The organism is Aestuariirhabdus sp. LZHN29 (genome assembly GCF_049985285.1).
GTDB lineage: Bacteria > Pseudomonadota > Gammaproteobacteria > Pseudomonadales > Aestuariirhabdaceae > Aestuariirhabdus.
Window position 1 is genome coordinate 345,152 of record NZ_JBNIEU010000003.1, and the last position, 42,927, is coordinate 388,078.

At 55.1% G+C, this 42,927-nt stretch carries 38 protein-coding genes and 3 tRNA genes (1 of these 41 running past the window's edge); 38 read left to right on the plus strand and 3 right to left on the minus strand.

What is annotated here, in order from left to right; all coding sequences use genetic code 11:
• From ACP3PW_RS13970 to rnhB, 10 genes are all read left to right on the plus strand, one after another.
• Window positions 1-219, plus strand: the end of a protein-coding gene (locus tag ACP3PW_RS13970) for a phosphatidate cytidylyltransferase (RefSeq protein WP_426417344.1). The gene continues 579 nt to the left of window position 1, outside the view; only the last 219 of its 798 coding nucleotides appear in the window; the start codon falls outside the window, past its left edge; it ends in the stop codon at window positions 217-219.
• 64 nt (window positions 220-283) lie between these two features.
• Window positions 284-1,474 (plus strand): 1-deoxy-D-xylulose-5-phosphate reductoisomerase, encoded by a 1,191-nt coding sequence (gene ispC, locus ACP3PW_RS13975; RefSeq protein ID WP_426417345.1) that lies wholly within the window; start codon window positions 284-286, stop codon window positions 1,472-1,474.
• Window positions 1,474-2,841, plus strand: a complete 1,368-nt coding sequence (gene rseP, locus ACP3PW_RS13980; RefSeq protein ID WP_426417346.1) for a sigma E protease regulator RseP — start codon at window positions 1,474-1,476, stop codon at window positions 2,839-2,841. Before ispC ends, rseP begins: the two co-directional genes overlap by 1 nt.
• 69 nt (window positions 2,842-2,910) lie before the next feature.
• Window positions 2,911-5,232, plus strand: coding sequence for an outer membrane protein assembly factor BamA (gene bamA, locus ACP3PW_RS13985; protein WP_426417347.1), 2,322 nt, complete (start codon window positions 2,911-2,913; stop codon window positions 5,230-5,232).
• An 82-nt stretch (window positions 5,233-5,314) separates the two neighbouring features.
• On the plus strand, window positions 5,315-5,821 hold the full coding sequence (locus ACP3PW_RS13990) for an OmpH family outer membrane protein (RefSeq protein WP_426417348.1): 507 nt from the start codon (window positions 5,315-5,317) through the stop codon (window positions 5,819-5,821).
• A 120-nt stretch (window positions 5,822-5,941) separates the two neighbouring features.
• Window positions 5,942-6,976 carry a UDP-3-O-(3-hydroxymyristoyl)glucosamine N-acyltransferase gene (gene lpxD / locus ACP3PW_RS13995; RefSeq protein ID WP_426417349.1) on the plus strand — a complete coding sequence of 345 codons (1,035 nt, stop codon included), beginning with the start codon at window positions 5,942-5,944 and terminating at the stop codon, window positions 6,974-6,976.
• A gap of 44 nt (window positions 6,977-7,020) precedes the next feature.
• A complete protein-coding gene (gene fabZ, locus ACP3PW_RS14000) occupies window positions 7,021-7,464 on the plus strand; it encodes a 3-hydroxyacyl-ACP dehydratase FabZ (RefSeq protein ID WP_426417350.1) in 444 nt (147 codons plus the stop codon).
• A gap of 2 nt (window positions 7,465-7,466) precedes the next feature.
• Complete coding sequence (gene lpxA, locus ACP3PW_RS14005) at window positions 7,467-8,273, plus strand: acyl-ACP--UDP-N-acetylglucosamine O-acyltransferase (protein WP_426417351.1); 807 nt, start codon at window positions 7,467-7,469, stop codon at window positions 8,271-8,273.
• 62 nt (window positions 8,274-8,335) lie between these two features.
• Entirely contained in the window at window positions 8,336-9,520 is a 1,185-nt protein-coding gene (gene lpxB / locus ACP3PW_RS14010; protein ID WP_426417352.1) for a lipid-A-disaccharide synthase, read from the plus strand.
• Window positions 9,521-9,522: 2 nt separating this feature from the next.
• A complete protein-coding gene (rnhB, locus tag ACP3PW_RS14015) occupies window positions 9,523-10,131 on the plus strand; it encodes a ribonuclease HII (protein ID WP_426417353.1) in 609 nt (202 codons plus the stop codon).
• A gap of 17 nt (window positions 10,132-10,148) precedes the next feature.
• Here the strand turns inward: rnhB and ACP3PW_RS14020 are convergent, their stop codons facing one another.
• The gene (locus tag ACP3PW_RS14020) at window positions 10,149-11,000 is read right to left on the minus strand and encodes a substrate-binding periplasmic protein (protein WP_426417354.1); all 852 of its coding nucleotides are present in this window, start codon (window positions 10,998-11,000) and stop codon (window positions 10,149-10,151) included.
• 143 nt (window positions 11,001-11,143) lie between these two features.
• Between ACP3PW_RS14020 and dnaE the strand changes: the two genes are divergently transcribed.
• The 15 genes from dnaE to rpoS all read left to right on the plus strand — a co-directional run bounded on the left by dnaE (window position 11,144) and on the right by rpoS (window position 28,438).
• Window positions 11,144-14,647: a DNA polymerase III subunit alpha gene (gene dnaE, locus ACP3PW_RS14025; RefSeq protein WP_426417355.1), complete on the plus strand. Its 3,504-nt coding sequence runs from the start codon at window positions 11,144-11,146 to the stop codon at window positions 14,645-14,647.
• A gap of 199 nt (window positions 14,648-14,846) precedes the next feature.
• Window positions 14,847-15,797 (plus strand): acetyl-CoA carboxylase carboxyltransferase subunit alpha, encoded by a 951-nt coding sequence (locus tag ACP3PW_RS14030; RefSeq protein WP_426417356.1) that lies wholly within the window; start codon window positions 14,847-14,849, stop codon window positions 15,795-15,797.
• Between the two features lie 164 nt (window positions 15,798-15,961).
• The gene (gene tilS, locus ACP3PW_RS14035; protein WP_426417357.1) at window positions 15,962-17,332 is read left to right on the plus strand and encodes a tRNA lysidine(34) synthetase TilS; all 1,371 of its coding nucleotides are present in this window, start codon (window positions 15,962-15,964) and stop codon (window positions 17,330-17,332) included.
• Window positions 17,333-17,437: 105 nt separating this feature from the next.
• Window positions 17,438-19,072, plus strand: a complete 1,635-nt coding sequence (locus ACP3PW_RS14040) for a CTP synthase (protein ID WP_426417358.1) — start codon at window positions 17,438-17,440, stop codon at window positions 19,070-19,072.
• Window positions 19,069-19,926 (plus strand): 3-deoxy-8-phosphooctulonate synthase, encoded by an 858-nt coding sequence (kdsA, locus tag ACP3PW_RS14045; RefSeq protein ID WP_426417359.1) that lies wholly within the window; start codon window positions 19,069-19,071, stop codon window positions 19,924-19,926. The genes ACP3PW_RS14040 and kdsA overlap by 4 nt, the downstream gene beginning before the upstream one ends.
• A 33-nt stretch (window positions 19,927-19,959) precedes the next feature.
• Window positions 19,960-21,249 carry a phosphopyruvate hydratase gene (gene eno / locus ACP3PW_RS14050; RefSeq protein ID WP_426417360.1) on the plus strand — a complete coding sequence of 430 codons (1,290 nt, stop codon included), beginning with the start codon at window positions 19,960-19,962 and terminating at the stop codon, window positions 21,247-21,249.
• Window positions 21,250-21,396: 147 nt separating this feature from the next.
• Complete coding sequence (locus tag ACP3PW_RS14055) at window positions 21,397-21,681, plus strand: septum formation initiator family protein (RefSeq protein ID WP_426417361.1); 285 nt, start codon at window positions 21,397-21,399, stop codon at window positions 21,679-21,681.
• An 18-nt stretch (window positions 21,682-21,699) separates the two neighbouring features.
• Entirely contained in the window at window positions 21,700-22,446 is a 747-nt protein-coding gene (gene ispD, locus ACP3PW_RS14060) for a 2-C-methyl-D-erythritol 4-phosphate cytidylyltransferase (protein ID WP_426417387.1), read from the plus strand.
• Between the two features lie 9 nt (window positions 22,447-22,455).
• Entirely contained in the window at window positions 22,456-22,935 is a 480-nt protein-coding gene (gene ispF, locus ACP3PW_RS14065) for a 2-C-methyl-D-erythritol 2,4-cyclodiphosphate synthase (RefSeq protein ID WP_426417362.1), read from the plus strand.
• Window positions 22,932-23,984 (plus strand): tRNA pseudouridine(13) synthase TruD, encoded by a 1,053-nt coding sequence (gene truD, locus ACP3PW_RS14070; protein ID WP_426417363.1) that lies wholly within the window; start codon window positions 22,932-22,934, stop codon window positions 23,982-23,984. The genes ispF and truD overlap by 4 nt, the downstream gene beginning before the upstream one ends.
• A gap of 10 nt (window positions 23,985-23,994) precedes the next feature.
• Window positions 23,995-24,744: a 5'/3'-nucleotidase SurE gene (surE, locus tag ACP3PW_RS14075; RefSeq protein WP_426417364.1), complete on the plus strand. Its 750-nt coding sequence runs from the start codon at window positions 23,995-23,997 to the stop codon at window positions 24,742-24,744.
• Entirely contained in the window at window positions 24,741-25,406 is a 666-nt protein-coding gene (locus ACP3PW_RS14080) for a protein-L-isoaspartate(D-aspartate) O-methyltransferase (RefSeq protein ID WP_426417365.1), read from the plus strand. Before surE ends, ACP3PW_RS14080 begins: the two co-directional genes overlap by 4 nt.
• A gap of 21 nt (window positions 25,407-25,427) precedes the next feature.
• Entirely contained in the window at window positions 25,428-26,366 is a 939-nt protein-coding gene (locus tag ACP3PW_RS14085) for a DUF368 domain-containing protein (protein ID WP_426417366.1), read from the plus strand.
• 173 nt (window positions 26,367-26,539) lie between these two features.
• Window positions 26,540-27,349: a peptidoglycan DD-metalloendopeptidase family protein gene (locus ACP3PW_RS14090; protein ID WP_426417367.1), complete on the plus strand. Its 810-nt coding sequence runs from the start codon at window positions 26,540-26,542 to the stop codon at window positions 27,347-27,349.
• Between the two features lie 75 nt (window positions 27,350-27,424).
• Window positions 27,425-28,438 (plus strand): RNA polymerase sigma factor RpoS, encoded by a 1,014-nt coding sequence (gene rpoS, locus ACP3PW_RS14095; RefSeq protein ID WP_426417368.1) that lies wholly within the window; start codon window positions 27,425-27,427, stop codon window positions 28,436-28,438.
• 113 nt (window positions 28,439-28,551) lie between these two features.
• Here rpoS and fdxA read toward each other — a convergent pair whose 3' ends face one another.
• Both fdxA and mutS read right to left on the minus strand, forming a co-directional pair.
• A complete protein-coding gene (gene fdxA, locus ACP3PW_RS14100) occupies window positions 28,552-28,875 on the minus strand; it encodes a ferredoxin FdxA (protein WP_426417369.1) in 324 nt (107 codons plus the stop codon).
• 81 nt (window positions 28,876-28,956) lie between these two features.
• Entirely contained in the window at window positions 28,957-31,536 is a 2,580-nt protein-coding gene (gene mutS / locus ACP3PW_RS14105) for a DNA mismatch repair protein MutS (protein WP_426417370.1), read from the minus strand.
• Between the two features lie 117 nt (window positions 31,537-31,653).
• Here mutS and ACP3PW_RS14110 point away from each other — a divergent pair, with 117 nt between their 5' ends.
• From ACP3PW_RS14110 to ACP3PW_RS14170, 13 genes are all read left to right on the plus strand, one after another.
• Window positions 31,654-32,151, plus strand: coding sequence for a nicotinamide-nucleotide amidohydrolase family protein (locus tag ACP3PW_RS14110; RefSeq protein WP_426417371.1), 498 nt, complete (start codon window positions 31,654-31,656; stop codon window positions 32,149-32,151).
• Between the two features lie 175 nt (window positions 32,152-32,326).
• On the plus strand, window positions 32,327-33,406 hold the full coding sequence (gene recA / locus ACP3PW_RS14115) for a recombinase RecA (RefSeq protein ID WP_426417372.1): 1,080 nt from the start codon (window positions 32,327-32,329) through the stop codon (window positions 33,404-33,406).
• 9 nt (window positions 33,407-33,415) lie between these two features.
• Window positions 33,416-33,850 (plus strand): regulatory protein RecX, encoded by a 435-nt coding sequence (locus tag ACP3PW_RS14120; protein ID WP_426417373.1) that lies wholly within the window; start codon window positions 33,416-33,418, stop codon window positions 33,848-33,850.
• 390 nt (window positions 33,851-34,240) lie between these two features.
• A complete protein-coding gene (locus ACP3PW_RS14125) occupies window positions 34,241-35,194 on the plus strand; it encodes a hypothetical protein (RefSeq protein WP_426417374.1) in 954 nt (317 codons plus the stop codon).
• Window positions 35,195-35,585: 391 nt separating this feature from the next.
• Window positions 35,586-36,263 (plus strand): tRNA-uridine aminocarboxypropyltransferase, encoded by a 678-nt coding sequence (locus ACP3PW_RS14130; RefSeq protein WP_426417375.1) that lies wholly within the window; start codon window positions 35,586-35,588, stop codon window positions 36,261-36,263.
• Between the two features lie 72 nt (window positions 36,264-36,335).
• Complete coding sequence (locus ACP3PW_RS14135) at window positions 36,336-36,704, plus strand: PilZ domain-containing protein (protein ID WP_426417376.1); 369 nt, start codon at window positions 36,336-36,338, stop codon at window positions 36,702-36,704.
• 165 nt (window positions 36,705-36,869) lie between these two features.
• The gene (locus ACP3PW_RS14140; RefSeq protein WP_426417377.1) at window positions 36,870-37,754 is read left to right on the plus strand and encodes an NAD(P)-dependent oxidoreductase; all 885 of its coding nucleotides are present in this window, start codon (window positions 36,870-36,872) and stop codon (window positions 37,752-37,754) included.
• A 153-nt stretch (window positions 37,755-37,907) separates the two neighbouring features.
• Window positions 37,908-40,535: an alanine--tRNA ligase gene (gene alaS / locus ACP3PW_RS14145; protein ID WP_426417378.1), complete on the plus strand. Its 2,628-nt coding sequence runs from the start codon at window positions 37,908-37,910 to the stop codon at window positions 40,533-40,535.
• 116 nt (window positions 40,536-40,651) lie between these two features.
• Entirely contained in the window at window positions 40,652-41,887 is a 1,236-nt protein-coding gene (locus ACP3PW_RS14150; RefSeq protein WP_426417379.1) for an aspartate kinase, read from the plus strand.
• A gap of 213 nt (window positions 41,888-42,100) precedes the next feature.
• Entirely contained in the window at window positions 42,101-42,277 is a 177-nt protein-coding gene (csrA, locus tag ACP3PW_RS14155) for a carbon storage regulator CsrA (protein ID WP_426417380.1), read from the plus strand.
• 73 nt (window positions 42,278-42,350) lie between these two features.
• A tRNA-Ser gene (locus ACP3PW_RS14160) sits at window positions 42,351-42,440 on the plus strand.
• Window positions 42,441-42,687: 247 nt separating this feature from the next.
• Window positions 42,688-42,764, plus strand: a tRNA-Arg gene (locus ACP3PW_RS14165).
• Window positions 42,765-42,792: 28 nt separating this feature from the next.
• A tRNA-Arg gene (locus ACP3PW_RS14170) sits at window positions 42,793-42,869 on the plus strand.
• The last annotated feature ends 58 nt before the right edge of the window (window positions 42,870-42,927 follow it).

Below are 42,927 nucleotides of genomic sequence, written 5' to 3' on the forward strand. Positions count from 1 at the left end.
CTCCCCTTTGAGGGTTTGCTATCGTTGTTGTTGGTGACCGCTTTGGTGGCGATGGTCTCGGTTTTGGGGGACTTGGCCGAGAGTATGTTCAAGCGTGAGCGGGGAATTAAGGATAGCAGTCAGCTACTGCCGGGACACGGTGGTATACTCGACCGCATCGATAGCTTGACGGCGGCTATTCCCCTGTTTGCCCTCTCGTTGATGGTTCTGGCCGGGTAACCCCGTCTCCGTTACAGTGACCCCCGTTTGTGATGTTATGTTGAGTGAGCTCTTGCCGGTGCAAATGATTACTATTTTGGGTGCGACCGGCTCTATTGGTTGTAGTACGCTGGATGTGGTGCGGCGCAATAGCGACCGCTATCAGGTGTTCGCGTTGACAGCCAATAGCCAGGTCGAATTGTTGCTGCAGCAGTGCCTTGAGTTTAAACCTCAGGTTGCGGTAATGGCGGACCCTGCCTCTGCCGATAGCCTACGCCGGCGCTTGCTCGAAAATGGCTCCAGCATCGAGGTGTTAGAAGGCGTTGAAGGGCTGCAGCAAGCAGCCGGCGCCGACGAGGCGGACCTGGTTATGGCGGCCATTGTGGGTGCGGCCGGCTTGCTACCAACATTGGCGGCGGTCGAAGCGGGAAAACGCATTTTATTGGCGAATAAAGAGTCGTTGGTGATGGCGGGTGCGCTCTTTATGGAAGCTGTTAGCCGCCATAATGCCTGCCTGCTGCCCATCGATAGCGAACACAATGCAATCTATCAGTGCCTGCCGCACAACTATACGGACCCTATCGCGAGAGCCGGGGTTCGGCGCATTCTGTTGACCGCCTCGGGCGGACCCTTTCGCACGACGGACCTGGCGGAGCTAAAGAGTGTTACGCCTGAGCGTGCATGTGCCCACCCCAACTGGCCTATGGGGCGCAAGATATCGGTGGATTCCGCCACCATGATGAACAAAGGTCTGGAGGCGATTGAGGCGTGCTGGCTGTTTGATCTGAAACCGCAGGAAGTTGAGGTGGTAATCCATCCCCAGAGCATCATTCACTCCCTGGTAGACTACGTGGATGGATCGGTTCTGGCGCAGATGGGGAATCCAGATATGCGCACTCCCATCGCCTACGGGATGGCTTGGCCTCAGCGGATCGACTCCGGGGTGGAACCGCTGGATCTGGTCAAAATTGGCCAGCTTGATTTCGAAGCTCCCGACCTTGAGCGCTTCCCCTGCCTGCAGTTGGCGTTTGATGCAGTGGCGGCGGGAGGAACAGCGATGGCGATTCTCAACGCAGTCAACGAAGTGGCGGTGGAAGCGTTTTTGAACCGCCGTCTGGGATTTTGCCAGATCGCCGAACTTAATCGGGAAGTGCTGGAAGCATTGGATGCCCAGCCGGTGGACAACTTGCAGCGGGTGCTCGATGCGGACCAGCGCGCCCGCGATCTGGCGCAGCAGTTATTGAAGAATCAACGATTTGGCTGGAAGGGTAACTAATGGATCTTTTGCAAACCATTGCCGCGACCATCGTCACGCTGGGTATTCTGGTGACTTTCCATGAATATGGGCACTTTTGGGTTGCGCGGCGCTGCGGGGTTAAGGTGCTGCGTTTCTCGGTGGGCTTCGGAAAGCCCTTGTGGCGCCGTTACGATCGCTATGGTACTGAATTTGTTGTGGCGGCGATTCCCCTTGGTGGCTACGTCAAAATGCTGGACGAGCGTGAGGGTGACGTCCCGGAAGCCGAGCGCCATCTCTCTTTCAACAGTAAAAGTGTCGGCCAGCGTATCGCGATCGTTGCCGCCGGACCGCTGGCGAACTTCTTTTTGGCGGTCGCGGCGTTCTGGCTGATGTTTGTGATCGGTGTGAGCACCGTTGTCCCGGTAGTGGGAGAGGTCGAGCCGGGGTCTGTGGCGGAGGTGGCCGGTATTCAGCACGGCGACGAGCTGGTCAGCATCGATGGGCGTGAGGTTCGTAGCTGGAATGAAGCGCTGCTGGCGCTGCTTGGGCATATTGGCGACAGTGGTGAGATCGAGGTCGGGGTTAAACCGGGGGGGCTCGAGAGTAGGGATTATAGCGAGTCCAGGCGCACATTGACGATTGATCGTTGGCTTGTTGGTGCAGAACAGCCAGACCCCCTGGGTGGGCTCGGCATCACCCCCTATCGCCCCGAGGTGGCGGCGGAGATCGGGGTGGTCCTTGATGGAGGGCGCGCGCAGCAAGCCGGTTTTAAAGTAGGGGATCGGGTCCTGAGTGCCGATGGCCAGGCGGTTGATGACTGGTTTGGCTGGGTCGCACAGGTGCGAAAAAAGCCTGAGCAGGCGATGCAGATCGAAGTGGATAGAGACGGGCAGCGACAGACGCTGGAACTGATTCCCGCCCCTAAGGTCCAAGAGGACGGTTCGGTCATTGGTTATATTGGTGCGGGTGTGCGACCGGTTGAGTGGCCGGAGTCTCTCAAGCGCACTATTAGCTACGGTGCGTTTGAAGCGGTAGTCCCAGCGGCGGAGAAAACCTGGCGGGTCACGACATTGACCCTCGACTCGATCCGAAAAATGTTTACGGGGCTGGTTTCGGTAAAAAACTTGAGCGGTCCAATAACCATTGCTAAAGTGGCTGGCGAATCGGCGAAGTCTGGAGTAGAGAGCTTCCTGAACTTCCTAGCCATCCTCAGTGTTAGCCTTGGAGTCCTGAACTTGCTCCCGGTGCCGGTATTGGATGGTGGTCACCTTTTGTTCTATATCGCGGAGTGGATCAAGGGCAGCCCGGTACCCGACAGGGTGCAGGCGTTTGGCTATCAAATAGGTGTAGGCCTGATCGGCATGTTGATGATGTTGGCGCTTTATAACGATTTTTCGCGCCTGTAGTTGCACTTGGGGGAGCCGGAATTGACCGGCTCAATAATAAGATAACGATTCCTGGATAGTACAGATTTCATGAGACGAAGTTTGCTGACGCTGTTGTTGGCCACCCTGCTGTTGCCATTAGCCGGACTGGCTCAAGCCTTTGTGGTTTCTGATATCAGGATAAACGGGTTGCAAAGGATATCGGCGGGTAATGCGTTCAACGCCTTGCCCATCACCGTGGGTGACGATGTGGATGGAACGGTCGTCGCGGCCGCCACCCGCCAGCTGTTCCGGACTGGATATTTCCAGGATATCCGCATGGATCGCGATGGTGATGTGCTGGTGGTGACCGTTGTTGAGCGTCCCTCCATCAGTGGTATTGCCATCAGCGGTAACAAAGCGATCGAAACAGAAGCGCTGCTCGAGGGTCTCAAGCAATCGGGGCTGGCTGAGGGGGAGATCTTCCAGCAGGCAACCCTTGAAGGGATCCAGATGGAGTTGCAGCGCCAGTACGTATCCCAGGGGCGTTATGACGCCAAAATCAGCGCCAATGTGCGGCCCCAGCCTAGAAATCGCGTAGCCATTTCGATAACGGTCGGTGAGGGTTCGGTTGCGGCCATCAGTCATGTCAATGTTGTTGGTAACACGGTGTTTGAAGAGGACGAGTTACTGGATCTGTTTGAGCTCAAAGAGACCAATTGGCTCTCTTTTTATAGCAGTGACGACAAGTATTCTCGTGAAAAATTGTCTGGTGACCTTGAGCGCTTGCGCTCCTATTACCTCGATCGCGGTTACCTGAACTTCAATATCAGCTCTACCCAGGTGTCGATAGCCCCCGACAAGCAGCGCGTTTTTATCACCGTTAACGTCGATGAGGGTGAACTGTATAAGGTTTCAGGTGTGAAGCTGGCCGGTGACTTGATCATTCCTGAGGAGCAGATGCGCATCCTGCTGCTGGTAAAAGAGGGCCAGACCTTTTCCCACAAAATCATGACATCCACCGAAGAGTTGATCACTCGTCGCTTGGGTAATGAGGGCTACACCTTTGCTAACGTGCAGGGGATTCCCCAGCCCAACGAAGGCGAGAATACGGTTGATGTCACCTTCTTTGTCGATCCCGGAAAGCGGGCTTATGTGCGCCGGGTTTCGTTTATCGGCAACGTAAAAACCAGGGATGAGGTGCTGCGTCGCGAGATGCGCCAGATGGAGGGAGCCTGGGCTTCGACCTTCAATATCGAGCAGTCCAAGACCCGACTCGATCGCCTGGGATTCTTTAAAGAAGTTAACGTTGAAACACCGACAGTGCCGGGTAGTCCCGACCAGATTGATGTCGAATACAGTGTTGAGGAGCAAGCATCTGGCAGTGTGTCGGCCAGTGTGGGTTTCTCCACCGGTAGCGGTATTATCCTGGGTGCGAATGTCCAGCAGAATAACTTTTTGGGTTCCGGTAATCAGGTCAACATCGGTCTTAATACCAGTGAATTTCAGAAGGTATACAGCTTCGGCTATCTCAATCCCTATTACACCGTTGACGGGGTGAGCCGCGGATTCAACGTGTACTACCGTGAAACCGACTATGACAGTACGGATATCTCCAATTACTCGACCGATGCCTTTGGTGGATCGGTTCGTTTCGGTTATCCCATTGATGAGATTACGCGCCTTGGCTTCAGCTTTGGCCCCGAAAGCCTGGAGATCAAGACCGGTAGTGATCCGGCATTCGTTGTAGAGGATTTCGTCGACTCCGAAGGGTCGACCTACCTGAACTGGAAAGCCGGTATCTCCTGGACCCGGTCGACCCTGAACCACGGTATGTTGCCGACCCGGGGTAACTCCAACTCCTTGTCGGCCCAGGTTGCCGTGCCTGGTAGTGATGTGAATTATTATAAACTGAACTACAGCGGCCAGATTTTCTTCCCGATAACACGCACCTGGACCCTTAATTTGAAAGCTAACCTGGGTTACGGGGACGCTTACGGTGATACCACCACAATGCCGTTCTTCGAGAACTACTATGCTGGTGGTTTCGGCTCGGTCAGGGGCTTTAGCGATAACTCCCTCGGCCCCAGAGCGCTCTCAAGCGATGGTGATGATGATGCGATCGGTGGTAATATTTTGGTGGAAACAACAGCGCAGGTGCTGTTTCCGTTACCCTTTATTAAAGATCAACGCTCGCTGCGCTCGGTGTTCTTTGTTGATGCCGGTAATGCGTTCTCCGATGATTGTGAGCGAAGCTCCGTGATCACCAACTGTTCTAACGTGAAGTTCTCCGAAATGCGTATTTCCGCGGGGGTAGGCCTGACCTGGATTACGGCGATGGGCCCCTTGAGCTTTACCCTCGCAACACCGTTGAAAGATCAGCCGGACGACGACACCGAAGTGTTCCAGTTTGCTTTGGGGCAGAGCTTTTAGGTTAGTTTGAAGCCGTTATCTGCTTTGATATTTTTAATATAGCGCTAGAGTTTTAGCGAATCCGATAAATGCAGGAGAGTATATGAACAAGTTTATGCAGCTGGTTGTGCTGGCGCTGGGTTTGATGACCGTCGTGGGCGCTCAGGCCGAGAGCAAGATAGCCGTCGTTAACTACCAGATGGCTTTGATTGAGTCCGACGCAGCCAAGGCGTACGCCAAGAAAGCGGAAGACCGCTTTGGTGCCCAGGTCAACGAGCTGAAAAAGCTCGAGGAGGAGGGCAAGCGTTTGCAGGCAAAATATGAGCGTGATGTGACCGCAATGAGTGAAAGCGAGAAGAAGGAGTTGCAGATGGAACTGCAGCGCAAGGCGCAAGATTTTGAGTATAAGTCCAAGCAGCTGCAGGCCGAAAAAGCGCAGTCAGATCGCGTTGAGATCGAAGCCCTACGCCCCAAATTGGACCAGGCTATTCAGGAAGTAGTGAAAGAGGGGGGCTATGACCTCGTTCTGGAGCGCAATGGAGTGGTTTTCGTAAGCCCCTCTGTTGATATTACAACCAAGGTGATCCAGCGGTTGAACAAAACCAACTAGTTGGCTTTTGCCTAGGGTTCATTGATGGTATAGCAGGGGGCTTAGGTCCCCTTTTGTGTTCCCTGCGGGCGGGGTACCATACTTCGGCGTGAGGGGTGATTCAGGGTGGAGCGAAGTGTAATGAACGAAAGCAGTAGCTATAGCTATAGCCTGGCCGAACTGGCGTCTCGAATTGATGCCTTGGTGAAGGGTGACCCGGACTATCGTATTGATGGTATCGCGACCCTGCAGACCGCGACCGCAGATAAGCTCAGTTTTTTGGCCAACCCCGCTTATGGGCGCTACCTGGAGTCTACCGAGGCCGGAGCCGTGCTGTTAACGCCCAAGGCGGCCGAGCAGTTTAGCGGCAATGCCCTGGTATTGGCTAACCCGTACCTCGGTTATGCCACGTTGTCCCATCTGTTCGACCCCTGCCCACGGGGGCAGGTTGGAATTCACGATAGCGCCGTTGTGCATCCGTCGGCTTGCATCGACTCTACCGCTGCCATCGGTGCCCGGGTTGTGATTGAGGCCGGAGCACAGGTCGCTGCAGGAGTGAGATTGGATGCTGGCGTCGTAGTTGGTGCCGACTCTGTAGTGGGTGAGCAGACTCATCTTTTTCCAAATGTTGTGGTTTATCACGGTGTCACCATAGGCAAGCGATGTATAATCCACAGCGGTGCCGTCATCGGCGGTGACGGCTTTGGCCTTGCTCCGGGTCCGGGTGGCTGGCACAAGATCGCCCAGATTGGGGGGGTGCTGATCGGTGATGATGTTGAGATCGGCTCTAACACATCGATCGATCGAGGCGCACTTGATAACACCGAGATCCGCGCCGGTGCCAAGCTCGATAACCTGATTCAGATCGCTCATAACGTGGTGATCGGAGAGGGTACGGCCATCGCATCCTGTGTGGGCATTTCGGGCAGCACCAAAATTGGTAAGGGTTGTATTATTGCGGGGCAGGCAGGTTTTGCTGGACATCTTAGCATCGCTGATAATGTTCAGATTATGGGGCAGGGCACGGTGACCAAATCGATTACTGAACCCGGCGTGTACTCATCCGGAGCCGGAGCGGTTATGCCTGTACGGGAGTGGCGCAAACAGGCAGTGCGTTTCCGTCAGTTAGATAATATGGCTAAACGACTCAAACAACTCGAGAATAACCAGACGTAATCCATGGTCGGTGGTTTTCACACATTAAAGGCAGGCGATAATCCGTGATAATGAATATTGAGAAGATTAAGGAATACCTTCCCCAGCGTTACCCCTTTTTGTTGGTTGATCGGGTTGTGGATGTTGACCTGGAAAACAACAGCATCGATTGCTACAAAAATGTCAGTGGCAACGAAGACTTTTTTAATGGCCACTTCCCGGACCACCCCATCATGCCGGGTGTCCTCATTATTGAAGCGATGGCGCAGGCGGCAGGCATTCTTGGTTTTCGCATGAGCGACAAGAAGAAAGAGGACAATACGGTCTATTATTTTGCGGGCGCTGATAAGGTGCGCTTCAAGCAACCGGTAGTGCCTGGAGACCGACTCGACCTGCGAGCGGATTACATTACCCAGAAGCGTGATATCTGGAAGTTCTCCTGCAAAGCCCTGGTTAATGGTAAAGTTGTCAGCTCAGCTGAAATTATTTGTGCAAAGAAGGAGCTCTGATCTTGAGCCAGGCCCCCACGGGTATTCACCCCAGCGCCCGAATCCATGATTCGGCCATTGTTGATTCTGGTGCCATTATCGGCGCCAACGTAGAGATAGGTCCCTGGACCCTGATAGGGGCTGATGTCGAGATCGGTGAGGGATCGGTGATCCATTCTCACGCCGTGGTGAAAGGTCCGACGATCCTCGGACGCAATAATGAAATTTTTCAGTTCGCCTCGGTCGGGGAGGATTGCCAGGACAAGAAGTACGCGGGTGAGCCCACGCGGTTGGTGGTGGGTGACAATAATGTTTTTCGCGAAGGTTGCACCATCCACCGTGGTACTGTGCAGGATGAAAGCCTGACTCGTATTGGCAGCGACAATCTGTTCATGGCCTACGCTCATGTGGGGCATGACTGCGTTATTGGTAGTGGTTGTATCTTCGCGAATAACGCCTCCGTAGCGGGCCACGTCCATGTTGGCGATGGGGCTATTTTGTCGGGCATGACCGGGGTGCACCAGTTCTGTCACATTGGTGCGTATAGCATGTGCGGTGGTGGAGCCATTATCTTTAAAGATGTTCCTGCATTTGTTCTTGCCGCCGGTAGTCCGGCCAAAGCCAACGGCATGAACTTTGAGGGGATGAAACGTCGCGGGTATAGCAAACCCTTGTTGCAACGGCTGCGTAAAGCCTACAAGGCCGTGTACCGGGAAGGCTTGACGCTAGAGGTTGCACTGCAGCAGCTTCAGGCTATCGAAGATCCCGAACCGGAACTGCTACTGTTTATCGATTCTCTCAAACGCTCCACTCGCGGCATCGTTCGCTAGTCCGTTTGCGGTGGGTGCCTGTCTCGGTGCTCACCGATTTATCTACTAAGGATCAGCGCACTATGGACGCCTCCTCCTCTTCTGCCTCCTCCTCTGCTGTGTGTCCCTCTGACCGTCCCATTCGTGTGGGTATCGTGGCGGGAGAGGCCTCCGGAGATATCTTGGGTGCCGGCTTGATCAAAGCGATCCTGGCGCGTTACCCCAATGCTCGCTTCGAAGGCATAGCCGGTCCGCTGATGCTGGCAGAGGGGGCGCAGTCGATGGTGCCGATGGAGCGCTTGTCGGTTATGGGGCTGGTTGAGGTGCTGGGTCGCTTGCGAGAGCTCCTCGCTATACGCAAACAGCTGGTGCAGCAGATGCTGGAGAATCCACCGGATCTGTTTATTGGGATCGATGCACCAGATTTCACTCTGCCGGTTGAGCTTAAACTGAAGCAGGCGGGAATTCCTACGGCTCATTACGTTAGCCCCTCGGTCTGGGCCTGGCGGCAGAAGCGTATCGTCAAGATTGCGCGCTCCGTGGATCACATGCTGTGCTTGTTACCCTTTGAGGCGCAGTTCTATCGCGAGCACAATGTCCCGGTCACGTTTGTCGGGCACCCACTGGCAGACAGCATTGCCATGGAAACCGATACACTGGCAGCGCGCCAACAGTTAGGCATTGAGTTGGCACCCGGACAATCGCTGTTGGCGCTGTTACCCGGTAGTCGGCAGGGAGAGGTAGCGATGCTGGCGCCACTTTTTTTGCAGGCGGCGAAACGTTGTGCGACGACGGGGAACTTCCGTTTCGTGATCCCCTGTATCAATGAATCGCGTTACGATCAGGTTAAAGAGCTGTGTGCACACTGGGTGCCTGAACTGGATATTACCCTTATTCGGGGTCGATCCCGTGAGACGATGGCGGCAGCTGACAGTATTTTGATCGCCTCCGGAACCGCTACCCTTGAAGCGACCCTCTTAAAGAAGCCCATGGTTGTCGCTTATCGCGTAGCGCCGATTACCTACCGCATCGCCTCCTGGTTGGTGAAGATCCCCTACCTCTCGCTGCCTAACCTGCTGGCCCAGCGAGAGTTGGTGCCTGAGTTGATTCAGGATGCAGCGACCCCCGAAGCCTTGGCCGAGGCACTGATGGCGAGCTTGCAAAGGGGGGCGGAGCTGCAAGCCGAATACTGTCAAATTCACGAATTGCTGGCACGCGATGCCAGTAACTCGGCCGCCGAGGCGGTTCTGTCGCTGATTCGGGAGTAACGGTGCAGTTTTCCCTGTTCGAAAGTAGTTCCGATAACCTGCGCCTTGTGGCCGGTGTCGATGAAGTGGGGCGCGGTCCCCTGTGCGGTGATGTGGTCACGGCAGCGGTTATTCTGGATCCGGCAAAACCGATCGAGGGGCTGAACGATTCCAAGAAGTTGACGGAGAAACGCCGGGAAGTTTTATTTGAGCTTATCCAGCAGCATGCCCTGGCGTGGTGTGTGGCACGGGCTTCGATCGAAGAGATCGACCGTTTGAATATTTTGCACGCGACCATGCTCGCGATGCAGCGAGCAGTAGCCGGCCTCAGTGTGCAGCCCCACTTGGCGTTGATCGACGGTAACCGTTGCCCGCAGTTACCCTGTGAAGCCCAGGCGGTCGTGCAGGGTGACGGTCTTGTTGCGGAGATCTCCGCGGCTTCAATTCTGGCTAAGGTCACTCGGGATCGTGAGATGGTAGCGCTGGATCGTTGTTATCCGGGCTATGGGATCGCTCAGCACAAGGGGTATCCGACCAAGCTCCATCTGCAGGCGCTACAACGGTTGGGCGTAACCCCTAGCCATAGAAAATCATTTGGCCCCGTGCGGCGCTTGCTTGACGCAAAGAGCTGACCCGCGATCCCTCCGGCTTAATACTGTTGTCGTTTTACCTGTTGCTGCCAAAGGCGGCGGTATTTGAGGGAGATCTCTTCAATTTTTTGCGCATCAATAGCGGTGCTTAGGAAGTGGGCGATCTGTTGCTTAACTGCCACAGAGTTGCAGGGTGAGGCTTTTGCCATGGTGTAATAGAGCCGCTCTGAGTTGATCTCCGGGGCGAGGAATCGAACCTGGCCAGTGAGGCCCATGGCATCGCTGTAGGCAAGCCCGGGTTGCAGCTCGTAGATCAGGTAATCCGAACGTCCCGCAAGCAGGGTCTTAAAAGCCAGGGTGATCGAACGCACGGACTGGATATCAAGCTCTCGGTTCGCGTAGCTATCAAACTCTTGCCCAAAGCTGTTATTAATAAGAGTGACCCCGCGTAGTGTTTTGAGTTGATCCCACTGATCGAGCCGGCCGCCTGTCTCTTTCAGCATTTTGCTGTTCCAGGGTACGAAGATAACACTGGGTATTGTCGTCAGGGGGGGCTCAATATAGTCGAGATAGCGGGTGCGTTGCCGAGTGTAGAAGGCTCCCGCGAGGCCGTCGATATCACCTTGCTGCGCTTTGCTTTGGGCTCGTGACCAAGGCCCTTCGTAGCGCGCATCCAATTTGACATGGATCGGCTCCAGAGCCATCTGCAACACCTCTACAGCGGTACCCATCAGGCGCCCTGGATCGCTGGGGTCTTGCCACAGCATAGGGGGGTACTCGGCATTACCGCTAAAGGTCAGGGTGCTGCAGTTGGCGGATGCCAGGCCCAAACTGCTCTGAAGGCTTAGGCAAAGCAGTGCCAGCATCGCGCTTAGGTATCGCAAGGAGGGAATAAAGTAGCTGTGCAGCATAGCGGTGTCGGCCCTGTTAAGCTCCCGGAAACACAGCGTCCTGCCAGTGTATGGTGGTACCAAATAGTTGGCACATTCTAGCGGTTAACCATTGCCTTGGGTACTGCTAAGATAGGGCTCCTCGATTCGGCAGCCCTACTCCTATGTCATCACAGTTTGTTCATTTACGCCTGCACACAGAATACTCGTTGGTCGATGGCTTGGTACGCCTGAAACCGCTGCTGGGTGCGGTCGCATCGAAAGGTATGCCCGCGGTTGCCATGACCGATCAATCCAACCTGTTCGCGTTGGTTAAATTTTATACCGGTGCAATGGGGGCGGGCATCAAGCCGATCTGTGGTGCCGATATGTGGGTCGAGAACCTCGATCCGCTGTTGCCTCCCACCCGGATACTGCTGCTGATCGTTAATGCCGAGGGTTATCGAAATCTGACCGAGCTGATCTCCCGCGGCTTTCAGCACGGTCAGAAGCAGGGTGTTGCCATTGTGCAGCGTGAGTGGATTAAACAGGCCTCCGAGGGGTTGATTGCACTCTGCGGTGGACGCCAGGGGGAGATTGGACAGGCTCTGTTGGCGGGTAACACCGGTGATGCAGAGCAGTTGCTGCAAGAGTGGCGTGAGGTGTTTGGTGATCGCTTCTACCTGGAGGTACAGCGCACTTCGCGGGCCGGCGATGAAGATCATCTCCACCATGCCGTTACCTTGGCTGAGCGCACAGGTTGTCCGTTGGTCGCCACCAACGATGTCATGTTTCTTGAGAAAACCGATTACGAAGCCCATGAGACCCGTGTCTGCATCGGAGAGGGGCGGGCGCTGGATGATCCCCGCAGGCCCCGACTTTACAGCGAAGAGCAATACCTGAAATCTCCCCAGGAGATGAGTGAGCTATTCGCCGATCTGCCAGAAGCCCTTGAAAACAGCGTGGAGATCTCCCGGCGTTGTACGGTTGAGGTGCAACTGGGTACCTATTTTCTACCCGATTACCCTGTCCCGGATGGGATGACCATGGATGAGTTCTTTCGTAAAGCCAGTTTTGAGGGCCTCGAGATGCGTCTCAAGCCTGTGCTGGAAGGGCTCGACGAACACCAGAGTAAGGAGCAGCGAAAGCTCTATGAGGACCGGCTCAGTTTCGAGCTGGATATCATTATCCAGATGGGATTTCCCGGCTATTTCCTTATCGTTATGGACTTTATTCGCTGGTCCAAGGCTAACGATATTCCCGTGGGTCCGGGGCGGGGCTCCGGTGCCGGTTCGCTGGTGGCGTACGTATTGGAAATTACCGACCTGGATCCGATCCCCTACGACCTCCTGTTTGAGCGCTTCCTGAATCCAGAGCGGGTATCGATGCCCGATTTCGATGTTGATTTTTGTATGGATGGGCGTGATCGGGTGATCGATTATGTAGCCCAGACTTATGGGCGTGAAGCGGTTTCCCAGATCATCACCTTCGGAACCATGGCGGCGAAAGCCGTAGTGCGCGATGTTGCGCGGGTGCAGGGTAAGTCCTACGGTCTCGCCGATAAACTGTCGAAGATGATCCCCTTTGAGGTGGGTATGACCCTCGGTAAGGCGATCGAGCAGGAGGCAACGCTTAAGGAGTTTATCGAGACCGACGAGCAGGCGGGTGAGATCTGGGAGATGGCGCTCAAGCTCGAAGGGGTTACCCGGAACGTAGGCAAGCACGCGGGAGGGGTGGTTATTGCCCCCTCAAAACTGACCGATTTTGCGCCGCTTTACTGTGACGAGCAGGGGCATGGTCTGGTGACCCAGTTCGATAAAAATGATGTGGAATCGGCCGGTCTGGTGAAGTTCGACTTTCTGGGCTTGCGCACCCTGACGATCGTCAACTGGGCACTGGAGACGGTCAACAAAGTGCGGGCGCTCAGTGATGAGCCGCCTCTGAATATTATGGAGATCGACCTGGAGGATAAGGCTTCGTTTGACCTCCTTAAACGGGCGGAAACCACTGCGGTATTCCAGTTAGAGTCCCGTGGCATGAAGGATCTGATCAAGCGCCTGCAGCCGAGCAGCTTTGAAGATATCATCGCCCTGGTGGCCCTATTCAGGCCGGGCCCGCTCGGCTCCGGAATGGTGGATGACTTCATCAACCGTAAGCATGGCCGTGAAAAGCTTTCCTATCCTCACCCCGACTACCAGCACGACGATCTGATACCGGTGCTCGAGCCCACCTACGGCATTATCCTGTATCAGGAGCAGGTTATGCAGATCGCGCAGGTCATGGCGGGCTTTACCCTGGGCGGCGCCGACCTGCTGCGTCGGGCGATGGGCAAGAAAAAACCGGAGGAGATGGCCAAGCAGCGCGAGCTGTTTATGGATGGGGCCAAGGGGCGTGGCGTTGATGAGGGCTTGTCGGGGCCTATATTCGACCTGATGGAAAAATTTGCCGGTTACGGGTTTAACAAATCCCACTCGGCTGCTTATGCGCTGGTCTCGTTTCAGACACTGTGGTTAAAGACCCATTATCCATCCGCTTTTATGGCTGCGGTATTAACCGCCGACATGCAAAATACCGACAAGATTGTCACTCTGATCGAAGAGTGTCGGGAGATGAAACTGGTGATCGTGCCGCCGGATGTGAGCGGTAGCGAATACCGTTTCACCGTCAATGAGCAGCAGGAGGTTGTCTATGGCCTCGGCGCAATTAAGGGGGTTGGTGAAGGACCGATCGAGGCGATCCAGATGGCTCGCCAGCAGGGGGGTGCCTTTGTTGATCTATTTGATTTCTGCAAGCGTCTGGACGGCAAAAAGATCAACAAGCGGGTGCTGGAGGCCCTGATTCGGTCGGGGGCAATGGATAAGTTGGCACCCGGCGGGGATTTGAGTCTTGGGCAAAAGCGCGCCATTTTGTTGGCCTCGATGGAGGAGGCTGCCAAGGCGGCAGATCAGTCCAGCAAGAGTTTGGATAGTGGGCATGATGATCTGTTCGGTGAGCTGGTCGCGGTGGGCGAGAGTAACGTCTACGAAAAGTTCATGGGAGTGCGCGAGTGGCCAGACAAGGAGCGCCTTAAGGGGGAAAAAGACACCCTGGGTATTTATCTTACCGGACACCCTATCGATGAATACGAAAAAGAGCTGCGCAACTTTGTACGCAACCGTATCAACGATCTCAAACCCGCGCGGGAAAGCCAGAATCTGGCAGGGTTGATCGTGGCGTCCAGGGTGATGAGAACCAAACGCGGTGACAAGATGGCGTTTATCACCCTCGATGACCGCAGCGGGCGCATCGAGGTGTCTTTGTTCGCCGATTGTTACGAGGAGTATCAGCACCTGATCACCAAGGATACCTTGGTGTTTGTCGAGGGGGAGGTGAGTTTTGATGATTATTCCGGAGCGCTTAAGGTCCGGGCTAAGCGCCTGATGAGCCTGGTGGACGCGCGCCAGCAATATGCACGCTTCTTGTGTCTGGAGTTACCCGAGTCGCTCTGCAAAAACGGGTTTACCCAGTTTTTGGCCCAGCTGTTTGGTGATCATCCGGGAACCACTCCGGTGCAGGTTAATTACCGTCGCGATGATGCCAGGGCAACCCTGCTTCTAGGGGAGTCGTGGCGGGTAGAGCCCAGTGATGAGCTGGTGCAGGAGTTGCGCGATCACTATGGCAAGGATCAGGTGATGCTTAGCTATAATTGAGGCCAGTGGGCCGTAAAGTTTGATAGTAACGGACTCTATGGACTCCCGATAAAGCTGCTTCTGAATGATTACGGGAGAGGCAAGATCGCTTACTTTTTGTAACTCGACTCCTCAAGTTGAATCACGTAAGGTGGGCGGCTAAATCCAGTGAACCCTTGAATCCAATCGCACTAACTGGTGCGATGGTAAACGGAACGCCATGAATCCTAACTATCTTGATTTCGAACAACCAATCGCTGACCTGGAAGCTAAAATAGAAGAGCTTCGTTTGGTTGGTAGTGACAACGAGCTGAATATCAACGACGAGATTCAGCGGCTGCAGGATAAGAGCCTGTCCCTGACCGAATCGATCTTCAAGGAGCTTAGCTCCTGGCAGATCGCTCAGATCGCGCGTCATCCCAAGCGTCCTTATACCCAGGATTATATCGACCTGATCTTTGACGATTTCGATGAGCTGCACGGCGATCGTCACTTTTCTGATGATAAGGCGATTATTGGCGGTATAGGGCGCCTGGAAGGGCGTCCTGTGATGGTGATTGGTCACCAAAAGGGGCGTGATGTTCGCGAGAAGGTGCGCCGTAATTTTGGTATGCCCCGGCCTGAAGGGTACCGCAAGGCCTGTCGCATGATGGAGATGGCCGAGCGCTTCAAGATGCCGATTCTCACCTTTATTGATACTCCCGGTGCCTATCCTGGTATCGATGCCGAAGAGCGTGGCCAGAGTGAAGCGATCGCATACAACCTGGCGGTCATGTCTCGATTAAAAACCCCGATTATCTCTACTGTGGTAGGCGAGGGCGGGTCTGGTGGCGCGTTGGCAATTGGTGTCTGTGATCACCTGATGATGCTGCAGTACTCTACCTATTCTGTTATCTCTCCTGAGGGCTGCGCGTCGATTCTGTGGCGCAGCGCCGAGCGTGCACCCGATGCGGCTGAAGCGATGGGTATTACCGCAGATCGCCTCAACGGTTTTGGGATAGTGGATCAGGTCGTCGGCGAGCCTCTGGGTGGCGCCCATCGCGATAGGGAGCAGATGGCCAATAGCCTGAAAGCGTCCTTGCTGTCGCAACTGGATGATCTGGCAGGTTTGCCTGTTGATGAGCTGCTAGAACGCCGATACCAGCGCCTGCTCTCATACGGTATCAGTTAAACCATCGCAGGAAAAAGGCCCGGTTGATCTGTCGTCACCGGGCCTTTTTTATTGCATAAAATGGGTGGCGCGGCCCAGGGCCAGGCTTTGGGCTCTTGCATGGCCACAATAGAGACCGGTAGATCTGTTATGCTGAACAACCTCTGCGGTTAATACTTTTTGCCATGGCTGTTACCGAACTGACTCCCGATCATCTCAAACCGTTGCTCGCGCCGCTGCATGAGCGGCGCTTTGTGGTGGCTCTTAGTGGCGGCCTGGACTCGGTCGTGCTGCTCGAGCTGATGCAGCGCTTGCGCAGCGAGGGGGTTATCGCCCGTCTTTCTGCGCTGCACGTAAATCATCAGTTGAGCCCTAACGCCCTTGATTGGGAGCAGCATTGCCGGGCATTGTGCGAGCGCTGGCAGGTACCACTGGAAACGGTCCCTGTAACCCTTGATGCCCGGGGCGCAAACCTTGAGGAACAGGCTCGGGAAGCGCGCTATGAGGCGATGGCGCAACACTGTGGGGCCAACGACTGTTTCCTGTTGGCCCATCACCAGCAAGACCAGGCGGAGACCCTGCTTTACCGGTTGGTAAGAGGCAGCGGAGCGCGGGGCTTGGGTTCTATCCCGAGACGTCGGCAGCTGGGAGCGGGGGAGTTGTTGCGACCCCTGCTGGACCACAGTCGCAGCCAGTTGCTCGACTACGGAAAATCCCGCGATCTGCGCTGGGTTGAGGATGAAAGTAACCGGTCGCTGCGGTTCGATCGCAACTACTTGCGCCACCGGGTGTTGCCGGCATTTCGGCAACGATGGCCCGATATCGATTCCCGTCTGGCAAGGCAGGCTCAGCGGATGGCGGGTGACGCTGAGCTGCTGGATCAGTTGGCGGCCCTGGACCTGGCCGCGAGCCAAGTGTCGTCGCCGGACGCCTGGCTGTCCGGCTACCCCATGTTGTCGTGGCAGCCGCTTCGGGAGCAGAGTCCTTCGCGTCAGCGTAATCTGCTGCGATTCTGGCTGCGTCAGCTGGGTGTTGCGGTTCCGGGTGAGGCGCTATGCGAGCAGCTGCTAGCGTTGGCCAATAGTCGTGTCGACGCCAATCCCTGCGTACAGTGGCAAGGGTGGGAAATAAACCGCTACCGGGGTGTTTTGGTGGTTCACAAGCGCTTCGCCCCACCTGGCGAAAGCGGAACCTTTTTCTTGCGCGAGGGAGATCTGGCCCTGGTTAATAACGGTCAACTTCGCGTCCGGCAGGCATCGCTCCAGAAGCACAGGCTTTGTACCGACCTGGGTCCGCTGCGGATCGGTTATCGTTGCGACGGTTTTGAACCAGAGCGCATCAAATTGGCCGGTCGCCGGGGCAGCAAGTCCTATAAGAAGTTGATGCAGGAACAGGGCGTTCCGCCCTGGCTGCGGGATCGCTGGCCGTTGTTGATCTGCGGCACAGAGCTGGTAGCTGTGCCCTCTATCGGAGTGTTGGAAGGTTTTTCCGCCCCTTCTGAAGAGGAGGGATTCGAGCTGGTATGGCAGGTGCCAAAATGGGGTGGTTCGGATTGAGCTGGCTAGCGCCTTCTGGTATCCTGCAACCCCATCTCGAGATGCTTTGATATCTCCCTTCGCTGTCGCGGCGCCTTGCCGCTAATTTGCTATTACAGGCCTTACATGACGCACTATATCTTCGTCACCGGTGGTGTTGTTTCTTCGTTGGGGAAGGGCATTGCCGCCGCCTCGCTTGCTGCTATTCTTGAGGCCCGTGGCCTGAAGGTCACCATGCTTAAGCTCGACCCCTACATCAACGTGGATCCTGGAACCATGAGTCCTTTTCAGCATGGAGAGGTATTTGTGACCGAGGATGGTGCCGAGACCGATCTTGATCTGGGGCATTATGAGCGCTTTATTCGCACCACGATGCGTCAGGGTAATAATTTCACCACCGGACGTGTCTATGAGCACGTGTTGCGGAAGGAGCGCCGTGGAGACTATCTCGGCGGGACCGTGCAGGTCATTCCTCATATTACCGATGAGATCAAGCGCCGGGTTATAGCCGGTGCGGGCGACGCGGACGTAGCGCTGGTAGAGATCGGCGGCACCGTGGGTGATATCGAGTCCCAACCCTTTCTGGAGGCGGTGCGACAGCTTAAGGTCGAGCTGGGTTATAACCGCGCCATGCTGATGCACCTGACTCTGGTGCCTTACATCGCAACGGCCGGCGAAACCAAAACCAAGCCTACCCAGCACTCGGTCAAAGAGTTGCGTTCGATAGGTTTGCAGCCCGATATTCTAGTGTGCCGTAGCGATCACCACATCGACCGTTCCTCCCGCCGAAAGATCTCCCTGTTTACCAACGTGGAGGAGCAAGCGGTTATCTCCCTTGAGGATGCCGACACCATTTATCGTATCCCCTCTATGTTGCATAACCAGGGGGTAGATTCGCTGGTGGTTAAGCGTTTCCATCTCGAATGTAACGAGGCTGACCTGAGCGAATGGGATGCCGTACTCGACGCTGAGCTGAATCCGGAACACGAAGTGACCGTGGCTATGGTTGGCAAGTATATGGAGCTGTTGGATGCGTACAAATCGCTGATCGAGGCGATGAAGCACGCGGGCCTCAAAGCTCGCACTAAGGTGAAGCTCAAGTACATCGACTCCGAACAGATCGAACAGGAGGGGCTCGGACTGCTGGAAGGCGCTGACGCGATCCTTGTGCCCGGTGGGTTCGGTCATCGAGGGGTCGAAGGCAAGATTCTGGCGGCGCGTTATGCCCGCGAAAACAAAGTCCCCTATTTGGGGATCTGTCTCGGCATGCAAGTGGCCGTGGTCGAGTATGCGCGCCATATGGCGGGTCTCGATGGTGCCAATAGTACCGAGTTTGGACAAAATCTGGATCACCCGGTTATAGGTTTGATTACCGAGTGGACCACCTCCTCAGGTGATGTAGAGCAACGAGCCAAAGATTCGGATCTGGGCGGGACCATGCGCCTGGGCAGCCAGCAGTGCAACCTGACCTCGGGCTCTCGCTCTTATGAGGCCTATGGCAGCAATGTAATTGCTGAGCGCCATCGTCACCGCTACGAAGTGAACAACAATTACGTTAAACAGCTTGAGGCTGCAGGGCTGATGATTGCCGGACGTTCGGCGGATAACTCCTTGGTGGAAATTGTGGAGGTGCCTGATCACCCCTGGTACGTAGCGTGTCAGTTCCATCCTGAATTTACCTCAACTCCTCGCGATGGACACCCTCTATTCACCGGTTTTGTGAAGGCTGCGTTGGCTCAGCAGAAGGATGCTCAAGCATGAGTCGGTCCGTTGCGCAAAAAGTAATTCGTGTCGGAGATATCCAGATCTCCAACGAGCTGCCCTTTGCCTTGCTAGGCGGCATGAACGTACTCGAGTCTCGTGATCTTGCGATGCAGGTGGCGGAAGCTTACGTGGAAGTGACCGGCAAGTTGGGCATTCCTTATGTGTTCAAGGCCTCTTTTGACAAGGCTAATCGCTCTTCGATTAACTCCTATCGAGGACCTGGGCTGGAGGAGGGCTTGAAGATCTTGCAGGAGATCAAGCAGCAGTTCTCCGTGCCGGTCATCACCGATGTGCATGAACCCGCACAGTGCCAGGCGGCGGCCGAGGTTGCCGATATTATTCAGTTGCCGGCGTTTTTGTCGCGTCAGACCGACCTGGTGATGGCGATGGCGAAGACCGATGCGGTTATTAATATCAAGAAGGCCCAGTTCCTTGCCCCTCGTGAAATGCAGCATATTCTCACTAAGTGCGAAGAGGCGGGTAATGATCGCCTGATGCTATGTGAGCGCGGCAGTAGTTTCGGTTATAACAATCTCGTCGTCGATATGCTTGGTTTCGGCCTGATGAAAACCTTTGGTTACCCGGTGGTGTTCGACGTGACGCACTCGTTACAGATGCCGGGAGGCCGCAGCGATAGCGCTGGAGGTCGTCGAGCCCAGGTAGCCGAGCTGGGACGCGCCGGCATGAGTCAGGGGCTGGCAGGATTGTTTCTTGAAGCCCACCCTGACCCCTCGCAAGCCAAGTGCGATGGTCCCTGTGCACTGCGGCTTGACCAGCTCGAACCCTTCCTTAAGCAAATGAAAGTGATCGATGAGGCGACCAAGAGTCTCGACCCGATCATTAACGATTAACGAATAGTCTGTTTTTACTGGAGAGATCAAAAGATGGCAGAGATTGTCGATATCAAGGCTCGTGAAATTCTCGATTCTCGGGGCAACCCCACCGTAGAAGCTGATGTTGTGCTTGCTTCTGGCACCGTTGGCCGGGCTTGCGCCCCTTCCGGAGCCTCTACTGGTTCCCGTGAAGCGCTGGAATTACGCGACGGCGACAAGTCTCGCTACCTGGGTAAGGGTGTTCGCAAGGCCGTCGAAGGTATCAATACTCGCATTCGCGAGCGACTGCTGGGTATGGATGCTGCCGCCCAGCGTGAACTCGACACCGCGATGATCGAGCTGGATGGTACCGAAAATAAAGAGGTGTTGGGTGCTAACGCCATTCTTGCGGTATCCCTGGCTGCTGCCAAAGCTGCCGCGCAGGAGAAGGGCATTCCCCTGTACCAACACATTGCGGACATTAATGGCACACCGGGCCAATACAGCATGCCGGTACCTATGATGAACATTATCAATGGTGGCGAGCACGCTGATAATAACGTGGACATTCAGGAGTTCATGATTCAGCCGGTGAAAGTCGATAGTTTTGCCGAAGCGCTGCGTGTGGGTGCCGAGATCTTCCATAGCCTGAAAAAAGTTTTGCAGCAGCGTGGGCTCAACACAGCCGTAGGCGATGAAGGCGGATTTGCACCTAACCTGCCATCGAATGAGGCTGCGTTAGAGGTTATCTCCGAGGCGGTTAGTGCTGCAGGTTACGTGCTGGGTGAAGACGTTACCCTGGCTCTTGATTGTGCGTCTTCCGAGTTTTACAAGGATGGGAATTACGATCTGGCAGGTGAGGGCAAGGTGTTCGACGCTAGTGGCTTTGCCGACTATCTGGCGGGCTTGACCGAGCGTTTCCCAATCATCTCTATCGAAGATGGTATGGATGAATCCGATTGGGCTGGCTGGAAGGTGTTGACCGACAAAATCGGTAGTAAAGTGCAGCTGGTTGGCGATGACCTGTTTGTAACGAATACTCGTATTCTTAAGCGCGGAGTTGAAGAGGGAGTCGGAAACTCGATTCTGATTAAATTCAACCAGATCGGTACTCTGTCTGAAACCCTGGACGCTATCGCTATGGCCAAACAGGGTGGTTTTACCGCGGTGATCTCTCATCGTAGTGGTGAAACTGAGGATGCCACAATCGCTGACCTGGCCGTGGGTACCGCAGCGGGCCAGATTAAAACCGGTTCGCTGTGCCGCTCCGACCGTGTTGCCAAGTATAACCAGTTGTTGCGCATCGAAGAGGAGCTTGATGGTATGGCTCCCTACCGTGGAATCGCTGAATTTAAAGCGTAAAGCATACCGTTGAGCATAGAAAAAGGGATCGAATCGATCCCTTTTTTGTGCCCGGATCATTACCCTCCGGGACACAGGGGGTGGTATGCTCATCTCTTAATTTGACCGGTAGAGGGAGTCTATCGGTATTACTTTATGGCTATTGTTGTGAGATTCCCCGTAAAAGTTGTTATTGCACTCCTCACCCTGATGTTGCTATCGCTGCAGTATCGCCTCTGGTTTGGCGAAAGCAGTCTTAGTCAGTTGCGGGAGACCGATGCTCAGATTGAGAAACAGCGGCTTGAGAATCAGCGTCTTGAGCAGCGAAACCGCGTGCTTGAGGCCGAGGTTGTAGAGCTGCAACGGGGACTGGATACTCTTGAAGAGCGTGCCCGCAGTGATTTGGGTATGGTGAAAGAGGGTGAGCAGTTTTACCTGACACCTATCGAATAGCGAGTTGGCTTGAATCAAATGACAGCGATGCCCCCCTCCTCCCCCGACGAACCCCTGCAACCCCAGCGTTTTTTTGCCGTTGTTCCCGCTGCCGGTGTCGGCAAACGCATGGGAGCCGACCGCCCCAAGCAGTATCTTGTTTTGCGGGGAAGGACGTTGATCGAACATACCCTCGAGCGGCTATGTGGTTTTACGCCGATCGAGCGAGTTATCGTAGCGCTGGCCGCAGAAGACCCTTACCGGGAGGGCATCGCCATCCTCAACAGTTCTAGGGTTTTGTGCTGTGAGGGCGGTGCCGAACGTTGTCATACGGTGCACAGTGCCTTGAACTCCCTGGCTGGTATAGCCGCCGACTCCGACTGGGTATTGGTTCACGATGTGGCTCGGCCCTGTGTGCGTGTTGAAGACCTGCAGCGACTGCTAGACCGGCTGCAGGGGCACCCGGTAGGAGGGCTATTGGGCGTGCCTGTGTGGGATACCATGAAACGGACCGCCAGTGATGACCAGGTTATTGGAACTGTAGACAGGCAACATCTGTGGCGTGCCTACACACCACAGATGTTTCGATATGGGGTGCTGCGAGATGCATTGAGTGCCGTGCTGGCGCGTGGTGAGTTGGTGACCGATGAGGCTGCGGCTATTGAGGCTGCCGGTTTGAAGCCCTTGTTGGTTGAAGGCGCACAGGACAATATCAAGGTGACCCGCCCCGAAGATCTGGCACTGGCAGAATTTTATATGGCCCAGCAAGAAGCCGGGCAGTCCTAGGAGACGAATGTGAGAATTGGCCATGGCTTTGACGTGCATCGATTCGGTGAAGGGGACCACCTGATGATAGGTGGTGTGCGGATACCCTATAGCAGGGGGGTGATGGCTCACTCCGATGGTGATGTATTGATCCACGCTCTCTGTGATGCATTGCTGGGTGCAGCAGCGCTGGGAGATATAGGCAAGCACTTTCCCGATACCGACAGTGCTTGGGCCGGCGCCGATAGTCGTGATCTTTTGCGCAGGGTGATGGAGTTGCTGGCCGATAAAGGCTTCGCGTTGGGTAATGCGGATATGACCCTGGTGGCCGAAGCACCGAAAATGGCACCTCATATTCAAGCAATGGGTGAGTGCCTTGCCAGTGATATGGGGGTTTCGCTAAACGACGTTAATATCAAGGCCACGACTACCGAAAAATTAGGTTATACGGGCCGCGGCGAAGGCATCGCAGCTCACGCAGTGGTGCTATTGCAGAGGGCTGAGTCGTGAGCGGTACCGGTCAGGATGAGATCGCGGTTGCCGTAAAGATGAGTTGGCCCCGTGCGTACGGGGGGACGGTGGCCCGTGCTCAGTTTAAACAGGAGCCGGCAGACTTTATTGTTGAGGAGCAGTTGGGGTTTGAACCCGAGGGTGAGGGGGAGCACCTGTTTTTGCAAATCCAGAAACAGGGGCACAATACCGAATGGCTGGCCCGCCAGCTCGCGAAGTGGTGCGAGGTACCTCCCCGTGATGTCTCTTTTTCAGGGCTCAAGGATCGTCAGGCGATTACCACTCAGTGGTTCGGTGTGCAGTTGCCGGGTCGCCCCGACCCTGACCTTTCCGCTTACGAGGAGGATGGACTGCGAATCCTTCAGGCTCGGCGGCACCCGCGTAAGCTGCGTCGTGGTGTGCACCGGGGAAATCGCTTCAAGATTCGGCTGCGAAACTTCAACGGCGATCGTGAGTTGGCGGAGAAGCGTTTACAGCAGATAGCGCTACAGGGTTTTCCCAACTACTTTGGCGAGCAGCGTTTTGGCTTCGATGGCGGCAACGTGGAGGAGGCGCTGCGCCTGTTTCGAGGCGAGATAAAAGTGCGCAACCGTTCGCGTCGCTCCATCTACCTGTCGGCGGCACGTTCATGGTTGTTTAATGAGGTATTAGGGACGCGCATCCAGCAGCAGAGCTGGAACCAGTATCGTGAGGGCGATGTGCCTGGTTTTTTTGGTAACCAGAGTCTGGTGCGGGCGGATCGAATTGACAGCGAGCTACTGTCCAGGTTCGCACAGTTGGAGCTCTGTGCAACCGGTCCCCTTTGGGGGCGAGGAGAGCTCTCTACCCAGGGCGAAGTGGCAACTATGGAGGCGCGTTTGGCTGCCCTGCAGCCACAACTGTGCGCCGGCCTTGAGGCAGCAGGGATGAAGCAGGAGCGTCGTCGCCTGGTTGCGTTGGCTGCATCGCTGCAGTGGGATTTTGAAGGGGATGATCTGTTGCTCGGCTTTGAGCTGGCCAGCGGCGGTTACGCAACGGCGCTACTGCGCGAATTAGTCGATACGGAGTAAGCGGCGACGAATGTTAATTTTATTGTCGAATGATGATGGTGTGTTTGCCCCCGGACTTAAGGCATTGCACGCCTGTGTAAGTGCAGACCATGAGTGCGTGGTGGTGGCACCCGACCGGGACCGTAGTGGCGCGAGTAGCTCTTTGACCCTCGATCGGCCGCTGCGCTGGGCCGAACAGGACAACGGTTTTACCAGTATTAATGGCACCCCCACCGATTGCGTTCATCTGGCGCTCAACGGTCTTCTGGATGAGTCCCCGGAGATGGTGATGTCGGGTATCAATCTGGGGGCAAACCTGGGTGACGACGTACTTTATTCTGGAACGGTCGCTGCGGCATTGGAGGGGCGGTTTCTCTCGCGTCCGGCACTGGCGCTGTCGCTCTGTTCGCGCTCGACGGTGCATCTGTCGACAGCGCAGCACGTTATCAGCGAGATGATGAAAAATATTGAGCAGCTGGTGCTGCCTTCGCGTAGCATCCTCAATATTAACATTCCGGATCTGCCGCTAAATCAGCTCAAGGGGATGCTGTTGACCCGACTCGGACATCGAGCTCGGGCGGCACGGCCGGTACGGGTCACCGACCCGCGAGGTAACGAGGGTTACTGGATATCGGTGGTCGGAAAGGGCGAAGATGCGGGCGAAGGTACCGATTTTCACGCGGTTAAGGCGGGGTATGTGTCGGTGACCCCCTTACGAATAGATAAAACACATTATGATGCGTTCTCCGATGTGGAGAATTGGTTGGGAGATATGCAATGAATGACGTGGACCTGCGGGGGATCGGAATGACCTCCCAGCGCACACGGGACCGGCTGATCCAGCGGTTACGGGACGAAGGGATTCACAGTACAGCGGTACTGGATGTGATTCGTAATATTCCGCGCCATATTTTTGTGGATGAAGCGCTGTCCCATCGAGCGTACGAGGATACCGCGCTCCCGATTGGTTATGGCCAGACCCTGTCTCAACCCTATATCGTTGCTCGCATGACCGAACTCTTGCTCGCCGATGGTCCATGCCCGCGAGTATTGGAGATCGGTACAGGGTCGGGCTATCAAACCTGCGTGTTAGCGCAGATGGTGGAGCAGTTGTTCAGTGTTGAGCGTATTCGTCCGCTACAGGATAAAGCACGCCAGCGGCTGCGTACTTTGAAGCTGCACAACGTCCAGTTAAAGCACGCGGATGGAGGTATGGGATGGCCGGAGCAGGGACCCTTTGATGGTATTTTGGTAACAGCGGCTCCAGAATCGGTGCCGCAGGAGCTGATTGAACAGCTAGCTATTGGGGGGCGGCTGGTTATTCCCGTTGGCGGCGGCGAGCAGCAAGAGCTGCTGCTGATCCAGAAAAACGAAGAGGGCGTTAGCGTCGAAAAGGTCGAACCCGTTCGCTTTGTTCCACTACTCGCTGGCGCAATCCGCTAGAACGCAGGAATTAGATCATCAATGGATAGTTGGCAACAAAGACTCTCACTCTTCGCCAAGGGTATGACAATGGGGGCGGCGGATGTGGTGCCCGGAGTCTCCGGTGGCACTATGGCACTGATTACCGGGGTGTACGATCGCCTGCTCGAAGGCTTGAGCCGTATCGATGGCCAGGCGATAGGGTTATTGGGCAGGGGGCAGATCGCAGAGCTTTGGCGTTATGTGGATGGCACCTTCCTGCTCACCCTGTTTAGTGGAGTGTTGCTGAGTATTCTCTCCCTGGCGCGCCTCATCACACACCTGTTACAGGCGTACCCTGTATTGGTCTGGTCTTTCTTTTTCGGCCTGATTTTGGTGTCGGCATTTTATGTGGGTCGCAGTCTTGATCGATGGACACCTGCGGCATGGGGAATGCTGCTGCTGGGTGCAGTGGTGGCCTGGGTTATTACCGTTGCCCACCCATTACAGCTACAAGCGGATCTGCCGACGTTGTTTATGGCAGGGGCAATTGCGGTCTGTGCGATGATACTGCCCGGCATATCGGGCAGCTTTATCTTGCTGTTGATGGGGCTCTATGGGCCGGTAATGTCGGCGATCAAGGGCTTTGACTTTACCGTTTTGGCGACCGTTGCCGGGGGCTGCGTGGTTGGCCTATTGAGCTTTTCGAGGGTATTGAACTGGCTGCTACACCATTATCATAGAGCTACGATGGCGTTTCTTTGTGGTTTGATGTTGGGGTCGTTAAATAAAGTGTGGCCCTGGAAGGAGACGCTGAGTGTACGAATAAACAGTGCCGGGGAGACGGTTCCGCTGTTGCAGCGTAATCTCCTGCCGGGTCAGTACGAGGTAACGCTCGGGGAAAGCGGCTATGTGTTTGAATCGGTAGGACTGATGCTCTTTGCGGTGGTGCTGGTGCTGGCCATAACTCGGCTGGCGGGGAGTTCGAAAACAGCGCATTGAGTCAATTTGACCCACTATTCAATGGTGGTAACTTAATAAGGCGATGACTTTTGATTTCGATCAAAGAGATACAGATTTTTTTTAGACTTATTTTTCCCCCTTTTTTGCCTTATATGTAAAAAAGGAATAAAAAAGACGTTGAGGCGTCCTTCGACCATAAGCGGGAATACGCGTTGACCGGGATTCACACACAGGCCATGCTCAAGGTTGTTTTGTCATCGGGAGCGTTGATAAAAGCGTTGCCGCTGGCGGTGATTTTGCTGTTGAGCGGGTGTGCCAGCGACGCTCCTTATGCCCCGGTTAGTGATCGTACCAAGCCCCCCGAGGTGACCTGGGGTTATCATCTGGTGCGCCCCGGCGAAACCCTCTACTCGATCGCGTGGCGCTATGGCAGGGACTTTCAGGAGTTAGCAAACGCCAACAACATTCGAGCGCCCTATACGATCTATCCCAAGCAAAAACTTTCTCTGTATACGCCGGGTACCCGCAGCGTGCGAAAGTCTTCTTCTTCCAAGCCCAAAGCATCCCCTCCGAAGAGGAAGGTGAGTGTGCGTCCTAAAGTTGCCCCCCAATCCACCGTTAGCAAAAGCTCAGCGGTTAAAAGTTCGGGGCCGGTAAAGTGGCGTTGGCCGAGTCGGGGAAAGGTGATCCAGTACTACAGTACAGCGGGGAAGCTTAACAAGGGTATTGATATCGGCGGCAAATTAGGCGAGCCTGTTAACTCTGCGGCTCCGGGGCGAGTCGTTTACGCCGGTAGCGGTCTGTTAGGGTATGGCAGGTTGGTTATCGTGAAACACAACAGTACCTATTTAAGCGCCTACGCACACAATAGTAAGGTGCTGGTAAAGGAGGGAGATAGCGTTACAGTCGGCCAGAAAATTGCTGAGATAGGATCGTCGGGGACTAATCGGGAAAAGCTGCATTTTGAAATAAGAAAAAACGGCAAACCGGTCAATCCACTGCAATATCTGCCGAAGAGATAGTGACAACCCTGGGTTAGCGGGAGTGCTAGCCATTAATACAAACGATTAACGTCGATAAGGTATAGGGCTATGAGGATGTCAGTGAAAAGGGAAGATGGGGATGTTGTCGAGGCCAAGGCCAAGGCTAAGACTAAACAAAAAGCCGTATCAAGCAAGGCAGCAAAGTCTAACGCTAGCGGAAAGACAGTGAAAGCGGTCGCTCGACCGCAACCGCGCACCTCTCGTCGTGTCAGCGATGATGATAAATTCTACAAGAGTCTGGATGCTACCCAGATCTATCTAAATGAGATCGGTTTTTCACCGCTATTGACTCCGGAAGAGGAGGTGTATTTTTCACGCCTTGCCATAAAGGGAGAAGAGTCGGGCCGGCGGCGAATGATTGAAAGTAATTTGCGTCTGGTGGTGAAAATATCCCGTCGTTATGCCAATCGTGGCTTGACCCTGCTTGATCTAATCGAGGAGGGAAATCTCGGTCTGATCCGGGCGGTGGAAAAATTTGACCCTGAACGAGGGTTTCGCTTTTCGACCTACGCCACCTGGTGGATTCGGCAAACTATCGAGCGGGCGATCATGAATCAGACCCGCACCATTCGGCTGCCGATTCACGTAGTGAAAGAGCTTAACGTGTATCTGCGTGCCGCGCGTGAACTTACCCAAAAGCTGGATCATGAACCACGGCCAGAAGAGATCGCGGAGCTATTGGATAAGCCCGTCGCCGATGTAAAACGAATGCTTGGGCTCAATGAGCGCGTGACCTCGGTGGATACTCCGCTGGGGCCTGATTCTGATAAGTCCGTTCTTGATACGATTTCGGATCAACGTGAGGCCAACCCGGCCGAGCTGCTGCAAAGCAGCGATCTGAATGACAGCATTGATCGTTGGCTTGAGGAGCTATCCGAGAAGCAGCGTGAAGTGGTTGCGCGGCGTTTTGGCTTGCGGGGACACGAAACCTGCACCCTGGAAGAGGTGGGGCGTGAAATTGGCTTGACCCGGGAGCGCGTGCGCCAAATTCAGGTTGAAGCACTTAAGCGTCTGCGGGTGATCATGGAAAAGCAGGGGCTGAGTAGCGAGGCACTGTTTCAAGACTAACTGCAGGCTTTGTTGTTAGTTGGCTGAAATTGAGCGAAGAGGTTTGCCGCTTGATATAAATAAAAAGGGCAGCGATTAAGCTGCCCTTTTTTGTGGATGCCCGTTAGGCGCGCTTAGCGCTCGAGGTATTTCAGCTTTCCTTCTACCCCATCCCACTCTTCGGCGTCGGCCGGAGCCTCTTTCTTCTCGGTAATGTTGTCCCAGACTTCAGCCAGTTCGGCATTGAGCTCGGTAAACTCTTGCTGGTCCTCCGGCACCTCATCCTCTGAAAAAATTGCATTGGCTGGGCACTCGGGCTCGCATAACGCGCAGTCGATGCATTCGTCAGGGTGGATTACAAGAAAATTGGGTCCTTCGTAAAAGCAGTCGACAGGGCAAACCTCGACGCAGTCGGTGTACTTGCACTTGATGCAGTTGTCGGTAACCACGAATGTCATGGGTTTTGTTCTCCAGTCAGGCTGTATAGGGGTATTTGCGCCATAGTGTAGCAGGAGTTGAGTGCGCTTTTAAGCCATTACCTACAAGCGCGAGCGCAGCTCATAAAGCAGCTCCAGCGCCTGCCTGGGGGTCAGGTTGTCGGGGTCGAGCTGCTGCAACTCATCGACAACCGGGTGGGGCATCGGCGTGGCGAAAAGGTCGTTCTGGCGAGGGGCTGGTTCCGCAGCGGTTGCCGCTGAGGGCTCGACGAACTGCTCTCGCTCCAATAGTGTCAGCTTTTGGCGGGCATCGTTGATTACCTGCCGTGGAACACCAGCAAGTTGGGCGACCTGCAAGCCATAGCTTTGGCTCGCGGGGCCTTCGTTAACGGTGTGCAGAAACACGATACGGTCTTCATGCTCGGTAGCATTCAGGTGTACGTTCGCAACTCCGGGAATCAGCTCGGGCAGTGCGGTTAACTCAAAGTAGTGGGTGGCGAAAAGGGTGAATGCCTTCACCTCGTTGGCCAGGTGGGATGCGGCCGCCCAGGCAAGGGATAGTCCATCGAAAGTGCTGGTGCCTCGCCCCACCTCGTCCATTAACACCAGGCTGTTGTCGGTGGCGTTGTTGAGAATGTTGGCGGTTTCGGTCATCTCCACCATAAAGGTAGAGCGGCCCCCGGCCAGGTCATCGGACGAGCCGATACGGGTGAAGATGCGGTCAATCGGCCCTAGTTTCAGTCTCCCTGCAGGTACATAGCTGCCAATACAGGCGAGTAATACGATCAGCGCGGTTTGCCGCATATAGGTCGACTTACCACCCATGTTGGGTCCGGTTATCATCAGCATGCGACGCTGAGTGTTCATGGTGACGCCGTTGGCAACAAAGGGCTCGTCGAGTACCTGCTCTACCACGGGGTGACGTCCCTCCTCAATCATAATTCCCGGTGCCTGGCTAAATTCCGGGCGCACCAGGTTGAGGTTGTCGGCACGTTCTGCAAGATTGTTGAGCACGTCGAGCTCCGCTAACGCCTGGGCACTCTCCTGTAGCGGTGCAAGGTGCTCGAGAAGTTGGTCGAGCAGCTGTTCGTAGAGGAGCTTCTCGCGCGCCAGCGCCCGGCTTTTGCTGCTTAGTGCCTTATCTTCAAATATTTTTAGCTCGGGGGTTATAAAGCGCTCGGCGTTTTTCAGGGTCTGGCGGCGAATATATTCCGCGGGGGCCTTATCCGATTGTGAACGGCTGATCTCTATGTAGTAACCGTGCACGCGGTTGTAGCCGACCTTGAGTGAGGAAAGCCCGCACTTTTCGCGCTCCCGTACTTCCATATCCAATAGATACTGGCCAGCGTTTTCGCTGATACCGCGTAGTTCGTCCAGTTCGCTATCGTACCCACTGGCGATGACCCCACCATCACGGATAACCACGGGAGGATTATCAATGATGGCACACTGCAGTCGTTCGACCAGTGCCGGATATTCGGTGATCTGGGTCGCGAGTGCAGTTATGGCTTCGCTGTCGATTCCAGCGAGCTGGCGCTGGAGGTCGGGCAGTGTAGCAAGGGCATCACGCAACCTTGCCAGGTCCCGGGGGCGAGCAGAACGCAGTCCAACCCGGGCGAGTATTCGTTCAATGTCGCCAATCTGTTTGAGCAACCCCTGCGCCGACTCGTAACGGTAGTTATCGAGCAGGGCGGCAATGGCATCCTGTCGGCGCTGTAGTTGGGTCATATTTCGCAACGGGCGGTTTAACCAGCGTCCGAGCATTCGGCTGCCCATGGCGGTGGAGGTGTTGTCCATCACCGAGGCCAGGGTATTGTCTCGGCCCCCCGTGAGGTTGGTGTCAATTTCCAGATTACGGCGGCTGGCAGCATCGAGGATCACGCTGTCCTCGTGATTGACATGGGCGAGGCTTCGCAGGTGAGGCAGTGCAGTGCGTTGGGTCTCTTTGGCGTAGTGCAGCAAGCAGCCCGCCGCCTCGATTCCCAACACCAAATTATCACAGCCGAAGCCCTGCAGGTTTTTTACCTTAAACTGCTGGCACAGCGCCTGATGAGCAGAATCAAATTCGAAATCCCAGGGCGCGCGTTTTCGCAGGCCCTTTCGGTTTTGCAGCCAGATGGGCAGGATCAGCTCATCACAGATCAGGAGTTCCGCAGGATTCAGGCGCTGAAGTTCGGCCTGCACCGCCTCTTCTCCCTCCAGCTCGCTGACCTGGAATCGACCACTACTGATATCCAGTATGGCGAGTCCATAGCCGTTATTGCGCTGCTGCAGAGCGCCCAGAAGGGTGTCCTTGCGCTCTTCCATCAGCGCTTCGTCGGTCAGTGTGCCGGGGGTGATGACCCGCACGACCTGACGTTCTACGGGTCCCTTACTGGTGGCAGGATCGCCGGTCTGTTCGCAGATCGCGACCGATACACCCTGGCGAACCAGACGAGCCAGATAGCCGTCGGCCGCGTGGTAGGGAATGCCGGCCATGGGAATAGGCTCGCCAGCGGACTGGCCCCGTGCTGTAAGGGTGATATCGAGCAGTGCGGCTGCCCGGCGAGCATCCTCGTAGAAAAGCTCATAAAAATCACCCATACGATAGAACACTAGCTCATCGCGGTGTTGCTGTTTAATGCGCAGGTATTGCTGCATCATGGGCGTGTGAGTTGTCTGTGCGTCTTTGACCGCTGCCATGGGGGGCGAATCTCTCCGGCTACAACGAGGAATAGGGAATTAACGGGAGCATAATTCTACGTGATAATGGCGAGGGTGAGAAATGATCGGTGCGTTAATTGATTGCGGAGGCGAGGTATGGAGTCACAGGCTCAACAGATACTGATGTTGGCGCAAAAGCTGGGCGGGGTTCTGGACGAGGCGGGAGCGGTGCTGGCTACTGCCGAATCCTGCACTGGTGGCGGGATCGCCTGTGCGATTACCGAAGTCGCGGGAAGCTCAGCCTGGTTCGATGCGGGGTTTGTGACCTACTCTAACGCCGCCAAACGGGCGATGCTGGGAGTGAGAGAGGAGACGTTGCAGCGCTTTGGTGCTGTCAGTGAAGCGGTGGTGCTGGAGATGGTCGCGGGGGCGTTAGAGCGCTCGGTCGCTAGCGTTGCGGTGTCGGTCAGTGGCGTCGCGGGCCCCGCTGGGGGGAGCGAGGATAAACCGGTGGGTACGGTGTGGATCGCGTGGCAGCTGCGCGGGCAGGCCGGGGTCGCTCGGCTTTGTGCGTTTTCAGGAGACCGCCGATCTGTGCGTGAACAGGCCGTCATCGCCGCACTGGAAGGTGTTTTTGCGCAGGTGTGTCGCTAAAAGCGACAGGCCAAAAGCGAGGGGCTAGGCAACCATCAAAGACTATGGTTTAATACTGTTCATCTATACAGTAAAATGAATTTCGTGAAGCGCTCAGATATCTATATCTGCCGATCGATACTCAACCACAACCTGATTACATTCCGAATATATCCGGACCAAAGAGGTGCCAGTAATGGATCAAAATAAGCAGAAAGCGTTAAGTGCAGCACTAAGCCAGATTGAACGTCAATTCGGTAAGGGCTCAGTGATGCGCATGGGTGATCACGAGCGCGAAGCGATTCCAGCCATCTCCACCGGTTCACTGGGACTGGATATAGCCCTCGGTATTGGCGGGCTCCCGAAAGGGAGGATATGCGAAATTTATGGCCCCGAAAGCTCGGGCAAGACTACCTTAACCCTTCAGGTTGTTGCAGAGGCACAGAAGCAAGGAGCCACTTGCGCGTTCGTTGATGCGGAGCATGCGTTGGATCCAGATTACGCGGGCAAGCTGGGTGTGGATGTTGATAACCTGTATGTTTCTCAGCCTGATACCGGCGAGCAGGCGTTGGAGATCACCGATATGTTGGTGCGCTCCAATGCGGTGGACGTCATCATTGTTGACTCGGTAGCGGCGTTGACACCAAAGGCTGAAATCGAAGGTGAGATGGGCGATCACCATGTGGGTCTGCAGGCACGCCTGATGTCGCAAGCGCTGCGAAAAATTACGGGCAATATTAAAAACGCTAACTGCCTGGTCATTTTCATTAACCAAATTCGCATGAAAATTGGTGTGATGTTTGGTAACCCCGAAACCACAACAGGCGGTAATGCGCTGAAGTTTTACTCTTCTGTGCGTCTCGATATCCGCCGAACCGGAGCGGTCAAGCAGGGTGAAGAGGTCATTGGTAACGAAACCCGGGTCAAGGTGGTTAAGAATAAGGTATCCCCGCCCTTCAAACAGGCGGAGTTCCAGATTCTTTATGGTCAGGGGATCTACCACATGGGCGAGGTGATCGACCTCGGTGTTAAGCTGGGGTTAGTGGACAAGGCGGGTGCCTGGTACTCCTACAAAGGTGACAAGATCGGCCAGGGCAAAGCCAACTCGGCCCAATTCCTGGAAGACAACCCCGCAATGGCGAAGGAGATTGAAGACCAGATCCGGCTCCACTTTGATATTCCTTCTAGCGGTGTTGCCGCCACCAGTGAAAAGGATAAAGATAAAAACAGTGCTAAAGCGAAAACCAAAGATAAAGACGAACCCATCGAGATCTAAGCGTTCGCCATGAGTGAAGGTGGAGATATTCGTCGTGCGGCTATGAACCTGCTGGCGCGCCGTGAACACTCCCAGCAAGAGCTCCGGGAAAAGCTGCAACGTCGCTTTGCCCCGGAGCTGATCGATACTGAAATCTCCCGTCTTGCCGACGAAAGCCTGCAGAGCGACCAGCGCTTTGTAGAAAGCTTTGTGCGCAGCCGACTTTCCAAATATCAGGGTCCCGCCCGTATCCGCGGCGAATTACGCCAAAGAGGGGTAGATGAGCAGCTCTATGACCAGATGCTGGCAGATAATCCGGTAGATTGGTTTTCCCTGTTGGCAGAGCTTAACCAGAAAAAATATGGTGAGCAGCCCCCGCTGGATGCTGCCGAGAAGGCCCGCCGCATCCGCTTCTTTCAATACCGAGGATTTAATTTCGAGCAGATTAATACGGTTGTTGACTGAAATTGCTGCTGCCAGCTCGACGGGGTGGCAGCTCTACTGTTTGGAGTGTGATTGACTCGAATAGGGAATCGGGGGATTACCGGTGCTGACCCAATTAATCTGAACGCGTTCTGGGGTGCAATGTGGGGCTAGCGGAGATAGCGGGTTTTGTTTTAGGGTGATTACATTTTCTGGATTAAAGAAGCTAATGTATCAGCCGCGTAGAGGCAAGCACTGAGAGGCAAGTTCAGGCAGGAGAGAAGGGGAGCTTCCAGTTAGGCTTTGGCCCTGATAATGTCGGAAAAATCATCGCGGTAAGCTGCTAGGCTATTCTCATTTCTGTTTTGTGAAAACAGAAATCAAGCTATCGGGTCTCTGTTTCTTGTTTGGTACTGTAGCGGGATGTGACTAATGTTGAATCTATTCGCAAATATTTTCGGCCGCGCGGACGAAATTACCTCGAAATTGCCGGCAGCATTGGTCGGAACTGCGATCGAGCGTGCGGTCGATGGTACCGATCCCCGTTTGCGAATGGTGCCTAGGTACGCCAAAAAACTGAAGAAGCCCGTTCTATACGCAGCGGATTATATTATCGATATGATCGATAGCTTGCCGGAACCCTCTGTGGTTAGCCAAAAGACACTGGCTTCTGATCCTGCGCTGTCTGCTCTGTTTTATTCCCCCGAGGGTATGGGCAAAATTGTGAGTTGTGATCCGGCGATGCGAGAGTTTCGCGAGTTGAACCCGCTGTGGTCCGGGCCTGTCACGGCACTTTTAGTCGCTAATAGAATTGAGAAGCGAGGCTTCGGCTATGCACAGGTGGGGGAGCTGGTGATCCGTGATGTTCCCCGGACGACCGTGGGCTTCGAGGAGCACCGTTTTCTTGAGCCTGCTGTCAAAGAGCAGGATACACGGTTCCAGTTAAAGCGGCGGGCCTTTGACTATCTGTTGTCGGTAGCGCTAAGCCAGCTTACGGAGCGCAAGGATGAACGCGCCTCGTTGACCGGTCATAAAGCACTGTTACGCAGCAAGCTCAATATTATTCAGCGCGGAGGGGGATTTGGCCAGAGCGCTGATGCCGGAGAGCAGGTGAAGTTGCAGGAGCGGCTGAAGGAAACCGAGTCACAGTTAGCAGCACTTGGCGCTTCCGAAGACGTACTGACCGACAACCTAGCCATAGTGATCGATGTTCTTCGTAACGCCGAAAGCCATCTTTGGCTGGAGCAAAAGTCGTTGTGCATCGACAAGCTATACATCGTGCATGACAAGCCCAGCGCTGCCGCGCCGAAGATCCTTTTCAATGATTGCCATAATAGTGAAGGTCGACAGATTACCCTGCGGATGGTCGATATTGAGCTCGAATAGAAAGGTTAGTGGACATCCGCAGGAGATTAGCGTCGGTGGTGGCAATGTTTACCTATGCCCTCCAGTCCACTGGTAGCCCGGGGGCATTATTATGTTGAGATCGGTGGTTATTGAGTCGAAAGATCGAAGGCAGAGTATGCGCAAGGTTATGCCGGATTGTTTCATATTCGTGAGGTGTATTCAGTTTACACAACGATCCCGGATACCTGTGGCCCACCCCCAGGGTAGAGTCATGATTGCGGTGACTCGGCCCATGACTCATGCACTGCGGTCGATCTGATATGACGAAAAACTGTTTTTTGATCTCTGCCCGACGGACAGGTTCCATCAACGCAAAAGCGACAACGCTCTGCCGGGGCTTTTTCCGGTGTGCTGCGGTGGATAACACGCAATGGGGTTAATCTACCGGGGGCGAGGAGCCGGAGTCGTGCGCTGTGAGCAGTGTCAGTTGCCCCTTGATGCCTGCATATGTCGCTATCGGCCCACGCTTGTTTCAGCGTGCAGTTTCTGGATACTGACCCATCGCAAGGAGTTCTTTAAGCCCACCAACAGCGCGCGACTGATCGGAGCCTGCTTGCCTGATGTCCGTTTCTTTCGCTGGGAGCGTACCCAACCTGATGCTGATCTGTTGGCGTTGTTAGCAGACCCGGGGTTTAGGCCTGCGCTGGTATTCCCCCGTGAAATGGCGGTACTCAATCCGGCAGAGCAACAGGCGGGTGCTGCAAGGCCGGGCAAGTGCGCGTTTTTGCTGCTCGATGGCACCTGGCAACAGGCATTGAAGATGTACCGGAAAAGCCCCTATCTCCACGGCCTCCCGGTCGTATCGCTGGATCCCGATGCACCCTCCCGTTATGGCCTGCGACGTTCGCGCAGCGACAGTCAACTTTGCACCGCGGAGGTTGCAGTGGAGTTGCTTCGCAGCGAAGGGGAGACCCGTCAGGCTCGGCAGCTGAATAACTATTTCCGAGTCTTTTGTTATAGCTATATAGAGGGGCGAAACCACCGTACCCCTGAAACACTTCCGGAGATGGAGGAGCTATTGCGTTTTCGAGCCGAGGTGCCCGACTGACGCGGGTTTGGGTAAACTGGTCTATGCTTGTTTAGAGTCTTCTTCATTGGGATGTGAGGGCCGAAGGTGGGTATGGAACAGCGACGTGGCAGCCGGGTATCCAGAGTCGAGCGGGTGTTGGTGCAAATGGCCGCATCCTCCTATGACCATCTATTGTGTGGTGAAACCGTTTCTGCTCGCACGCGTGATATCTCCCTTCAGGGGTTTCGTGCCATTCTTGACAAAGAGGTGCCCGCCGGTGCGGTGCTCCAGATCTGTATTTCGGTAACGGATCACCAGCGCCGCTATCTATTGAGCGCCGAGGTGCGTTGGTGCTCCCCCTCGGATGGTGGCTCTACCTGTGCCGGTTTCCGTATTCTTCCCAGTGAGGACTCCGATTACGACGATTGGTCTGCTGCCTTCGGCGGTATTGATCAGAGTCGGGCATATCTTTCCTCTTGAACACCTTATCCGCCAGCGTGTTCCGATAACCTCTGCAGCGTCCTGATTTGTCCCTGTTCATTCTATCGATATCGGCATGTTTCGTCTCAATAGCTGACAACCTGCTCTGGTGAGGTACACTGGATTGAGTTAACAGCCGTACACATTGACTGGAGGAAGCAGGGAATGACGAGCCGCGTAGCGTTTATTGGACTGGGGGTCATGGGGTATCCCATGGCAGGGTATCTGGCAAAGCAGGGTCATGAGGTAACGGTCTACAACCGAACCGCAGCCAAGGCCGCATCCTGGGTAGAGGAGCATGGTGGCCAATCGGCTCCCACACCAGCTGCTGCCGCTGCGGGGGCACAATTGGTCTTCGCCTGTGTGGGTAATGACGACGATCTGCGGGCAGTCACGGTAGGCCCCGACGGCGCCTTTGCCGGAATGAACAAGGGGGCGGTGTTTGTTGACCATACCACCGCCTCTGCTGAGGTGGCCCGTGAGTTGGCCGCAGCGGCTGAGTCTAAAGGGATAGGGTTTCTCGATGCGCCAGTGTCCGGGGGGCAGGCCGGGGCGGAAAACGGGGCGTTAACGGTGATGGTCGGGGGCGATGAGGCCGTGTTTGAGCGCGCCCAGCCATTGATTGATGCGTTTGCCCGCTCGGTACGCCTTATGGGGCCGGTGGGCGCAGGCCAGCTGACGAAGATGGTTAACCAGATCTGTATCGCTGGCTTGGTACAGGGTCTGTCCGAGGGGTTACACTTCGCTCGCAACGCAGGGCTCGATGCCGAGGCCGTGGTAGAGGTGATCTCCAAGGGGGCTGCTCAGTCCTGGCAGATGGAAAATCGCTATAAAACCATGCTCGCCGGCCATTTTGAGCACGGTTTTGCGGTGGACTGGATGCGCAAGGATCTGGACATTGTACTAAGTGAAGCACGCAAAAATGGTAGTCACTTGCCGGTGACCGCAGTAGTGGACCAGTTTTACTCCGAAGTGCAGGCCATGGGGGGGCGTCGTTGGGATACTTCCAGCCTGTTTGCACTACTGGAGTCAAAGAAAGCGGAAAAATAGCCTTTTGGCGACCTTTTTCTCTTAAATTCAAGTCGATATAGAGGCCCGGTCGTTTTGCGATGACCGGGCCTCGTTATATAATGCGCTACTTTTTTATGCGCAGGCGCTTTGGTGTCAGGGCGCTACACGGTTGAGGGGCTCCAGGTCAGGTCTATGAAGACAACAGCGATTCGCAGTGCATTTTTGAATTATTTTGCCAGTAAGCAGCATCAGATTGTGGCTAGCAGTTCGCTGGTGCCTGGCAATGATCCGACCCTTCTGTTCACCAATGCGGGTATGGTTCAGTTCAAGGATGTCTTCCTGGGCGATGACAAACGCCCCTACAACCGCGCGACGACCTCGCAGCGCTGTGTACGTGCAGGCGGTAAGCATAATGACCTTGAGAACGTGGGTTATACCGCGCGTCACCATACTTTCTTCGAGATGCTGGGTAACTTCAGCTTCGGCGACTACTTCAAGCAGGATGCGATCCGGTTTGCGTGGGAGTTCCTGACCTCCAGCGAATGGCTCAATATTCCTACCGAAAAGCTTTGGGTCACGGTTTACCAGGAGGATGACGAGGCTTTTGACGTCTGGAGCCAGACTATCGGGGTGCCGGTCGATCGTATTATCCGCATCGGAGACAAGGGGGGGCGCTATAACTCAGATAATTTCTGGGCCATGGGAGATACCGGACCGTGCGGGCCCTGTACCGAGATATTCTACGACCACGGTGAAGGGATTTGGGGTGGCCCTCCCGGTTCGCCGGAAGAGGATGGCGATCGTTATATTGAGATCTGGAACGTGGTCTTTATGCAGTATAACCGCGGTGCCGATGGCACCATGGCGCCACTGCCCAAACCGTCGGTCGATACTGGCATGGGGCTGGAGCGTATTGCGGCGGTAATGCAGTCGGTGCACAGCAACTACGAGATCGATCTGTTCCAGAACCTGCTTAAGGCTGCTGCGAAGGAGACCGGTACCCAGGACCTGGAAAACAAATCCCTGCGGGTGATCGCCGACCATATTCGTTCCTGTTCGTTCCTCGTAATCGATGGTGTGACTCCCTCCAACGAGGGACGCGGTTATGTGGTGCGCCGGATTATCCGCCGCGCTATTCGCCACGGGAATCAGTTGGGGCAAAAGCAACCCTTCTTCCACAAGTTGGTGGCATCACTAGTCACAGAAATGGGTGATGCCTATCCCGAGCTGCTCGAACAGCAGGCGCTGGTGGAGCGAGTACTGCTGCAGGAGGAGGAGCAGTTTGCCAAGACCCTCGACAAGGGCATGAAAGTATTGGAGGAGGCGATCTCCGGAATGGAGGGTACCGAGATCCCAGGTATTACCATCTTTACCCTCTACGATACCTATGGATTCCCCGTTGATCTGACAAACGATATCGCGCGCGAGCGTGAACTAACGCTGGATATGTCCGGTTACGAGCAGGCGATGGAGCAGCAGCGCGAACGCGCGCGCGCCTCCAGCAAATTCGGCATGGACTATAACGCCGGCCTTAATATAGAGGGTGTGACCGAGTTTACCGGTTACCAGAATCTTAGTGGTCAATCAGCCGTGCGCGCACTGTTTGTCGATAATGCACCCTGCGACAGGGCGGCAGTGGGTCAGCAAGTAGCGGTTGTATTGAACCAGACCCCCTTTTACGCGGAGTCAGGCGGACAGGTTGGGGACCAGGGTGAGTTGGTTTGGAATGGTGGTCGTCTGGTTGTTCGAGATACCCAGAAAGAGGGCGACAACCATGTACACCTGGGTGAGGTTGTTGAGGGGGAACTCAAGACTGGGGTGTCACTGACCGCGAAGGTCACGGCGGAGTCACGAGACGCTACCCGCTGCAATCACTCGGCCACGCATCTGCTGCACGCTGCACTACGCCAGGTACTGGGGGATCATGTAACCCAGAAGGGCTCGTTGGTCGATGACGAGCGCTTACGCTTTGACTTCTCCCATTTCGAATCGGTTAAGCCGGAGCAGCTGCGCGAGATTGAACGCATCGTTAACGAACAGATCCGTGCCAACACGGTGGTGGAAACCTGTGTCACCGATATGGATAGTGCGCGTGAATTGGGCGCTATGGCGTTGTTCGGGGAAAAATATGGTGACAGTGTTCGTGTCCTGACGATGGGTCAGGATCGTTTTTCGGTCGAACTCTGCGGTGGAACCCACGTCGAGCGTACCGGCGATATCGGTAGTCTCGTAATCACCGCCGAGGCGGGTATCGCGGCAGGAGTTCGCCGAATCGAAGCGGTCACTGCCGAGGCTGCCGGCCAGTGGAGCGAATGCAGCGAAGTAGTCATTGCTCAGCTGTGCGCCCAACTTAAGGGGAGCCGCGAGGCGTTACCCGAGAAAGTTCAGCAGCTGCAGGATCGTAATCGTCATCTCGAGCGCGAGCTGGATCAGTTGAAACAGAAACTGGCGAGTGCCAAAGGTAGTGACTTGGCGGCAGACGCCATCGAGGTGGCCGGCATCAAGTTGCTGGCGGAAAACCTTGACGGTGTGGATCCCAAATCGCTGCGTGATATGGTCGACCAGCTAAAAAACAAGCTGGGTAGCGGCGTGGTTTTGCTGGCAACGGCTGCCGAGGGTAAGGTAAGTCTTGCCGCTGGTGTTACTAAAGATTTGACGGCCCGCATCAAGGCCGGTGACCTGCTAAAGATGGTTGCCTCCCAGGTGGGTGGTAAGGGCGGTGGTCGCCCCGATTTTGCCCAGGGTGGTGGTACCGATGTAAACGCGCTGCCTGCAGCCGTAGCGTCCGTAGAGGGTTGGGTTAAAGATCAGCTGGGCTAGCGTTTGCTGGCCCGAAACTAGTATCAGGATGATCGGCGGCTTGAGCCGCAGACGCGATAGGGACAGAGATAAATAGGGGAGAGATCCCCATAGTAGAGAGGATCGCAGATTCCACGATGGCATTGATTGTTCAGAAATTCGGGGGAACATCGGTGGGTACGGTAGAACGTATCCAGGCGGTGGCAGATAAAGTAAAAGGGTTCCGGGAGCAGGGCCACGATATTGTGGTGGTGGTTTCCGCCATGAGCGGAGAAACCAATCGCCTTATTGGGCTGGCGAGTGAAATACAGAGCCGCCCGACGCCACGGGAAATGGATGTGCTGGTGTCAACCGGAGAGCAGGTAACCATTGCGCTGCTTTCAATGGCGCTTAACGAGCGTGGTTGTCCAGCCCGTTCCTACACCGGTGCGCAGGTGCGAATTCGCACCGATAGTACGCACACCAAGGCTCGCATTAAAAAGATTGACGAAGAGCATATGCGTGCTGATTTGAGCGCAGGCCGCGTGGTGGTGGTGGCAGGTTTTCAGGGGATGGATGAGGATGGCAACATAACGACCTTGGGACGGGGTGGATCCGATACTACGGCGGTAGCATTGGCCGCAGCCCTTAAAGCCGAGGAGTGCCAGATCTATACCGACGTCGATGGTGTTTACACCACCGACCCGCGCGTCGTGGATAATGCCCGCCGCTTGCCCCGCATCACCTTCGAGGAGATGCTGGAGATGGCCAGTTTAGGGTCGAAAGTGTTACAGATTCGCTCTGTAGAGTTTGCCGGCAAATACAATGTGCCCCTGCGGGTACTGCACAGTTTCCAAGAGGGGCCCGGTACCCTGATTACTTTTGAGGTAGAGAACGAGATGGAAGATCCGCTGATTTCAGGTATCGCATTCAACCGTGATGAAGCCAAACTCACCGTGAAGGGTGTTCCGGATATCCCGGGTGTCGCCTCTAAGATTCTTGGACCGATCAGCGCGTCTAACATTGAAGTAGACATGATTATCCAGAACGTTGCTGAGGATATGACCACCGACTTCACATTCACTGTTCACCGCAATGATTTCGATAGCTCGTTGGAAGTGTTGCAAGCGACGGCTAATGAGTTGGGGGCTCGTGAAGTAGTCGGTGATAACAAGATCGCGAAGGTATCGATTGTGGGTGTGGGTATGCGCTCCCACGCCGGGGTAGCGTCACAGATGTTTGATGCGTTGGCTCAGGAAGGTATTAACATTCAGGTGATCTCCACCTCCGAAATTAAAATATCGGTAGTGATTGCGGAGAAATACCTTGAACTCGCGGTAAGGGCGCTACACTCAGCGTTTGAACTCGACAAAATTGCCGTAGAGTCTGAGTAGATTCCCGACAAAAAATAGTAGAAATACGCATTTAGCCAGGCTGCTGGCGGGCTAAACTAAAAGTGTTTAAAAAGTGGGCTGTCGGTTACGTTGACAGTTGGCATTGACGCCAAGTCTGACCCAAGGGTGAGCTGGCATGAAAGAGTTTTTTGCACTGGAGTCACCCGCGTCCTTAACCGCTGGGTCGGTGCCAATTGAAATAAGGAGATTATTATGCTGATTTTGACTCGCCGGGTAGGTGAAACGTTGATGGTTGGTGACGAGGTCACTGTAACCGTACTGGGCGTAAAAGGTAATCAGGTTCGTATCGGTGTAAATGCACCGAAAGAAGTGGCTGTACACCGCGAAGAGATTTACCAGCGGATTCAGAAAGAGAAAGAGGAAGAGTAAGTACTCTTCGATCTTCAGTTTTTTCTCCTATGCCCTTTGCTTTTGTCCTGAATCTGGTATTATTGCGCGCGTTGGAGAGGTGGCCGAGTGGCTGAAGGCGTGCCCCTGCTAAGGGTATATACGGGAAACTGTATCGAGGGTTCGAATCCCTCCCTCTCCGCCATACAAAAAAATGCCCGGCCTCGCGCCGGGCATTTTTGTTTGGTGGTGAGGGTCGGGAAGGACCCTCGCGGTTCGACCCATGCATCGCATGGGAAACGAGCCACGACGTGGCGAAGCCTTTTTCGCTTTGGGTTCATGCCAGGCACTTTGGCCGGTACTTTAAATGTTGTATTCAACCACAAAAGTTTCTCACTATTGTGGTTTGACTCTTAAGGGTGGAATCACTATAGTACGCGCGCTTGCTAGAGGCGCCCGTAGCTCAGCTGGATAGAGTACCTGGCTACGAACCAGGCGGTCGCACGTTCGAATCGTGCCGGGCGCGCCACTTTAGCAGCAAGAAAAGTAGTACCTTAGCGCCCGTAGCTCAGCTGGATAGAGTACCTGGCTACGAACCAGGCGGTCGCACGTTCGAATCGTGCCGGGCGCGCCAAATAAAGAGAAAGAGCTCAACCCGTGAGGGTTGGGCTCTTTTTCGTTGGGTTGCGCGG

Coding starts and splice junctions, on each gene's coding strand:
- ispC (WP_426417345.1), top strand. CDS start 284: ATGATTACTATTTTGGGTGCGACCGGCTCTATTGGTTGTAGTACGCTG.
- rseP (WP_426417346.1), top strand. CDS start 1,474: ATGGATCTTTTGCAAACCATTGCCGCGACCATCGTCACGCTGGGTATT.
- bamA (WP_426417347.1), top strand. CDS start 2,911: ATGAGACGAAGTTTGCTGACGCTGTTGTTGGCCACCCTGCTGTTGCCA.
- ACP3PW_RS13990 (WP_426417348.1), top strand. CDS start 5,315: ATGAACAAGTTTATGCAGCTGGTTGTGCTGGCGCTGGGTTTGATGACC.
- lpxD (WP_426417349.1), top strand. CDS start 5,942: ATGAACGAAAGCAGTAGCTATAGCTATAGCCTGGCCGAACTGGCGTCT.
- lpxB (WP_426417352.1), top strand. CDS start 8,336: ATGGACGCCTCCTCCTCTTCTGCCTCCTCCTCTGCTGTGTGTCCCTCT.
- ACP3PW_RS14020 (WP_426417354.1), bottom strand. CDS start 11,000: ATGCTGCACAGCTACTTTATTCCCTCCTTGCGATACCTAAGCGCGATG.
- dnaE (WP_426417355.1), top strand. CDS start 11,144: ATGTCATCACAGTTTGTTCATTTACGCCTGCACACAGAATACTCGTTG.
- ACP3PW_RS14030 (WP_426417356.1), top strand. CDS start 14,847: ATGAATCCTAACTATCTTGATTTCGAACAACCAATCGCTGACCTGGAA.
- tilS (WP_426417357.1), top strand. CDS start 15,962: ATGGCTGTTACCGAACTGACTCCCGATCATCTCAAACCGTTGCTCGCG.
- ACP3PW_RS14040 (WP_426417358.1), top strand. CDS start 17,438: ATGACGCACTATATCTTCGTCACCGGTGGTGTTGTTTCTTCGTTGGGG.
- kdsA (WP_426417359.1), top strand. CDS start 19,069: ATGAGTCGGTCCGTTGCGCAAAAAGTAATTCGTGTCGGAGATATCCAG.
- eno (WP_426417360.1), top strand. CDS start 19,960: ATGGCAGAGATTGTCGATATCAAGGCTCGTGAAATTCTCGATTCTCGG.
- ispD (WP_426417387.1), top strand. CDS start 21,700: ATGACAGCGATGCCCCCCTCCTCCCCCGACGAACCCCTGCAACCCCAG.
- surE (WP_426417364.1), top strand. CDS start 23,995: ATGTTAATTTTATTGTCGAATGATGATGGTGTGTTTGCCCCCGGACTT.
- ACP3PW_RS14080 (WP_426417365.1), top strand. CDS start 24,741: ATGAATGACGTGGACCTGCGGGGGATCGGAATGACCTCCCAGCGCACA.
- ACP3PW_RS14085 (WP_426417366.1), top strand. CDS start 25,428: ATGGATAGTTGGCAACAAAGACTCTCACTCTTCGCCAAGGGTATGACA.
- rpoS (WP_426417368.1), top strand. CDS start 27,425: ATGTCAGTGAAAAGGGAAGATGGGGATGTTGTCGAGGCCAAGGCCAAG.
- fdxA (WP_426417369.1), bottom strand. CDS start 28,875: ATGACATTCGTGGTTACCGACAACTGCATCAAGTGCAAGTACACCGAC.
- mutS (WP_426417370.1), bottom strand. CDS start 31,536: ATGGCAGCGGTCAAAGACGCACAGACAACTCACACGCCCATGATGCAG.
- ACP3PW_RS14110 (WP_426417371.1), top strand. CDS start 31,654: ATGGAGTCACAGGCTCAACAGATACTGATGTTGGCGCAAAAGCTGGGC.
- recA (WP_426417372.1), top strand. CDS start 32,327: ATGGATCAAAATAAGCAGAAAGCGTTAAGTGCAGCACTAAGCCAGATT.
- ACP3PW_RS14120 (WP_426417373.1), top strand. CDS start 33,416: ATGAGTGAAGGTGGAGATATTCGTCGTGCGGCTATGAACCTGCTGGCG.
- ACP3PW_RS14125 (WP_426417374.1), top strand. CDS start 34,241: ATGTTGAATCTATTCGCAAATATTTTCGGCCGCGCGGACGAAATTACC.
- ACP3PW_RS14130 (WP_426417375.1), top strand. CDS start 35,586: ATGGGGTTAATCTACCGGGGGCGAGGAGCCGGAGTCGTGCGCTGTGAG.
- ACP3PW_RS14135 (WP_426417376.1), top strand. CDS start 36,336: ATGGAACAGCGACGTGGCAGCCGGGTATCCAGAGTCGAGCGGGTGTTG.
- ACP3PW_RS14140 (WP_426417377.1), top strand. CDS start 36,870: ATGACGAGCCGCGTAGCGTTTATTGGACTGGGGGTCATGGGGTATCCC.
- alaS (WP_426417378.1), top strand. CDS start 37,908: ATGAAGACAACAGCGATTCGCAGTGCATTTTTGAATTATTTTGCCAGT.
- ACP3PW_RS14150 (WP_426417379.1), top strand. CDS start 40,652: ATGGCATTGATTGTTCAGAAATTCGGGGGAACATCGGTGGGTACGGTA.
- csrA (WP_426417380.1), top strand. CDS start 42,101: ATGCTGATTTTGACTCGCCGGGTAGGTGAAACGTTGATGGTTGGTGAC.